Genomic DNA, 57,671 nt, shown 5'->3' on the forward strand with positions numbered 1-57,671 from the left:
CGCTATATGCAAACTATGGTGGAAGTACTGCCTTTGCTTTCAAAAAAAGACACAGGCTTTTTTTTAAAGTACGCTCGCAAATTTATAATACTATCGTTCTTGATAAACTCCAGCAGTTACACCGGAAAAGAAAGAAAACAGCTCTTGAAGCAGGCAAAAAAAATTATACCTATATCCGGAAGGATGCTATTAAAGGTGGCAAGCGTTCTATCTTTTGCTAATCTATATGGGGCCTATAAAAAAATGAAAGAAGGATGAAACAACCTAATAAAGCAAATCTTTTTTTAGTGGGTGCTATGAAAGCAGGGACCACAACGCTTATGGATTTTTTGTCACAACATCCCAAAGTATATGCTAGTCCTATAAAAGAACCACATTATTTTGTTGAGGCCCCTCCTAAGGTCTTGTATGATCCTTCCCGTTTTTTTTCGTTGGAGAAATATTTGGAAAATGAGTTTCCTGCTTCATTGCACATCGCCAATGTAAAAGAACGATCCCAATACGAAATGTTGTTTTCTTTAGCCAGGGAAGAGCGCTACCTTTTGGAAGGAAGCACACAGTATTTGCACGCACCTGGTACCGCTGAAAAGATTCATAGCTATAATCCAGAGGCCACGATTTTGATTATAAGAAGAGATCCCTTAAAAAGAGCTTTTTCACATTATAGTATGCTTACAGGACTAAGTAAAGAGTTACGTACCTTTGAGGAAGTTATGAAAGAGGAAATTCAGCTTTATGAAAATGGCACATTGCCTTGGTACAGCTGTCTTGCCATGAGTTTTTATCAAAAACCCATTGCGATGTACAGGCGCTATTTCGATAAAGTGTTAGTGGTGGATTTTGAGGCATTGGTTCGCAACTCCCCGGAAACGGTAAAGCTTGTGTTCGATTCCCTAGATTTAGAGCATATTGATCTAGAACCGGTAAAAAACCCGAACACAGGTCGAAATATAAAATATAAACGTGTTTTTTATTTCTTAAAAGGAATAGGTGTGAAGGATATTTTTTCCAAGGTTTTTCCAACTAGGTTTAAGCATTGGTTATTTAAGACAATGACTACAAAAAAAGCCAAAGAAATACCTATCTCTAAGCAAACAGAACTAAAGCTAAATAACATATTTAATAAGGAGTCGTAATGCTTTTACTTGATATATGCGTTAATATTATCCTCCTATTGGTTGCTTTTAACCTGAAGTATTTATTTAAAGAATTCTCAGCGAAAGATAGAAAGTATCTGGATTTACTTTTGTTATTTCATATAGCCATTTCAATTTTCTTTCACTTCTATATTGTAAACAGTGGGGGAGACGCAACAAATTATTGGGAGACCCCAAAGGAATGGTCACTTCAGGAAATTTGGGATATAGCGTCCAGGCCTTCGGGTACTGGAATGATGTACTTGATCAATTATATTCCATCCAACACCCTTCAGCTTTCCTTTTTCACGGGGAATATGCTTTATTCTTTTTTTGGGTTTATAGGTTTTGTTTATCTATTCAGGCTTATCAAGCTCTCTTTTGCCAAAACCAATGTGCTTTCAGAAATAAAATTATTTAATGTTCCACTTTTCCCTTGGGTATTCTTTTTGCCAAATTTCCATTTCTGGACTTCAGGTATTGGTAAGGACGCATTGCTTTTTACAACTATAATCCTAGTTTTTTTCTCATTAAAGAACTTTAAAGAACACTTGGTGTTAATGGGCTTGTCTTGTATTGTCATGTTAGCTATTAGACCCCATATGTTTCTTTTTATAGTGGTAGCATTCATGGGCGCTTATATTCTTGAAGGGCATTTAAAGGCCTATCAAAAGGGATTTGTTGCATTGCTACTTGTGGGTGCCCTCATAGTAGTGTTGCCATATGTAATGGAGTTTGTTCAATTAGAGAGTCTAGAGACAGAGGTTATAGAAAATTATACTTCCGATAAGGCCTCGAATCTCAACAGGGATCAAACGGGATCGGGGGTGGATATCTCTGGTTATCCTTTCCCACTAAAATTATTTACTTTTTTATATAGACCTCTGTTTTTCGACATCAATGGCATCTTGGCCATACTTTCATCTTTTGAAAATTTTATTTTAGTACTATTGAGCTTTTCAATTTTCAGAAAAAAACCTATTTCAGCTTTTAAAAAATCACACCGTATAATAAAGGGGGGGATAATATTCTTTCTTTTAGGATCTTCGGCATTCTCTTTAATCCTTGGTAACTTGGGGATTATGCTGAGACAAAAAAATATGCTAATGCCCTGGTTGATACTTTTTGTTATTAGTGTTTATTATCAATTTTTGAACAAACCCCACATCAATGAAAATTCTAATAGTTACTAATAGTCTGGCCACAGGTGGGGCAGAAAAACTTATCCTGGACACTGTGCCAGAATTTGTAAAAAAGGGAGTTGAGGTAACGTTGGTTTTGCTCAATGGCAATTCCACGCCATTTCTAGATGCGTTAAGGAAAAAAAATGTTTGTGAGATCGTTTCATTGTCAAACGGCTCAGTATATAATCCGCTTCTTATTTTCAAGCTGATTCCACACCTCAAAAACCATACGATCGTCCACGTCCATTTATTTCCTTCTCTTTATTGGGTTGCAATTGCGAAACTTTTAAGCAGATCAAAAGCAACCTTATTCTTTACAGAACATAGTACTTCCAATAAGAGAATACGAAACGGTGTGTTCAAGATACTGGAAAGATTTATCTATAATAAATACGATAAAGTTGTGTGTATAACACATAAGGTTCGCACTATATTCATGGAGCATTTAAATTTTCCGAAGGAACAAATGCCCGTCATAAATAACGGAGTACCAATAGATAAGTTTAAAAATGCCAAAAAAATTGAAAGGACAGCTATAGATAAAATGGTTAAGGAAACCGATTATCTTCTGGTACAGGTCTCAGGATTCAGGGAACAAAAAGATCAGCCTACCTTAATTAAGGCGCTTTCAAATTTGCCAGAAGATATCAAGTTAGTGCTGGTTGGTGAAGGCGATTATAGGAGCGGTTGCGAACAGTTAGTCGATAAACTTCAGTTAAACCATAGAGTGTTTTTCCTTGGACTTCGAATGGATGTTGCAGAAATATTAAAAACTTGTGATGTGTGTGTGCTGTCTTCCTATTACGAGGGTCTTTCACTTTCCAGTATTGAAGGGATGGCAAGTGGAAACCCATTTGTTGCGAGCAGGGTGCCTGGGTTAGAAGAGATGGTTGATGGCGCAGGATTGTTATTTGAACAAGGAGATTCTGTAGCATTGGCATCCCATATAGAATTGCTCCGTAACGATAAGGATTTTGCTAAGCAGATTGCTGAAAAATGTGAGCAAAGAGCTAGTAGATACAGCATAGAAATGATGGTAGATAATCACATTAAACTTTACGAACAATATGCCTAAACCAAAACTAGTACGCATTACAACCATACCGCTCTCACTGGAAAAGTTGTTGGAAGGGCAACTGGGCTATATGGCATCACATTTCGATGTAACCGCTGTAAGCGCTGAAGAGCAACGCCTACGAGAATATGCAGAAAAGGAAGGCGTACACTATTTTCACGTGGCACTAACGCGAAAAATAACTCCTTTTAAAGATATACGTGCTGTTTACAAACTGTATAGATTCTTACAAAATGAAAAACCCGATATAGTACATACCCACACTCCAAAAGCAGGAATTGTTGGGATGATGGCCGCATATCTTGCACGAGTACCTAATCGAATTCACGATGTAGCAGGACTACCATTAATGGAGGCAACAGGCTTGAAACGAAACGTGTTGATCCAAGTTGAAAAACTGACCTATTTTTTTGCCACACATGTCCTTCCAAACTCTAAAGGACTTCAGGACTATATCTTACAGCATAGGTTCACCACTAAGAAAAAAATGAACATTCTAGGTGAAGGAAGCAGCAACGGTACAAATACAGATTATTTTAGGGACGAGTGTGTGGAAAAAACTGAAGTTACCAAGACAAAAGAAGCTTGGAAAATACCTAAAGATGATTTTATTTTTGTGTTCATTGGCCGTTTGGTTGGCGACAAAGGAATCAATGAGTTGGTGGTGGCTTTTAAGGCGCTCGCAGAAACAAAATCCAACTGCACACTTCTTTTGGTTGGTCCTGTAGAGGATACCCTGGACCCCTTGGAAAAACATACCCTTGTTGAAATTTCAAAGAATCCAAAAATTGTCACTACAGGGTTTCAACAGGATGTACGTAATTTTCTTGCTCTTAGTGATGCTCTGGTGTTTCCTAGCTATAGAGAGGGGTTTCCTAATGTAGTCATGGAAGCAGGCGCTATGGGATTACCATCAATAGTGACCGATATTAATGGTTGCAACGAGATAATCGAACATGGCAAGAACGGCTATATAGTGCCCAAAAAGAATTCTAGAGCATTAATGGATGCTATGCTTTTCTTTCTCGAAAACCCCGCCGAAGTTGCTAAGATGCAGCAAAACGCCCGTCCTATGATAGTGAACAGGTACAAACGTGAGCATATTTGGCAATTGATTCTTGCAGAATACCAATCAATCTTACAGAATACGTAACTTTGCCACGTGTACAAGAGTTTTTTTAAACCCATTTTAGATGTTGCCGCAGCTGCTGTGGTTTTTGTGTTGCTACTACCACTATTCTTGGTAGTTGCTGCACTATTGACTATTGCGCTCAAGGGAACCCCGTTCTTCACCCAAACAAGACCAGGAAAGGATGAACGGTTGTTTTCTATTATTAAGTTCAGGACCATGAGTAACGAAAAGGACGCACAGGGTAACTTGCTACCGGATGCACAGCGACTTTCAGGGTTTGGGAAATTTGTACGCTCCACTTCGTTGGACGAACTTCCACAGCTATTGAATGTGATAAAAGGGGATATGAGTTTTGTGGGTCCACGGCCCTTGTTGCCCCAATACCTACCGCTGTATTCAGAAGAACAAAAAAAAAGACACTTTGTAAAACCAGGGATTACAGGTTGGGCACAGGTAAATGGGAGGAATGCACTTTCCTGGCAAAAAAAATTTGAATTGGATGTTTATTACGTTGAAAAAATTAGTTTTGCGCTGGATATGAAAATAATTGCTCTCACGGTGCAAAAAGTAGTGAACCGTACTGATATAAACAGTACCAACAGTGTTACGACCGAACCCTTTAGAGGAAACCAACTATGAAAACGATACATATTTTTGGTGGAGGAGGACATAGCTTTGCCCTTGTAGAATTAATAAGGTCTCTGGGGCTATATGAACCAAAAGCAATATTGGATAAAAACCCTTCAAGAAAAAATGTGTTGGGGGTTCCCGTACTTCTTAAAGAAGGTAACTCCCATAGTACTGAACACGCCGCTATCGCCATTGGTAACAATAAAAACCGAAAAAAAGTTGCAAATTCCATAACCGTACCCTGCCCAAACTTCGTACATAAGAGCGCTGTGGTGTATCCATCGGTCCAATTGGGCAAAGGTGTTCAGGTGTTACCCAATGCCGTGGTAGATGCAGACGTACGTTTGGGAGACTTTACCATTGTAAACAATAATGCAAGTGTGTCCCATAATTGTATCATCGGCAATTTTTGCCACATCGCCATTAACACGGCCATTTCTGGAGGATGTACCATTGGCGAAGGTACTTTGGTAGGTGCAGGAAGCGTAATCTTGCCAGAACTGAACGTAGGTAAATGGGCAGTAATTGGTGCCGGATCCGTAGTGACCAAGGATGTTCCAGATTTTGCAACCGTATATGGAAATCCTGCTCAAATTATTAGAAAAGAGACCCTAAATGGACAATAGAATATACCTTTCCTCGCCACACATGGGCGAAACAGAACAAACCTATGTCAGCAAAGCCTTCGAGACCAATTGGATTGCTCCCCTAGGACCCAATGTACAGGAATTTGAAATTGCTATTGAAGACTATTTGGGTAATAAAAAAAACGTGGCGGCCTTGAGTTCTGGTACCGCTGCATTGCATCTGGCACTTATCCTGTTGGGCGTTTCCAGTGGAGATGAGGTATTGTGCCAGAGTATGACCTTTAGCGCATCTGCAAATCCTATTGTGTACCAAGGAGCCACACCGGTTTTCGTGGATAGCGAGCATACAACCTGGAATATGTGCCCAGACCTTTTGGAAGAAGCTATTAGAGATCGTATAAAAAAAGGTAAAAAGCCCAAGGCCATAATAGCAGTGCATCTTTACGGGATGCCTTACCAAGTAGAAAAATTACAAGCTGTAGCCGAAAAACACGGTATACCCATTGTGGAAGACAGCGCCGAAGCTCTGGGTAGCACGTACAAAGGTAAGATGTGCGGGACATTTGGCACCTATGCCATTCTTTCCTTTAACGGCAACAAAATAATAACAACATCGGGAGGTGGTGCTTTGGTAGCTCCCACTTTGGCTTTGAAGCAACGAGCAGTATTTTTGGCCACCCAAGCAAGGGATGAGGCGCCACATTATCAACATTCCAACATTGGCTATAATTATCGCTTGAGCAATATTTGTGCAGGGATAGGAAGAGGGCAAATGGAAGTGTTGCCTGAACGTATTTCCCAAAGAAGGAAAAACAACTCAAGATATGCTGAAATTTTTAGAAATGTAGAAGGTGTTTCAGTTTTCACGGAACCTGATGGGGACTATTTTTCAAACCACTGGTTAAGCTGTATCCAGATTGATAAGAATAAAACAGGTTTTACACCTGAAAAATTACGATTGGCGCTTGAAGCCGAAAATATAGAGTCCAGACCCCTTTGGAAACCTATGCACCTACAACCCGTCTTTAAGGATGCTCCAGCGTACACCAATGGTATTTCCGAAGAAATTTTCAGTAAGGGACTATGTTTGCCTTCAGGTTCAAACTTAACTGCAAAAGATTGGGAAAGGATTAAAATTGTTTTAGGACAGTTCGTTTAGATTATCCCTATATTTGATTAACATTTCTTGCTTTGAAAAGAAGAACTAAAATACTGGAAAGGCTGTACGACGGCGATAACAAGCTTAAGCTGTTGGACCAACGCTATCTACCAAGATGGATCGTGTTTTTAATAGATACTTTTATTGGAGGGCTTTCTTTCTTTTTGGTGTACCTGTTGCTCACCGTGACACCCATAAAATTCTTACCTGTACTGCCTATTTTTATACAGGGGTGTATCATTGTTTCGATTAACATTGTTTTTTTCTTTGTTTTTAAGACCTATTCCGGTATCATCAGGCACGCAACCATAACCGATATCACAAAACTTGTGTTTTCTTCGGTTTTTACTTGTGGTACTTTATTTGTTTTTAATAGTTCGTACGAGTTTTTTGTGGGAGAGCAAATATTTATAAATACCTCATTGGTCTTTTATGCACTACTATCCTTTGCGTTCTTGTTACTGTTCAGGATTACTGTGAAGGAAATCTACCATTTTTTAAGAGACGTGGTATCCAATAAGGCAAAAAAAAATGTGGTAATCATAGGAGTGGACGACACTACTATTTCCTTGGGTGCGGTTATTGCCAAGGAATCTCTTTTTCCTTTTAACCTTAAGGGTTTTGTCTCTAAAAATAAAGATGCAAAAAAGCTAAAGATTTTGGGCAAACCAGTAATTCCCTTTACAAACAGCTATGCTGAAACATTGGCCCCGCTGGAAATAGATGGTGTACTCTTAATTAGTGAATCTTTTCCGAGAAAAGTACGAAACCAGATAGTAGACGACTGTATCTCGCAGGATATAGAGGTTTTTAACGTTCCTAACCTAGAAAAACTGAATACAAAAGAAGATATAAAGGACCAGATAAAACCTATAGAAATTGAAGACCTCCTGGAGCGAGAGGAAATTAGAACGGACGATAATTTGCTGAAAGAGGACCTGTCCAACAAAACAATTCTGGTTACAGGCGGTGCAGGATCCATAGGGAGCGAGATTGTACGGCAAATAGTACAATACAATCCCAAATTGGTAGTGATACTGGATCAAGCAGAGTCTGCTTTGCATGAGCTTGAATTGTCACTGAAGCTCACCAACCCCGATTTCAATTTTATTACGGAACTGGCAGACATAAGTAATATGTACAGGTTGCATTTGATTTTTAATAAATATGATTTCAATATTATTTACCACGCAGCTGCCTACAAACACGTCCCATTAATTGAACGTAACCCACATGAAGCTATCTACGTAAACATTCTGGGCACTGTAAACCTTTGCATACTTGCCATAAAAAAGAGGATCTCCAGATTTGTTATGGTATCTACCGATAAGGCCGTAAACCCAACAAACGTAATGGGGGCAAGCAAACGAGTGGCCGAAATGTATGTGCAATCCCTGCAGGACGAGCAAGAAGTGGAAACTCGCTTTATCACTACCAGATTTGGAAATGTGTTAGGTTCTAGCGGCTCGGTAATCCCACATTTTAAGAAACAAATAGAGAGAGGAGGGCCGGTAACCGTTACACATAAAGATATTATCCGTTATTTCATGACTATTCCAGAGGCTTGCCAACTAGTGCTCCAAGCAGGAACCATGGGTAGTGGAGGCGAAATTTTTGTTTTCGATATGGGAGAACCCGTAAAAATAATGGATCTTGCTGAAAAAATGATCCGCCTATCAGGATACAGGCCTTACGACGATATAGATATTGAAATTACCGGGCTTCGTCCTGGAGAGAAACTGTATGAAGAACTCCTTAACGATGTGGCGCAAACACTTCCTACACACCACCCAAAAATTATGATATCTAAAGTGAAACCTCCTGATTTTACTGAAATCAAGCAAGAGGTCGAGAAATTAATCAGGGTGGCAACTAAAAATGAAGACGATAAAATTGTAGGGCTCCTAAAAAAATTGGTTCCAGAGTTCAAGAGCGAGAATTCCAAGTTCAGGGTACTGGATGTAGAAACTCCAGTAGATAAAGAACTGGAAGATTTCTAGTCCCTACCTTCTTCTGTGCAAACTTAAAAAGTTATATTTGCAAAATTATGAAAAACACCCTATTTGTCCTATTGTTGTCTCTATTCTTGGGTTCCTGCGCCACAAAAAAAGAAATAGTGTATTTTCAAGACGCATCAGAACTTAACAACCAAAAGGACTCCAATTTCTTTGAGCCAATAATTGAAGCAAACGATATCTTGCACATAACGGTTTCTTCACTGGATGGTGAAGTTGTAGCACCTTTTATGAAAAATACCACGAACAGTAATGCTATCAACGGAAGAAACCCCTTGTTGGAAGGATATCTTGTAAACCCAGAGGGATATGTTCAATTCCCTGTTTTGGGCAAAATAAAACTTTCAGGAAAAACACGTGCAGAGGCTATTGGAGACCTCACAAAGCGAATTTCAGAATATGTAAAAGATGCTGTTGTGGACGTTCGTATTATGAACTTTAAAATAACAGTGTTGGGCGCTGTTAACAACCCCAGTGTTTTTACCATTGGCGACGAACGTGTTTCTATTCCGCAGGCTTTGGGACTGGCCGGAGATCTTTCTCAGGATGGGCGGAGGGAAAATATTATGATAATACGACAGGAAGATGGAAAGCAGAAAGTAACAAGAGTGGATTTAACACAGACAGATTTCTTTAAAAGCCCTTATTACTTCTTGAAGCAGAACGACATTATTTATGTGGAACCGTCATTAAAAGGTGTAAAAAAATCTGGTTTCATCCCAGATGTTCCCGCACTGCTCTCACTTGTTACAATTGTGCTCAGTACCGTTATTCTCTTAACCAGATAAGCCATGGAGACAATTAAAGCACCAACAGCACAGCAAGAGACATCCCTAAGCGATATTTTACAACCGTTTTTAAAAAGATGGTATTTTTTTGCACTTGGTTTGGTACTGGCCCTTATCGCGTCATTCTTTTATTTAAGATATTCAACCCCAAGTTATCTTACACGGGCAACGGTAATTATAAAAAACGACCAAGGTTCCAGTCCTGCCGAAGAGCTTTTTGCCGTAAGTGGCTTGGGAGGTTTGCTTACAAAATATCAAGGTAGTAAGATAGAAAATGAAATAGCCATCTTTAAGTCCAAGCGCATCATAAAAAATGCAATTGAAGCACTTGAGTTGAACATCTCCTATCAAAATCTGGGAATTATACGCGATAGCGAAATGTACGATTATAGGCCATTCCAGGTACGTTACCTTGCGTTTAATGATAGCTTGGTTGGGGTTCCCGCTCTCGAATTCAGCATTATAGATTCGTCCCAATACAGCCTACATAACCTAGCGACCGGTACTAAGGAAACCTATACATTTGGTAACCCCGTGAACCTTGATTTTGGCGAAATCACCTTGATCCCAAACCTTGAAGATGAAATTAGATTTAACTCTTTTTCAGGAAAATCCATAAGGGTATTGTACCGCGATCCAGATGTGATGGCAAGGAGCTACCAGGCAAGGCTCAATGTAGTGAACGAAATTTCCAGTAGTAACGTGGTTGTGTTGAGCATGGAGTCTTCAGTTCGTCAAAAGACTGAGGATTTTTTGGACGAGCTCATATTTCAATATAACAAGGACGCTATTAATGACCAAAACCAGATTGCCCAAAAAACATCCGACTTTATCGACAAAAGATTACAGATAATTTCCCGCGAACTGGACTCGGTTGAAACAGGCAAACAACAATTTAAAAGTACTAACCGTCTCACTAATATCGAGGCCCAGGCCCAGATGGCACTAGAGAATGCCAGCGAATTTGAAAAAAGGCAATTTAATGTAAATACCCAATTGGAACTTGCCAATACCATGATAGATTACATGGAAAGTTCTACCGAAAACGATTTGTTGCCCTCTAATCTTGGGATACAGGGAGGCGATATTGGCCAATCTGTAGAAAATTATAACAACCTTATATTGCAACGAAACAGACTGTTAAAGTCCTCTACATCCAAAAATCCAGTAGTGGTAAACCTGAACAACCAAATAAGCAACATAAGACAAAATATACTAAGCAGTTTACAAAATACAACGGAGAGCCTTAAAATATCCTTACGTGATCTTAACTACCAAGAATCTGTTTTAAATTCACGTTTGTCCAAGGTTCCATCACAGGAAAAAGCGTATCGTGGTATAGAGCGACAACAGGGCATTAAAGAACAATTGTACCTATTCTTGTTACAGCAGAGAGAACAGGCTTCCATCTCACTGGCCGTTACTGCTTCCAAGGCTAAGGTGGTAGATAGGGCTGCGAGTAGTTTTGGTCCTGTGCGGCCACAAAAGTCTTTGGTATACGGTGCCGCAGCTTTGGCAGGCTTGTTATTGCCGTTTCTTATAATTTATGGTAGATCCCTGCTATACAATAAAATTGATAGCCGAAAAGATATTGAACGCGCACTCCCTAACGTTAATATTCTGGGAGAAATCCCCAAGCTGCGAAAGGACGAGCCCCAACTTGTGAAAATGAACGACCGTAGTATGCTGGCTGAGTCCTTCAGAATCTTGAGGACAAACCTTCAGTATACATTGCAGAAAAAGGGAATGGAGCAAAACAATAGTATTTTTGTAACCTCTACCATTAAAGGTGAGGGGAAAACATTCGTGGCCTTTAATCTAGCACTCACAGTAGCTCTTACAGGAAAAAAAGTGGTATTGGTAGGTGCGGACATCCGTAACCCCCAATTACATCGCTACCTCACCCCAGAGCACAAACATGATAAAGGGCTGACCGAATTTATAGTAGACCCGTCCCTGACCATAGACGAACTTGCCTCAAAAAGTACCGAAAATGATAACTTGGATATTATCCTTTCAGGAGTAATTCCGCCAAACCCTGCCGAATTGCTTATGGAACCCCGTACCGAGCAATTTTTCGATACCCTTAAGCAAAAGTACGATTACGTTGTAGTAGATACCGCTCCTTCTATGCTTGTTACCGACACTATTCTCATCAACAAATATGCAGATGTGTTACTGTATGTATTCCGAGCTGGATATACGGACAAGCGATTAATGCAGTTTGTGAAGGATAGTATGGCAGAGGATAGACTAAAGCGAATCTATCCCGTCCTCAACAACGTAACTATGGGTAACTTTGGGTACGGTAGTAAATACGGGTATTCCTACACACAAGAAACCAAAAAACGAAAATGGTTCTAAAAATGTCACGTTGTTTTATTTTGTGCTCATGCATTGTTCTGTTCGCACAAATAAGCAAGTCCCAAGAAATAGACTGGAGCGCTAACACATCACTTTTGGGTGGTATAGGAACTAATGATGCCTTGCCCTTCTGGTTTTACAGTACTACTGAAAATAGATGGGGAGCAAGTTCAAATAGTAGCGCCCTTGCTGAAGCTTCAGTAAACTATCCATTGTCAGAAAATGCTTCGATTAGTGCAATGGTCTCGGTCTATTATCGTGACGATGTACTGAATGAACTTCAACGAAAGGAACTGTACGCACGTTTTAGAAATACTTGGCTGGAAGCCTCCATAGGGGCATTCTCTATGGTGAACCCAACTGCACCATTATCTGCCACCAATAAGAATATAATTTTCTCAGGAAATACCCGCCCAATGCTTGGAGTACTCTTACAGGCGCCAACACCTTTGGAAATTGGTAATACCTTTGCACTAGACTGGGGTTTGGGTCATTTTGAACAGAATGATGATAGATTTGTGAGTGACACCAGGATACATTACAAACGTTTGGGGCTTTGGGTTAAATTTAATACCAATAACAAAGTAAAACTTCAAATACAGCATTTTGCACAATGGGGAGGGACTTCGCCCGTTTTTGGAGAACTAAATGACGATTTTGATGCTTTTGTAGATGTATTCACTGCCAGAAGAGCAAACGAGATACAAGTTGAAGGGGAAATACTCAATGCAGTGGGAAACCACTTAGGGAGTTATTTGTTGGATTATTATACTGAAACGAAGTGGGGCGGTTTCAACTTTTACCACGAACACTTGTTTGAAGATGGTTCTGGTTCTGGATTTAAGAATTTTCCTGATGGGGTTTGGGGACTGGCTTTTCAGCCCAACAAATCAAAATGGATCAAGGGTGTAAGCTATGAGTTTATCACCACCAAGGACCAGAGTGGACCAGAACGCCCAGATGGTTACTTTGGCAACAACGTATACCGAAGCGGTTGGAGCTACGAGGGATTGGTGATAGGACTTCCCTTTATTGGCTACGACAGCTCATTGCAAATAAACGAAGTGAACTCACCTATTTTCAATAACAGGGTACAGGTTCACCATCTAGCTGCTTCAGGTAGTGTAAAAAATTTCAGTTGGTTGTTGAAAACTTCCTTTGTTGAAAATTTTGGGACATACAGACAGCCTTTTCAACCTTCAACCAAGGTGCGGTACCATTTTATCAATGTGCGCTATAACTCGGAAGGTTGGGGACAGATCGAAACTTTGTTGGGCTGGGACGCACTGCAAACTGTTGACGACAATTTTGGAATAGGGCTAGGGTATAGCTATCAGTTTTAGTAGCAGACCTCTTTATTACAACTGAAAATTGTTGTTCTAAGCAGTTTTCAGCTTTCAACAGGCTATTCGGTGACACCCTCCAGAAGCTCTGGTGCCAAGGGTTCATCACCTCTGGTATGCAATACCGAGATATCCCCAGTAACCTCAAACACCACGGCACGGACCTCTTTCATCTCAATAACATTGGCTTCTCGCAACTTGCCATATAAGTCGCCAATGCTCACGTTCGCCTTGGACAGGTTTTTGTGTAATATTTCACCATCCTTCATCAACAAATAGGGGGTGTTCGTGGCAACTTTTTTAAAGAGTGAAGATTTTCTAATAAATAGCGAATAGAGGGTTTGCAATAGAATGATGATTCCCAATGCAACTGCTCCCTTCAGTATGGAGTAATCTGTACTTCCAATTACATCAGCAAAGATAGAACCCATAGCTATGGTTGCAGCAAAGTCCACACTGGTCATTTTAGCAAAGGTTCTTAAGCCAAATATCCTGGAATAAATCAAGATTATAAGATATATAGCCACTACCGAAAGAGCTGCTTTATAAATAATTAGTTGATTTGCGTAGAGCCAATTTTCCATAGTTGAACAGTTTTTCTACAAGTTACATACTCATGATCATTAAAAAGCTTCTTTTTAGAAACTTTTAATATCATTTATCGTGTTCAATGCCTTAGATAGCGTTAATTTTGCAACTCATTAATTGAAGCATCTTGATAAAGGAAACGGTTTTAACAATTTTATGGAGTCTGTCACCATTCGGGGAGGCCAAAGTGGGTATCCCATATGGAATTGCCAATGGTCTCAACCCGTTTTTTGTTTTTGTTATTGCATTGGGAGCCAATATTCTGGTGTTTCCAATCATGCTGTTCTTCTTAAATTATATCAATTCTTCATTATTGCGTTGGCGATTCTACAAAAAGGCGGCTATTTGGGTAGCAAGACGTGCTAAAACAGGTTCTGGCGACAAAATAACCAAATACGGATTTTGGGGCTTGATGTTTTTTGTTTCAATCCCTTTACCAGGGACAGGGGTTTATGCAGGTACTATTGCGGCTTATATCTTTAAGGTAGAGCGCAAAAAAGCATTTTGGGCCAATGTGCTGGGTATCACCATCTCTTCAATTATCGTTTGGGTGACTACCTATCTCACGGTGCAGGGCGTAGCTTAAATTTATGTGAAAGTTATTCTCGTTAATCATCTTTTTTGCATATTTGAAAGCATTACCAACCTTATACATTGAAATTCATTATGAAAAAGTTATTTTTTGGATTGCTTGCCTTTGTAGTATTGTGCAGCCACGATATGTTTTTAAAGCTAGACGGCTATTTCCTACAGCCACAGACCCAATCTGAGATTCAACTTTTTAATGGCTCCTTCGAAAAAAGTGAAAATGTAATTGCACGAAACCGAATGCTGGACGCAAGCCTAGTTGGAAACGGTAAAAGAATAGCCATAGACACTACCCAATGGTTTGAAAAAGACAGCATTACCTATTTAGATTTTAAGACAGGTAATGCAGGAACTTGGGTTGCAGGGGTCTCCACAGCACCAAGAAATATTGAGTTGGACGCTACTTCTTTTAATGATTATTTGGAACACGATGGGGTTTTGGACATGCTGGAATGGCGTAAAACAAACAATGCACTTGAAGAGGATGCTGTAGAAAAATATTCTAAGCACGTGAAGACCATTTTCCAAGTAGGGGATACCTTGTCCACTGATTGGAACACAAACTTAGGCTATCCCATCGAGTTCATCCCGCTTGAAAATCCTTATAGCATACACCCGGGACACGATTTAAAAGTACGTTTGCTCTATAAGGGGAAACCATTGGCAGATCAGTTGGTCTATCTAGGCAATGAACTGGAAGACAAAAATGAAACGGCCGAACATACCCACGCCAACGGAAAGACCCATTCCCATACACACGAAGATGAAGATAAAAACGACCACACCCACGCCTCTGTAGAACAATTACGCACCAATGGGGAAGGGGTAGTAACCTTTAACATTACCGCGCAGGGGGTATGGTATCTCCGCACCATCTATATGCAGCACCTTGAGGATGAAACACTAACCCATGAGTCCAACTGGGCCACACTAACATTTGCGGTAGGCGATGGGAATCAGGTCCACTCACACGATGCAGATTCCCACAGTCACGACCACGGGGATGAAACACATGAACACGATCACGAGGATGAAGGCTTTCCTTCCTATATTTTTTGGGTAGGTAGTATTGTAATGGTAGCATTGCTGTTTTTCTTTTTTAGACGAAAAAAGTAAGATGGGAAATAGTATAAAACGACTCAGTTTACTGATACTTTTTTTATTGCCCGCAGTGGTTCTGGCTCACGATGTCACTTCTGCAGATCAAGAAACCCTAAACAATGGTGGGCTATTCTCCTACATTTGGGTAGGAGCTAAGCATATGCTCACTGGTTACGATCATTTGCTGTTTTTGGTCGGTGTTATCTTTTTTCTGAAAGGCTTTAAGGATATTCTCAAGTTCATTACCGTATTTACCATTGGACATAGTATTACCCTAATAGCTGGAACTTTTCTAGAAATTCAGGTAAACGAATATGTTATAGACGCCATTATCGCATTGAGTGTTTTTTACAAAGGGTTTGAGAATTTAGAAGGGTTTCAGAAAGTATTCAAAACAAACTCCCCAAATTTATTGATGATGGTCTTTGTTTTTGGGCTTATCCACGGGCTTGGGCTGTCCACGCGACTTCAGTCTTTCGATATGGGGACAGATCAGCTATTGCTCAAAATAATCAGTTTTAACGTTGGGGTAGAACTAGGACAGATTGCAGCGTTGATTCCTATAGTCTTCTTGATCACAAAATGGCAAAGTAGGCAAAGCTATCCTGCGTTTTACAAGGCTTCTAATGTGTATTTGTTGCTTGCTGGAGTCGGGTTGTTCGTATACCAAATATACCTTTACGTTAATGGTGGCTGAGTAATCAGGTGTTAAAAAACTTAATAGAGTTATAAATTTCCCAAGGCCATAATGCGTTCAAGAAAAATATCTTTCTTTCGGGAAGAGAGATGCACATGGTCGTTGTTGCTCATAATGATATATCCCCCTTCAGATTTGATGTACTTTTTTACCTCCCGTAGATTTATGAGATAGCTATTGTGTACGCGCATAAAACCAAACTCTTCCAGCAGATTTTCAAATTCTTTAAGGTTTTTGCTTACTAGTTGGTTATTCTGCCCTTTAATTGAAAACAGGGTGTAGGAGCCATTGGCTTTACAATATACAATGTCCACCACCTTCACAAACTCAATCCCCTGTAAGGTAGAGAGGCATATTTTCTTGTCGCTGATGTTTTTCTCTTGAAGGTTCATCAACAGGTTCTTTATTTGGGTGATATGGGCCTCATTTCCCTTTCGTTTTTTTACTTTTTCCAAGGCTTCTTGGAGCTCGTCAAGATCTATGGGCTTCAGTAAATAGTCTACCGAGCTAAATTTTATGGCATTAATGGCATATTGCTCGTAGGCCGTGGTGAAAATCACCTCGAACGATACTTCTTGTACCTGTCGCAATACATCAAAACCAGTTCCGGAATGGAGCTCAACATCCAAGAAAACAAGGTCGGGTTGTACTTTTTTTATGAGGGCAACACTTTCTTTTACAGTACCTGCGGTCCCCAGGATATTCACCGCCTCACAATACTCACTGAGCAAATGGGTGAGGGCGTCCAAGCTGTTTTTTTCGTCTTCTACTATTACAATGTTGTGCTCCATTAGTGAAAATACTTATAGATTTTTATGGTTACCGAAGTTCCTAAGGCATTTCCTTCGGCATCTCGCAGGTCTTCTATGTGTACCGTTGCCTTGTCTTCATTTTGATTTTTATTGATCAATTCCAGGCGCTTTCGGGTGAGTGACATCCCTTTCGATTTCTTATAGATCTCTTTTTTCTTTTTTAACTGTTCGGCTGCGGCTCTTCCAATACCGGTATCGGTAATGGTACAAGTAACAAACTCGGTTTCATCCATAAAGGTAAGAGTAATCTTCTTTGTTCCGGATTGTTTGGGAGCCAAGCCGTGGATGATCGAATTTTCTATATAGGGCTGTATAAGCAATATAGGGATTTCTATATTGTGGATATCGAGACCGGGATCTATCTCTATATAATAATCAAAATTTTCATTGAACCGTAAACTCTCCAATTCAAGATAGAGTTTTAAAAGTTGTAGCTCCTGTTTAAGGGTAACGGTGTTGGTCTCTGAGGTATCTAGGATTTTCCTCAGGAGACTTGAGAAACTGGTAAGATATTTAATAGACTCTTTCTTTTTATCCTTCAGTATGAATCCCTGTATCGAGTTTAACGAATTAAAAATAAAATGAGGGTTCATCTGTGCCCGTAAGGAATTGATCTGGTAGGTAACAGCATCGATTTCGGCAGTTATTTTTTCAGTATTCAACTTCTTTATCTTATACCCCAAACCAAATGAAAACACAAAATTTTCCAATCCAACGCCAATGACCATATATATAAAATCATCGCTCAACCAAGTAATAATAGCACCTGATGCAAATAACAGGGAGCCAATTACTATAAAATGAACAAGATTGTTTTTTCCATACCTGAGTAAATAGTAAATATTAAACATAACGAACAACGACATTACCAATCGCTGTACATTCAGTAACTGAATTTGCAAGTCTTTATCTTTTGTGATAATCCAAGACAGCGTGTGAACAATTATAAACCCGAGTAAAAACCAGTTTATCAATCTCAAGAATTTATGAAACCGAGGGTAATCTATCTTGGTATTTAAGAAAGACATTGCAAACAGTAAATAACATAAATTGATGGCTACTTGCGAGCTGTCGTGTAAAATACTGTTCAGCAACGTAATTTTCCCGTACAAGAGCTCATAAAGCAGACCGCTTTTAAAACTGAAGTAAACTACTACAAAGAATAGATACAGACCATACCACAAAAACTCTTTCTTTTTGTTGTAGTAAAAAATACCAAGTGTTAAGATAAAGAACGCAAAGGCCGTACCTATAAAAATATGTACCGGTAGCTGGGACAGCGTCTCGAGAGTTGTCTTTTGTAGCATTGCCATTACTTCTTCAGTATTTAGATAAGAGGTTTATTTAAATTGAACTTTCACAATATTGCTAAAGGCCGAAGAAACACCTGAAGCGTCTATGGTCTTAATTTTATAATCATATCCTCGACCATTCTTAAAAAATTGCGTGTCCGAAAACGCCGTTTTTGATGCGTCAAAAGTAGCGTAGGGTAAAAAACCGTCTCCACTGTTTCTTAAAAGTACTATTTTTTTTAAAGACGTATGTTCAGCAATCTCCCATTGTAGTCGAAACGTTTTATCTTCTTTATAAAATTGTCCCGTCAAAACAGGGGGATTGTACAATTTGGAAGGCACTGTTCTAATCCTCAATATTTGTGAGGGTTCTGAAAGATTTCCATCACCATCTATACCCAAGACTTTATAGGAATAAGAATGGTTTGCTGAAACAGTACCATCACTAAAAGTAGTTTTAGGAGCCACAACGATCCCAATATTTTTCCAATCACTTCCAGCTTGTTTACGCCATACTTGATACTCTAAAATATCCTTACTTACCGAAGACTTCCATATAATATTTACAGAATCGTTTACAAACGTTAACTCCTTAATGTTCGGGGAAACAGGAGCCACAAAATCTGGACGTTTCAGCATTAAAACTTCAGAATATGCTGAAGGATTGTAATTGTTGTCAAATGCGGCCACTTTATAATACACATTTTTCTTCAATGTTTTTAATCGTAGCGTGTCTGCATAAAAGTTCCCAGGTACAGGGCTTTTGGTCAATTGCTGAAATTCCTGGTCTTTTGCATCACTTCTAAAAACGCGATAGCCTCTTAGGTCTTCCTCATTTCCAAAGTCCCAGGCCAAGGAAACAATCCCGAGCGAGTCTATCGCGCCTGTGAGTCCCTTTGGTTGTTGCGGGGGGGTATCATCGGGCAACACCCCCATTACTGGTGCCGTTTCTGAGAAATTTCCGTTCTTATCTTCAGCGATGACTATATAAAAACTAGAGGAACCCGTCTGCGGTTGCTCATCCGTAAAGCTCGTTGTGGTTTTAGGGAGTATTCCTTCTGAAATAAGCTGGTAAGGCCCATCGTTATTATCACTTCGCAGTACTCTAAACCCTTCAACATCTGTTGGCAGATGTTCAGGGAGTTTCCATCGTATTTCAAAACTGGTTTCACTTGTTGCTTCTACCGAAATATCGGTAACGAGCGGTGGAGGGGTCTTATCTTGGGGCGTGGCCGAAACGGTTTCAGAATACAGTCCAGCATCTGCAAAGGCCGTTATGCCCACCACCCGGTACTGGTAGTTGGTTCCAACCTCCACAGCGGTATCGCTAAACAGTTGGGATGGATTGTCGGTGGTCTGTTTTGTTGCTTTAATGATGCTTTTTGAGATACGTTCAAAATTGCGATTGTTTGTAGCCCGTTCCACATAATAGCCTGAAAAATGACTGTTGTTGGGCTGTTTGGGCCAAGAAAGTACCACTTCATTGTTTCCAAGTTTCGCTTGCACGCCCATAACGGGCACTGGTTTCCAAATTTTAGAGGGCCGGGTGTAGGAGGTGTTGGACCGTGCCGACCTAACGGAAATAACATATTTATACGATTTTCCGCTTTCAATATTCCTGTCCACATATCGAAACGCCAATCCATTGGCGGCTTCCGTCGAAAAATCGGCACTAAAGGCAGCAAATGCCAAGGTGTTGTTCTGTTCCTTTGCCGCTAACAACCTATTGCTAAAATGCTGTTGCGCAATGTTGGGCGTCACGCTTTTCTTGCCCAATAAACATTGGGCAGCGGTGGCCACAAAGATATTGGTGGTGTCGGTTTTGGTCTTCCAAGTGGCCAAATCGTAGGGAAGTATGGTGTTGCTCACAATCTTTTCAGTATTGGTGGCCAACTCGGTTCGTGTTACAATGGCGCCATTTTCGTTCAGGTTTTTCCAAGCAGTTACATCTTTTGGTACCCATCGCAAGACAATAGAGTCCTGATAGACCCTGGAACGCAGTACAAAGTCTTCGGTAGTAACTTCTTGGGCCATTGCTCCAATCCCAGTAAATAATAGGGCGCAAACGGTTGTGTGGATATAATTTTTCATCGTTACTTTTTTAGTTGTCAATATTCAGGTCTGGTGGGACATTGTACCCCACTTTTCTTTTTATACCCGATACCCCTGTTTTCTGTAAGGTGAATTCCAGGCTACAGCCGCTTCTTCTAAAGGGCCAATACGGATGTTTGTTTTGAATCCAATTCCGAATGCCATCTTTTACCTTTATAAACGTATCGTAGTCATAATTGGCTGCCACATCGTCTTGATCTATATTTTCATTCGCTTCGTTTATATGTTTCCGTAGGGTGTACCAATCGCGCATCGTGAGCCATTCGGTATAGTCGATCACTCCAAAATAAGCTTCGGTACTTGGCGGATTTGGATTTTGGTATTGATTGTTACCGCCCCACATACCGCCACCACCATTGTTGTTTCCATTGGGCGGATAATTCAATTTTTTAGTGTTGAAACCAATGGGCTTTCCATCGTGGTACAGGCTTCCGTGGATGGCATAATCGTGGGCGTAAAAATGGATGGTGGGTACCTGTGGTGTTCCTTCAATGGCTTCAAAAACATTTGGATAATGCCTGTCGTTAAAGGGCTGAAACCTATTGTTATCCAAATAACGGTTGGATTGCCAAGGGTTGTTGGCTTGCATTTCGGGGAGTATTAGGCTCCAATAATCTGGGGAAGGATAGGTGTAATCCAAGTTTTGATAGGGAACCCCCTCTTTTTCTAATTGTGCCCAATCGTTGCTGTTAGGAACGTGATAGGTGATTTTCAGGTCATTAGGGCTTATGCCCCAAAAATGGGTATTTCCGTAGGTTCCCCATTGGGTTGAAAAAGGTTGATCCTTAAATTCCAGCAAAGGTTTTTTGGAGAAGGTCAATGTTTTTTTTTCACCATTTATATGACCTAAAATGCTTTTTTTCTTCGGAAAGATAACTTGCTCATCAAAGTTTTCTCCGGATTTCAAGATGGCAATGGGGACTTGCGTAGTGATGATTTCGGGCGTGTCGGTACCAATACCAAAATGATCGGTTTGGTAGTTTTTTAGCTGTGTGTCCTCATAGATCAAGGTGTTGAGCTTGGTTTGTAGGGTACCGTATTTACTGGTCTTAAAATAAAATTTAAACCCATCGAACAACGACCATTCAATTACATTTTTAGTTTTTGTAGCCCCAAGGAGTTTACGGTGCTGTCTTTTTATTGAAACGTTTTGATTGCCCGTATTGGCATTTGCCAAAGAACCCTGAAATACCAGATTGGGTTCGGGTGGAGTATTGGCCACTTGGTTACCGATGCCCATTCCGTTTTGGCTTTGAAAATTTAGGTTACCCTGAAGATTTTTGAACCCCTGTCCTGCGTTCATTCCCCCACCGCCATTGTTTCCGCCTTGTCCGGAAGCTCCCAGCAGTACTTCTTGGTAAACAGCTTGGGTGTTGGTAGCCATTGCCACATTGTTAAGGGCAGGTGTAAACTTTACCAACAGTTGCAACTCATAAATTTGTTCTTTATCCAGCCCTTGTGGTATCGGGAACGTGAGTTGCCCACCAAAAACGCCTTGTGCATTGCTGTTATCTACTTGGTAGGCACTTTCAAAGGTTTGCTTGCTTTTTACATCTATAAAACGTGCTATAAAATCAAACGTTCCATCGGCAAGGGCGCCTGCATAGTTATCGTCCAGCTCGAAGGCCTCCACGTACCAATATTGAGGATCGTCCCAATGAGAAAAAGCCAAGGGAAGGGTAATACTCCCCAAAGGTTCGTTGCTGGGGATAAAGTAATTTTCACCAAGAAATGGAGTACTGTTCCATATATGTTTTTCCTTGATTCTTGAAGGTAGTTTGTCTGTAGTAAAGCTACCTATCTTGGTTTCTTTAGTGCGTTCTTCTTTGTTGCCATCTACAATTTCATTGCCAGTAACCCCTATGGAATAGGTAATAAGCGTTTCTTCGGGCAATATGAATTCAAGGTCGGTAAAGGTGGCCGAGTAGCCATCTGGGCGATACACTGGAAAAAAATCTTTGGATCGTGGGTTGTTGGTCTCGGCATCTATCCATTCCAGCGTAAAGTAATCCAGGTCGTACTGAAAGGTGCGCGTCACTTCTTTCCCGTTTTTGTTCATTTCGGTGTACTCAAATGGGCCGTCAGGGAAGTTGAAGGATACTTCCGGTATGGTGAATATCTCTACTTTTTCGGCTTGGTCTTCTGGGATCACTTCGGCTATGATCGGGTATTCGTCAAATGGGCCGCTACTGGGGGCGTTACACTCCTCACCAAGTGCTACATTAAAGTCGATGTTAAAAACCAAGAGACCATCCAATACATCCCCTTCCACCGCTACATTCCCTTTAAGGTACTCTGGATTGGGCAATCCGGCTTCTAATGTTGCCACGGCATCTACCTGCATCAAACTTGCTTCCCCTTTCCATACCCAGAGGTCCAGTTTTACACCAGCATCGCCACTAAAATATCCGTAGGCCTGCCCCTTTGCGTACATCCCGTTCAATCCAAAATTGCCGGCACACAGCCCTGTATCTTCTCTAAGGGCAAAATCGAAGCCAGTTATAAATTTAGATCTAAGGTAGAATATTAAAAAATCCATATCGGCTGCGATGTGCATTCCGCCACCCAATGCCAATCCTGGAGTTTCCCCTTCAGCAGTAAACACACTACTGCGCTCGTCGGGCATTAGGGTAGGACCGTCGTTGTGATTTCTTATATCCAAGGGAAGCTTGGGTACTCCTGGAATATCGTTGCCCATCATAAAGTAGCTGTGTATGCTCGCATCGAGAGGCCCATCACCAGCATCGGTTCCCAATCCTTTAAAATCGCCCAAAGACAATGTGGCCCTTGTAGGATCCTGCCAAGGATAATCTTCATTGGTCCAATAGCCCAATTTGTGGTACCATTTGTTCTTGTCTGCATAGATTGCCAAGGTACCTTCTCCGGTTACGAGGCCATCCAGGATATCTATCGTCAGGGTGGATGTATTGGACACTTTTAGATTTGCGTTGTCCTCTGCATTACCATCGTATTGAAGGGTAAGGTTCACGTCACCTTTAATAAAAGCGTCTGCTCTGTCCGCCTCCATCTCTTGTACCAGATAGCCATTTCCGTCCATCCAGATAGCGCCGTTGAAACTTCCATCCACGCCTATTTCCATCCCAAAACCAAGGTCGGCATTGAACAAGGTTTCGGCAGAATTTATCCCTATGATAATGGATTGTGAAAAACCAGCTGTTTCTTTTTTTGGGATTTTGATATCCTCCTCAAACCGGGTGGTGCCGGGCTGCATATTTTGTGCATCCTCATCGGTCAATTCGTTCTCCAGTTGCAGCTCGTCCAAGGTTTTGGGATTAGCTTCAGGAATTAGATTGGGGGTTTCCATATTTACCCAAAACCCACCACTACCGCCAAAGATGGCAAAGGGAGTAGGGGGAATGGGTATTCCGCTACCATCAATTTTAGCATACGAATCGGTATAGAAATACCTGTAATCTTCTTCTTCGTTTTTTATGGAACCAAATTGCATCAACGCGGCAAACGACATTTCAACAGGATTCAAAACTATATCAAAAGCCCCTTTAAACCCGTTGCCATATACTTCGTCTTTTTGATAGATGAACAAATCGCCATCTATGGTCGCAACCCCTATATCCAACCCATTAATGGAAATGCTGTTAAATTGTGTTCGTTTATAGGTATAGCTGTTGTTTTCCAAGGCACCCCAGATGGTGAAAGCCGTACTGCCGCCAATACTATTACCCTCGCTAAATAAATGCACGAACATATCGATGGTAATCCCTAGCTCGTTGGTATTGGGGTCTTTTTGGAAACTGAGCTCATTGAGCCCAAAACTGAAATCGGCTATGGTAGCCTGCGCCTCGGTGATCCCAAAGGCACCAATGTTAACATCAGGGATATTGTTGGGACCAGGTTCTATGGTAAGATTTTCGAAAGTGACGCTGGGCAAGAAAATGCTGGAGACCATATTGTCACTCTCAGGCCCATTTTCCTGCCAGCCTAGTGATATACTTCCGTGTAATTCTGCTCTTGGCTCCCAGTTGTTATCGTATTTGGTTATGGTCACGGTAGACCCCTCCAAAAGATCGAGAGTGGCAAACCACATGGGGACTTCTAAGTCTTCTTCGGTATTAACATTGAACTCAAAATTAATAGGGTCTTCGGCATTCTCGCCGCTGGTCAAAAGGAGGTCATAACCCAATTCGGTATCGGCAATGGGCAGTTTAAGGCCGCCGTTGATATCCACTCCGTCCAAATTGCTGTTTTCGAGCACTACTGAAAACTGATCTACCGAAATAGGCCAGCCACTAACGTCACCTTCGCTTATATCGATAAGATTGTTGAAGGGGCCTATAGTGCCGGATACGCCGTTTTTATCTACGATAAAGTTTTCGATCTGCTTTTCTATGACTTGATTGTTGATCTGAAAAAATTCAGGAAACCGAACCGAAATATTTTCAATAAAACAACCTTGCCAATTATTGGGTTTATCGGCTTGTGCTGGGGTGGATGCGGTGGAATGATCTAATATAATTGAGGTAGCGTCCATTTTAAAGCCCACCAAACCTGGAATGGTAAAAGGGTGGTTAAAACTCTCTAACTGAAGCGTCCAATCGTTAAAATTTGAGATGTCCGTTTCGTAGGCTGCTTCCAGTTTCCCTTCAATAACGTTTCCTTCGGCATCCAATGGAAGCGCAAGATCCCTATCGAACTGAAGGCTTCCATTTAAATGAATCAATCCAATACCGTTGCAATTATAGTCAACATAGGTGCCCGGTTCAAATACCTGGTCTAGTTGTTCGGTAATAGGGATTGTTACCGTATTTAGGAGATTGAGCTGCCCGTTTTCTCCAAACCCGTTGGGGCGAAAACAGTTGCTACCCGTTAAGATTAAAAATTGGTCTGGTTCATTGGCTTCAAAGAGTTCAAAACCTGCTGCGAGATTGATGTGGGCTTGGGTAGGGGTAAAAATAATCCCCAAAAGCGTAAGTGCATTATTATTAACTTCCCAAGATAACGGCACTCCCACACCGTCGGTCTCATTTTTCAGCAAATGGATTTTTCTTCCTTCGTCCTCAATAAAGTCCTGTACCGAACTAAAAACCCCTTCGGTTATTTGCGGAACATCCACTGGGTTGGTAATAAAGTCTAAGTTGTTGGGCATCCCTCCGTCGAGAGTTGCGGTTGCTTTTCCATCAAACACCTGTTTTTCAGTATTGATTTTAAGATTGCTGAATTCCACCAGAATGGGTATCTCCAAAAAGGCGGTATATACCACACCCGTTCCCGTAAACCCATTCCCAGAAAATTGTGCTTGTACCACTTCCATAGAAAATTTGCCGATGCTCACGGTTTCCCCGGGCGAAATATTAGAAAGAAGCGTCGTATTTTGGGGCACATTCACAGTACATGTTGCAATGCAATCTGGACTGTCGTTTGGGTCCGGATCGCCCTGTTGTCCTTGATTGTTGTCCAGCACTTGGTCTTCATCTATGGGAATGGTTACCGTAGTTACTTGTTCGGTATTTTGCCCGATTGTTATAACATCATTATTGGTGTCCTCAGGCTCGCCATAAATAAATGTGCAGACTTCACTACTGCCCCCGTTTCTAAAATTCAAAGGGCGTGGATTTCCGGGTTTGTTCAGGGCCGTTACCCTAAAGGCATAAGTTCTTCCTTTTTCCAATGGGGGATCTGCCAGCGTATAATTATAAACGTTTACCGGAATTATTTTTTGAAAAAATGGCGGTGTTCCCGAAGAAAGGAACAATTGGTTGGGGTCCATATTGTTGAACACTTCCATAATAACCAACTCGTATTCTATTTGCGACGGATTTGCCCCAGCTGGGATGGACCAAGAAAATAATAGGTTTTGTGGCGCGCCGGTGTTCACTATTTCACCGCACATAGGTTGGAGGATGATGGGTGGTTCTATTGAGTTGATATTAAAAAAACTACAACCAGAAGGTGCGGGTAGGGATAGGGGTTGTCCCGTTGCAAAATCCAGTGCCCTTATGCACAGCTCGTAATTACCTTCGGGCAGGCCATTCCCAATAATAATTTCGCTTGCGGTCACCCCCGACACCTGCCAAGCATTAATGTTCCAATAGTCTTGCAGTTGGATGCCGGTTAACCGTGTCATCCCCAAAGGCGGCACCAAAATAGGGCTGGGCGGCACAAAAGAGGGGGCTAACACCATGGATACACCATTGTCCCCAATAATCGTTGCGGTAAGACGAATTTCCTTTGGGACACTAGTGGTGTTGTTAAACTGAATGACCAACCTGTTTTCATACGAGACATAATCTGAAAAGTAGGGCGAGTAGGGAGGCAGTACTTGTGTAATCACCTGAATGTCGTTTTGTGCATACCCCAGTGTAACAACCCCAAATAAAATAAGGGCTTGTATGTTTTTTTTTACTAATGTTTTTAAGGATTCCATCGCGTAAGGTTTTAAAAGCGGACGCTATAATTTATATATCCGGTAAATTCGTTGAATGGGCCTGTAGTCAATATGGTGTTCAAATAATTGACATTCAGGCTTATTTGCTGGTTTTTAAGCTGATACGTTGTGGTAAACGTGAAACTTTTACTTTCGGTTATATCTTGTTTGGCATAACTGCCCGAGGCCGAAAGGTTCAATTTTCGATCAAAAAATGATTTGTTGGCGCCTACCGAAAAACCATTGCCCGGCAATTTTCCCGTAAATGTTTCAAGTTCGTTATAATTGTAGGAGAGGTATACCCCATATTGATGTCTAAGTTGACTGAAACTATAGGTGGCATTTACCGTATTGCCCACATATTGGGAAAACTGTTGTGTAGTCAGGTTGTCGTCTTTCAGTTCACTTCGGTTCCCGAACAGAGAGATACTATGCGCCCGTATGGTGTCACTTTTTACATAGGTGGCCGTAAGCGAATAGATTGGGTTTTTTTGGTCTTGCTTTAAGGCATTGTCCAACGGTACGGCTCCTTCTTCCATCAAGGTCGTGAGGTTGGTATAACTGCCAATGACATTAATATTTGGCAATGGATTTACTGAAACAGTAAGCTGCGGAATGGTACGCTTGGCCGTAGCTACTTTTTTATTGTTAAGGTTGTCCCGTTGAAAGGTAAGCCCGCCGTTTATCCTTAGTTTTCCTTTCCAAAGTGAAAAAGAAGGTTGAATGGCATACGAGAGCACATCGTTATTGATAAAATAGAGCCCCATAGAACGATAATCTGAATCGATACGTTGAGCGATGGTATTTATTTGGAATTTTTTAGCGCGGAATGAAAGTCCTGTTTTAAAGGCTGTATAGACTTGGGTGGAAGCATTCAAACCAATAAAGCTTGAGGTCCATTCAAGTCCTTGGGGGATTTCGGGATCGCCAAATTCTAATTGTTTATCAAGTGTAAATGTGCTCACTGCACCGTCAAAAAAGAAGCTCAGTTTTTTCTTGAAAAATGTTTTCCGTGTATTCACGCCCACCACTACATTTTCTCCAGGGGTAATGGTCTCGGGTTTTTCTTCGGTGGTGAGGGAGTTCTCATCATCTTCAGCCTTAAAAAATATAACGTCTATAAAATCGGTTGCTGTGCCCACCCCAACTTTTGCACCATATCCCACACGGTCGTAAGAAGGCCGTCGTAATGAAATGAGCGTTGTGTCTTCTGGAACTGCTTTTCTAAGTCTTCCGTACATTATGGATGCCCTAAATTTTCCAGGGTTCACCTCAACACCGGCACCCAACATTTGATGGCCTGCTAACGTAAATTGCGAAAGCTGGATATTTCTATGCCCCAAATGGAGCGTTATCCATTTATAATTTGGGCTGGCCCCAATTTGGTTAAAGGGTTGGCTAAACTGAAACTGCTGATTGGCAAAGGTAAAACTGAAAGGGACATTAAACTCGTAAATAGAGACTGCAGCATTTGCGGAGAGCAGATAGGTGAAAGGTTGTCTTCGGTCCTCTCCTCCCGAAGCATCGTAAAAAATAGCTCGAGCACCAAAAGTACCAGATAATCTTATAGCGGTGGAGTCGCCCATTTGTTCAATGTTTTGGGCTTTTCCAGCAATGGGAAGCATCACTGCAATACTAATTACTACTATGACCACCCTACACTCCATACCTTGAAAGTAAGGAGTTTAGCATTTAATTTTAGAGCCGTTTTATGAAAGTCCCTTTTCAATTGATGGATGTTGTAAAAGACTTTATTCCCAGATGTAGAAATTTGAAAGAATATTTAAAAGACAATAGGTAAGTGTTTGTTTTTCAGTTTAAAAAGCGTTAATGGTGGTTAACAAGTTTACCCTATAACTGATATTGTATTCCAAGACTTCCATAAAAATTAATGGGAGGGGCAGGGTAGAAGTAACGTGGCTCGTTACCTCCAAAAGCAGTAGCATTTATCAGTATAGAGGAGGCATAGGTGATATCTGCCATATTGTTGATACCTGCTGACATTGTAATCTTTAATTTTTCTACTAGAGTTCCTTCATAACCAGCTTTTACATTTGCTATGGTGTAGGAATCACTAAAAATATTATTTGCATCGGTGATGGGTTGGCTACCAACGTGAAGCGTATTGGCTAAAATATATAGACCAATTGGATGCTGAAATCTTATCCCAGCCGCTATTTTCTTGTCTGGCACACCAGTAAGTTCATTACCGGAAAAATCATTTTCACCATCAACAAAATCTATGAATTTATGAAAATTGAAATCTGCATTTACATACGCCTGTAGTGTAATATTTTTTAATACAGTTGAAGTATATTCGGCACCAAATTCAATCCCTCTGTTGTGTGTTTTACCGGCATTTCGGCCCACAAATTGGTCGTTACCCACTCGCTCGGCTACCAAGAGATCATCGATTGACAGCAAGTAAGCAGCAACTTTAAACTGAAGTTTTCGGTTTAATAATTTTGCTTTAGTTCCCAATTCATAATTCCAACCTATTTCTGGTCCAATGTCGGGATTTACAATTCCGTCTGGGGTTAGGGTTTCTTCCACACTGGGATAATTAAATCCACGGCTCACGTTTCCATACAGCGCCCAATCTTGGCTTGGTTGGTATTGTAGGCTGAAATTGGGGGCAACCAGTGTCTCAAAATCACGATTGGCACTTGTGTTGGCATCCCCTGTGTTAAATTTGTCCATTAGTTCATAACGAGTGGAGTTTACGTTCACTCCAATCTCTGTTTTCCATTTTTCTGAAAAAGGAATGGTAGTTGTGGCAAACACATTTAGTTGTTCTCGTATTTCATTATTATTGCCCAGCAAACTCCCCTGAAAGCTGCCATTGCCATTATTTTCTTCGTAAAGATTTTCAAATATTCTTCCGTTGTAATCGTCCCTATACGTTTCGCCTCCAAAACTTAGGGTTGCATTGCGCTTGGCCAGCGTATATTGTTTCACAAATATGGACCGGAGGCCATAACTATGGGTATATTCCTCAAGGATATTAAATGGACGTGGTTCATAATGATCCAGGTACGTATAATAAACACTTGTAGTATTGTTAAATGTCTCAGAGATTTTAGTCTCTAAACTTAAACCAGACAAGGTTTCACGATTATCCTCAAAGCCCATAGCTTGCCCCCAGGTAAAAGCGGCTTGTGTGGGGTTTTCAGTAAAAGCGGTTTCACCCAACGAACTAGCGATCTGGGTAAAATTATTGGTGTGTCTAAGCAACAGTCCTAAGCTGAAGGTTTTGTTCAATTGGTAATTTGAAGTCACCAAATAGTTGTTACGATTGTAGCGATTGTTTTCCCGAAAGCCATCCACTTGTAAATGGTCGTAATTTGCAAAGAGGGTCAACCTGTCTTCTTTCAGCAGTGCGGTGGTGCTATTCTTTAACAGCCCGAAAGATCCCACGGTAAAATTGTTCGTTATTTTTGTAGTGTTTTCAGTAGGTGTGGTGGTAGAGAGAATGAGCGTTCCGCCCAAATTTGTTCCATATTGTGTAGCTTTTGGTCCTTTTACAACTTCTATGCTAGCTAGGGCATTGGTGTTGTAACTGTCAATTTCAGTACTGCCAGAGCCATTGGTTATTGGGATCCCGTTAAAGTAGGCTCGAATTTTATTGGTACCGAACAACGTTCGTGATCCTACCCCACGAATGGTAATCCGGTTGGTATTTATGGCTCCATTTTGTATGTAAATACCCTCGGTTTGGTTAAGGGCGTCTACCACATCAACGGGGTCAAACCTCTCTAGATCTTCACTGGTGATGGTTTCGGTTGGAGCAAGAATTCTACTTTTTTTATTGAAGTCTGAAGCCAAAACTACAGTAGAAAGTTCATTATTTACAGTAATTTTTCTTAATTGAAAAGCAGAATTATTCTTTTCTACCAATTCTTCTGAAAAAAAATAATCCGGATGTGAAAATGAAACCTGTAACGGAAGGGCAAACTTTTCTTTCAGCTGAAATGTACCGGATGCATCCGTTCGGGATATTTCCTCATTATCAAAAATTACCGAAACATCAGCAATTGGATTTCCTTCGGCATCCGTAACATTTCCAACTATTTGGGCATTCCCGTAAAAAAATACGGTCAAGCAAATGACCGTACTCATAATTTTAAGGTTTTTCAAAATCCTATTCTGCATAGCTCACTTTCCAAATTACACCCCCTGTGTCGTCGTTCACCAGGAGTGAACCATCTGTTGCTACGGTAACACCCACTGGACGTCCGTACACTTTTGAGCCATCACCCTTGGCAATAAAACCTGATAAGAAGTCTACTGGTTTTGACATTGGTTCCCCATTTTCAAAAGGGACAAAAACTACTTTATAGCCAGAGAAATTCTTTCGGTTCCAAGAGCCGTGCTGCCCAACAAATGCCCCGTTTTTATAGGTTTCAGGAAATTGTTCAGCATTGTAAAAAGTAAAGCCAAGGGAGGCGGTATGATTGCCTGTTGCCACATCGGGAACAATGGCTTTAGCAACTAAGGAGTCTACATCTTTATCCAGCAATCTTGGGTCGCGAATTTGCCCGTAATAGGAATATGGCCAGCCATAAAAACCATCTTTTTGTACACTGGTAATATAATCTGGGACCAGATTATCCCCTAATTTATCACGTTCGTTTACGGCGGTCCATAATTCGCCATTGGCAGGGTTCCAATCCATTCCAACAGGGTTTCTAAGCCCACTGGCGTAAATAGTTTCGCCAGAACCGTCCAGATTTACTTCTAAGATGTTGGCGCGACGTATTTCTTCTTTCATGCCGTATTCTCCAACATTACTGGCAGACCCCACTGAAATATAGATTTTATCTTTTGCTTTGTTCGTGATGATATTTCGGGTCCAGTGATAGTTATATCCACCTGCCGGGAGTGAAACAATTTTTTCACCCTGTGTATTATTTAAATTGGTTTGCCCTGTTTCATAGGGGTATCGCCATAGACCGTCTGTATTGGCAACATAAAAATAATTACCTACTACCAGCATCCCGAAGGGCTGGTTTAAATTTTCTATAAATGGCTCGCGAATCTCAAACGTACCATCATTATTGGCGTCCCGTAAAATGGTAATACGGTTGGCACTGTTTCTGGTATTACTCTCTACTACAAAAATATCGTTATTGGGGGCAATATAGGTCCAACGCGGATTATCAAAACCGTCAGCGAATTTAGTTACGGTAAACCCTTGTGGTGCTTTGGGCAATTGCCCCTCGGGCCAATCGGTTATATTCGAAATCTTTGCGGTAGACTCAGTTGCATAAGGTGCGGCCAGCTGTAAGGGTCCCACTGCAGTTTGAACTGTAGAGGATTTGTACTCTTTATCTGGGGCTTCAAGGTCTGGATTTGCTTTAATGTCGCCAGCTATTTGTTTGCAGGAAATAATAGCGGTAACACTTAAACACAAAAGTGTAATTTTTTTTAACATGGCTTTTCTGGTTTTCAATAAAATTACGGACCAGACTAAAGATAACCAATGGCATTTGGCAGTTTACAATAACTTTAACTATGTTATTAGGGGAATTGTGAAAATTTCAAGAATTGAAAAATGGTTGAAGAGTTAGGAAAAGCCTACACTATAAAACCGCTAAGACTTTTAAATCCTAGCGGTTTGATTGGTCAATAAGATTTATTATTTAATTACCATTTGTTTAGTGGTATATCCTGTTTCGGTTTCAATTCTAATAAGGTATACTCCGGTTCTTAGACTTGCAACCGATATTGTTGCTTCATTTGTAGAAAATAGTTTTTGCCCCTGTAGGTCGTAGATAGTTGCGCTTACAATTTCGGTTGAAATCTTAACTACATCACTCGCTGGGTTGGGGTAAAGATGAATATTTGCTTTTGTCTCATCATTAACTCCTAATACATCTGTAACGGTAAGCGTAAAGTCGCAATCATCAGTAGTGCCTCCAGCGGAAACCTCAACCGTAATTAATGTTTGTCCAAGGGTTACAATGGTTCCTGGAGGAGGTGTTTGGGTAATAGTGGCAGCAAAACAATCTCCTGAGATAGTTACGATACCTTCTCCAAAAAAGCTGGGTAATGAGTATTCGCCATTTGCATCTGCTTGGACTGTCAACTCTGTTGGGCAGTTTATCATACAGTCACCACCACCACTTACTACAGTAATATCAAAATCACAATCTTCCTCATCTCCATTTATAGTTGCTGTTACTTCAATTTCAATTTCACCCAATCCCACTACCGTTCCTGGAGCAGGCGTCTGGCTAATTACTGCATTAGCGCAATCACCAGTGAGTGTTACAATACCTTCAGCGACATAATCGGGTATGGTGTATTGGTCGTTCATGTCTGCTTGGACAGTAAAATCGTCTGGACATTCTGGTTCGCAATCATCACCCTCTGCTACTTTATTAAGAGCGGGTGTTCGGTTTATGTGGTCTTCCATAGTTGCTTGTACCGTAACATTGTCTGTACTTTCTGAATCACAGTCTGTATAAATTGTTGTGGTGTTGCCTGCAAAGCCTATACTGCACAATAGCAATAAAAAAAGGGTATGTAATTTTGTTTTCATGGCGAGGTTATTTTAAAGTTAATAGTTTAAAGTTAGCACATTACGAATTTGTATAAAGCTCAAAAAGGTGAATTCTTTAATGCAATTGCTACAATTTTTTATCCATTTAATGAAAAATACAATTCTTAAGAAGGGGGGTAGCTATACATAACCCTATTTTCCAGCTTTATAAATTGTTGAAAGTCCCTTGTTTACTATACGATAATGGGCTTTCTATATATGAAACAACTAAGAGGAGAAAAATCCTTGTTTTTTCTTGATTTATTTTGAATAGAGTCTTGAAAAACAGTGTGTTCAAGTTGCTTACTTCCCCGAGGGTCATGCTAATTTTTATATTATCCATGTTATTGGAAATATGGTTTAAAAGAAAAGAGGAGAGGATATTGGAAATTAAATTGATTTTAACCTTGGGACTTCTTTATCTCTTCTGAGCTACTGTGTTACAAATAGGTGATTATCAAGGAGATTAATGAGGCAACCTGTCCTTAATCAAACCATATAAAAAAGTTCCTAGGACTGCACCAAGGAGTACTATTAAGATAGAAATATACCCTGCTCCTGCGAGAACGTATATAGGACCCGGACAAACACCAGCAAGTGCCCAACCCAATCCAAAGATGGTACCACCTATTAGGTACCGAGCGACACTTTTATTCTTGGGCTGCAAACTCATTTCGCCTCCATCCAAAGGCTTTATGTTCTTGCGTTTTATCAATTGCACACCAGTAACGCCAAGAACTAAGGCAGAACCTATAATTCCGTACATATGAAAGCTACCAAAATTGAACATCTCATAAATGCGAAACCACGATGCAGCTTCAGATTTAAACATTATTATTCCGAAGAAAATACCAATGACTAAGTAAGTGATATAACGCATAATTTAGAAAATAATAGGGTATAGTAAATGAATCATAACAAGCCCACCAATAAAGAAACCTATCACAGCAATAAGGGATGGTAATTGTAAGTTGCTCAATCCAGAAATGGCATGACCAGATGTGCAGCCACCTGCATATCTTGCACCAAACCCTACAAGTAGTCCGCCAATTAGCAATATGACAATGTTTAAAGGATCTGCAAGGTTTTCGGCAGCAAAGATCTCTGTTGGAAGGTATGCCTTGCCAGCACTCTTGATGTTGTAATCATCTGATAGTTGTTGAGCGGTTCTGGGGTTTATCTTTACAGTACCATTACTCAAATAGGTGGATGCAATAAAACCGCCAATAGCTGCACCAAGAACAACCATCAAGTTCCATCGTTCGGCCTTCCAATTAAATTTAAAAAAGTCGGACGCTTTTCCTGCACCAACTGCTGCGCAGGCGGTACGTAGGTTTGATGACATCCCAAGCTGTTTTCCTATAAGTAATAAAATAAACATCACTAAAGCAATAAGTGGACCCGCAACATACCACGGCCACGGCTCATATATATACTCCATACTATTTAATCTTGAAATTGTTTTACATCATCACTCAAATCATGCACCGTTACACCAGTTAATTTTTTCTGGAGAATACTACTTCCAGCAGCACTGCGATACCCACCTGCGCAATGCACTACAATAGGCTTATTTGTAGGTATGTTTTCAGCAGTATCTCGAAGTTCATTTAGAGGATGTGCTATGGCATTTTCAAAATATTTTCCTTCTTCAATTTCGCTTTTATTACGAATGTCTACAATAGTGTATTTATCAGGATTGTTTTTAAAGTCTTTCAGGTCTAAAATTTCAGTATTGACCAAATTTTTATCTGAAAGCGTGATAACTTGTTTCAATTGTTTTTCATAGCCAATTTTAGCAACACGGTGCAATAGTTTTTCTTGGTTTTCTTTGCTATCTATAACTAGAGTAAATTCTTCATTAGGTTCTACAATGGCACCTAACCAAGTTTCAAATTTTGCATTATCTGAAACTGCCTGGATGTTAAAACTGCCTTCAAGATGTCCTTTTTTAAAGATTTCTTCATCACGTACATCAACTATTAAACCTTGGGCTGTAGTATTTTCCTCAAACGGAACCTCATTAATAGCTTGTTGCACATTCTCTGCTCCATCTTTATTTTTATCTACATTGTACCCGAAATATGAGGGTATGAATGGTTGACTATCCAAAAGCTTGTCTATAAATTCTTCTTTAGATTGTTTTTGGAAAGCCCAATTACCCGTTCGTTCGTTACCTAAGGTACTGCTGTTGTCATCACTCATACTTTTTCCACAAAGGGAACCTGCACCGTGAGCGGGATAAACAATAGCATCATCTGGTAGATCATTGAACTTATTTTGTATGGTATCGTACATCATTTCAGCCAGCTCTTCTCGTTTGGCCTGCTTATTTCCTGCTTTCTCCCGTAAGTCTGGACGACCTACGTCTCCAATAAATAGCGTATCGCCAGTAAAAAGAGCTGTTTTATCATTTTGTGTCGCAATAACTGTAATACTATCCGGTGAATGACCCGGGGTATTGATTGCCCTTAAGGCTACACTACCAATTGTAATGGTGTCGTCTTCATCAAAAGAGGTGTGAGGGTAATCTGCACCGGTTTTTTCACTATTGTAAATGGTCGCACCGGTTTCCTTATGAATCTGTAAATGGGAACTTACAAAATCTGCGTGGGGATGTGTTTCAATAACTGCAACGATTTTGGCATTGTTTGCTTTTGCAAAATCATAGTATTGCATCGGGTCACGCTCTGGATCAATAACGGCCATTTTTCCTTCGCTTACAATGGCATAGGAGTAATGTGCCAATGGTTTGTATTCAAATTGTTTTATATTCATAGCTTCATTGTTTTATTTTAAAAGTAATAATTAACAGAACAGGTTTCAGTAACCCAAGTTACATAGCAAGTTCTTTATAAATAATGTAGACTCCCATAACGAGTACAAACCACCCGAAGGCTTTCTTAAGTTTTTTTCCGTCAATAAAATTATTGAGCCAAATTCCTATAAATATACCCACAACCGAAATGGCTGTAAAAATCAACAGGAATGGCCAATCAATATCTAAATTCTGAACATCGCCCAAAAAGCCAATCAGGGATTTAATCGCGATTATAAAAAGTGATGTGGCAACCGCTTTCTTCATTGGCAATTTTGCTAAGAGAACCAACGCTGGGATAATCAAGAAGCCACCGCCTGCACCAACAATACCAGTAATAGTTCCTACAACCAAACCTTCTATAATTATTAAAGGGTAATTGTATGAGGTTTGAGCTTCTTGGTCAGTTTCTTTTCGCTTGTTGCGAATCATCGAAACAGAGGCGAGCAACATAATGATGGCAAAAAACAGCATTATGGCCAGATTCTTAGTTACCATATAATCACCTATTTCAAAAAGCTCATCTGGAATCGCTGGAATTAAAAATGCTCGTGTAAGGTATACCGCTATAAAAGCTGGAATAGCAAAAATGATGGCTGTTCTATAGTCCACCATCCCCTTCACCATATTTTTAATTGCACCAACCAAGGAAGTTGTTCCCACCACAAATAATGAATATGCTGTTGCAGTTACTGGGTTAAGCGCAAGTGCATATACTAAAATAGGAACGGTAAGAATTGAGCCGCCACCGCCAATCAATCCCAAAACAAGCCCAATGAAAAGTGCACCTATGTACCCTAAAATTTCTATGATTTCCATTAGTACAAAATATTATGATACAAATGTACTTGTAGACATGTTCAATGTCTGTAACTGATGTTACAGGACTTCAATAAAACTGCGATGCAGTTTTAACTTATGGCTATTTTCCATTTTTTTTAGCAATCGGGAAATTACAACACGACTGGTATGGAGGTCTTGTGCAATCTCTTTGTGGGTTGTATAGAGGTGCTTGCTGTTTGTTAAACTGACTTTGTTTTCAAGATAGTGCTCCAGGCGTTCCTCTAAATTATGGAATGCTATCGTATCTATACTGTCCAACATTTCCATCATTCGCTTGTGATAGCTTTCAAAAACAAAGTTGCGCCAGGTTTTATATTTGCTTGACCATTCTTCCATATTATCTATAGGAATCATTAAGATTTTAACAGGTGTTTCGGCTACAGCATGAATCTCACTTTTAATATCGCCCATACAGCAAGTCATCATCATAGCACAGGTATCGCCTTTTTCAAGATGATACAACAATAATTCTTCGCCATCATCATCTGGTCGCATTATCTTGATACTCCCAGATAACAATAGTGGAATCGATTTTATATATTGTCCAGGTCTTATTAAATCTTGACCTTCAGAAACATCCATCACAGTACCTACACGATTAATGTCTGCTATTAATTCTTTTTCGAAATGGGAGCCATAGGCCTGATTAAATAAGGGTTTCATTAAGAGTATACTTTTTGAGCAATTAATTAAGTTCTTCAATAACACTTCCACAGGTCAACATGGCATCGCCATAGTATGGATTTCTTATTTCTTCTTCGGTACTCAACCAAACTGCACCTTTGTTATTGTTTGCCATTGGGCATTTTTGGACGTAATAACTGGTTGAGTTATTAATACTCATTGTAATAGGTACGAAATTCTCGTTTAGAATGACGAAGTGAGCGCGCTGGTTTTCCAGATTATCATTGTTTGCAACGGCATCGAGCATTTCGATACTTTTGGTTAGGTGTTGTTTTTCCATCGTACCTAAATCATCAGCCGATATTGCTTTTAATTTTTCTGATGTCGCTTTCGCGAAAGCGGAAACTTGACTTGCATCGCTTGCTACAAGGGCATCTTTCATTTTGAGATATGATGATAATGCTTTGTCGAAATCAGAACTGAACGCATTGCTGAAACTCATTTCCATATCGCCCATCATTGCTGATTCGTCCTGCATCATTTGCTGATTCATCATTGATTTTTTACCCTGTAATTGTGCTGCTGCATCTACCGTGAACGTTCCATTGGTAACAATTTCATCGCCATTGTTTAGTCCAGCCGAGACTTGGTAATTGTCGCCAGAGCGATTGCCCAAGGTCACTTCGCGCATTTCAAACACAGGCTCGTTAGGATTGGTTTTTACATATACCAAAGAGCGCTCGCCTGTCCATAGTACAGCACTTGCAGGTACGGCAAGTGTATTTTCCATAGTTTGCGTTGCGCCTTTAACCTTACCTGTAACAAACATTCCTGGTTTAAATAGGTCGCCTCTATTTTGCAGGGTTGCACGTACCGTTACCGTTCGTGTCGCATTATTTAAAATTGGGTCAATAAATGAAATTGTTCCCTCAAATTCTTTATTTGGATAGGCATTGGTCGTGATGTTGATTTTTTGCCCAACGCTGAATTGTGCTATTTGATTTTCATAAGCATCAAATTCTGCCCAAACCGAATTGAGGTTACTCAATTTCACAATAGGCTGTCCTTGGTTTACATAATCGCCCTGTGCTGCCATTACTTCTGATACTGTTCCTGAAACGGTTGCATAAATTGGGAAGTTCTCTCGCACCGTGCCATTTTCTTCTATGGTATTTATTTGTGTTTCTGAAAGTTTCCAGTTTTTAAGTTTGTTGCGCACAGCTTTGTACAAAGCTGGTTGTGATTCTTTGAGTGTAGCAGCCGTAATCAATTCTTGCTGTGCCGCTACAAGTTCTGGTGCATAAATAGTTGCCAACAACTGACCACGGTTCACTTGCTGACCTTCGTAATTAACATTGAGTCGCTCTATTCTCCCTTTAAAGTAACTGGCTTGTACTGCATCGTTTTCTTCGTTTGTCGCTATTTTTCCTGACAGGGATATCATCCCATCGGCATCGCTGGCTTGTGTATTGCCCACAATAGTGGTCTGGATATTTGCCAACGCCATTGCGTTTTCGGTCATTTTTATCTCGTTTACAGCGAGACCATCAGCACCAGCTTCCGCAGCTATCAAGTCCATTCCACATATAGGGCAATCGCCTGCTTCGGGTTGCATAATTTGTGGGTGCATGGAGCACGTCCACATTTTGTCTCCGCTTTCACCAGAGTGATCGTGGTCGGACATATCAGACGTATCCTTATTTGCAGCATCGCCTGTAATATCTCCAAATAGGAGCCAGCCAGCACCCAGACCTACTATAAGTGCTATTGCTAAATATAAATTGTTCTTTTTCATAATAACTATTGTTTAATGTGTGGCACAATGTGCGCTAGGGATTGCAGCGACATCCCCCGATACGTATCGGGGATATAGCGGAAAGCCCGCTCGAGCGCCCTAATCCTGATTTTCCAAACGTTCGATCATTTGTTTCATTTCTGCGATTTCCTTACGTTGTGCCTTTATGATTTCTTCAGCCAACTTCTTAACTTCTGGGTCTTGAATATCAGCTCGCTCGCTGGTAAGGATTGCGATTGAATGGTGTGGTATCATTGCTTTCATCCAAAGTATGTCACCTACGGTTGATTTCTGGTCGCGTACCAGTCCCAATGCACCTACAAAGAGAACGATACTTCCCAAGACAATGGCTATATTCTTCTTCTTATTTTGGTACATTCCACGCATTGCCACAAACATAATGATGGCCATAGCTGCGATACCTAAACAGACCATATAAAATCTAGTAAGACTAAACCATACGTGGTCCCATTCATACGTATTTAAATACATTGTGATGTACATGGCTACAAAAGAGCAAGCTAACATTGCCACAAAACGTGTGTAGTGATTTTTTGATTTTTCTGAATTTGTGTGTTCGTTTGCGTTCATAATTTTTGGTTTTTAGGTTAATAATTTTTTATTTATTCGTTTTATATTTTTTGAATGTAAATGGGTATTCTGTATTAATCGATTTAGTTATTTTCCTATTTACTTGACTTTAAAAGGGAATTCAATCGTGACTTTTTCCCAACTCATTGAGATTGTTCCAGAATTCTCTGTTGTTTTTTTTAATTTATACTCTAAATGTTCCTTGATGTCTTCTGAAATTTTAGGTGTCACTTTAAACCGTAATACATCATCATTTTCAGCATAATTGTCCTTACCGTGTTGCTTCCAATTCCTGTTGAAAATGACAGTCCATTCTTCTTTATTCGGAATTACAAAAAATCCATATTTCCCGGCTTTCAATACTTTACCGTCAATTTCTAAATCCTTATTTGTTTCCAACCAAGTAGCCATATGGGCACCAGCCTGCCAGACTTGGTCGTAAGCCAACAGTCCACCGAAAATAATTCTATTCCTTACGCCTGGCGACGAATAATCTATATGAATATGTGCATCGCCTATCATCGCCATTTCTGATGTATGTGGGCTAAGGGATTTTTTGTTCTCAGATTTAGGTTCACTTTGGGTATGATTGTGTTCTGTCCCTATTTCGGAATTGTTCTTTCCTTCGTTTTTACATCCGCTGATAGCAACTACCAATAGGATTATCAAAATTTTATATTTCATAAGTATTCAATTAGTTAGATTATATGTTTTTACTTTTTAGACGTAATGAGTTGGCAATTACCGAAACCGAACTAAAGCTCATTGCCAAGGCCGCAATCATTGGCGATAAGAGTATTCCGAAAAACGGATACAATAGTCCTGCTGCAATAGGGATACCCAGCGTGTTATAAATCATTGCAAAAAAGAGGTTTTGTTTGATATTGCGCATTACTGCATCACTTAGGTTTCTTGCCTTTACGATACCGTGTAAATCGCCTTTCACCAAGGTAATGGCTGCACTTTCAATGGCAACATCTGTTCCTGTTCCCATTGCGATGCCTACATCACTTTTAGCGAGTGCAGGTGCATCGTTGATGCCGTCGCCTGCCATTGCAACCACCTTGCCTTGCTCTTGTAATTTCTTGACTTCTTGTAATTTGTTCTCTGGCAACATACTTGCTTGAAAATCCGCAAGGTTAAGTTCATCCGCGACAGCTTGGGCTGTATCGTGATTATCGCCAGTAAGCATAATGACTGCAATTCCCTTATCCTGCAAATCCTTGATAGCTTTTGCGCTCGTTTCCTTTATTTTATCACCTATGACCACGTAGCCTGTAACCTTACCATTTACTGCGAGATAGGAAACCGTTTTCCCTTGTTTTTGATAGGATTGTGCCTCATTTTCCATAGCTTCGGTAAGCGTGGCATTTGCCTGTTCCATCATTTTGGCTTTACCTAAAGCCACCTCATTACCGTTCACTTTACCTTCAACCCCTTTTCCGGTAACTGCATTGAATCCATCTGCTTTTAAAAACTCTGCGTTTTGTTCTTTACCATATTTTACGGTGGCTTCTGCCAGCGGATGTTCACTTTGGCTGTTAAGGGAAACAATGAATTGTAGTACTTCGCTTTCCGTAAAGCCATTGTCGAAAGATCCCACTTTCTCAACTGTAGGTTTTCCTTCAGTTATCGTTCCGGTCTTATCGACAATTAGGGTATCTACCTTATCCATTTTTTCAAGAGCTTCGGCATTTTTGATAAGTACCCCATTTTGTGCACCTTTACCGACACCCACCATTACGGACATTGGTGTCGCAAGCCCCAAAGCACAGGGACAAGCGATAATTAATACGGCAATGGCATTGACCAAGGCATATACATAGGCCGGTTCCGGACCCCAAATTGCCCAAATGCCGAAGGTCAAAGCAGCGATTATAACAACGATTGGTACGAAATATCCCGAAACGGTATCGGCCAATTTCTGGATGGGTGCACGGCTACGACTGGCATCGTTGACCATCTGTATAATCTGTGATAACAAGGTATCGGAACCTACCTTTTCAGCTTTCATCAAAAAGGACTGATTGCCATTGATAGTTCCGCTACTTACTTTATCATCGGTAGATTTGTTTACTGGAATAGGTTCGCCTGTAATCATCGATTCATCGATGGAAGTTTCGCCTTCGGTAATCACCCCATCCACGGGAATCTTATCGCCCGGCTTCACACGCAGAATGTCACCCAATTCAATTTCATCGATGGCTACTTCCTGTTCTTCGCCATCAACCAACTTAACTGCCTTATTCGGTGCTAATTTTAAAAGTTCCTTGACTGCTGAATTGGTCTTGCTATGCGCACGAGCTTCGAGGACTTGACCAAGTAGCACCAAAGTTAGAATCACCGTAGCCGCCTCAAAATAGACGTGAACCGTACCCGCTTCGGTCTTGAATTGGTCAGGGAAAAAATCGGGCACGAGCATTCCGAACACACTAAAGAGCCAAGCAACGCCTGCACCGATTCCGATAAGCGTAAACATATTGAGGTTCCACGTTTTGATACTACGGTAGGCACGCTCAAAAAACATCCAAGTGGCGTAGAATACCACAGGAATGGAAAGTGCAAATTGAATCCAATTCCAATATTTTAATTCTAAAACTTCATATAAAGGATTATTGGGCAGCATTTCGGACATTGCAATGATAAAAATGGGTAATGTGAAAGCGACCGCTATCCAGAACTTTTTAAGCAGTTTTTTATAGGTCTTTTCCTCTGCGGATAAATCGGGTTCCATAGGAACTAAATCCATCCCACAGATTGGACAGCTTCCCGGTTCGTCTTTTACGATTTCGGGGTGCATCGGGCAGGTATATTGCGTGTCGGAAGTAGCCGTTAGGTTAACTTCTTCAACTAAATCCATTCCGCAAACAGGACAGTCGCCTGGTTGGTCATAGGTTTTATCGCCCTCGCAATGCATCGGACAGTAAAACGTTCCCGTTCCTTTGCCTTTGGGTTTCTCAACGTTCTTCTTATCGTGGGTATGATGATGTTCGCCATTCTGATGGATGCTGTATTGCCCACCATCAGCTTTCAGCGCCTCTTGAAATTTTTCGATGGGAATATGTGATTCCATTTCTATGGTCGCTTCGGCTTTTTCTAAATTGACAGTTGCATTGGTAACACCTTCAACTTTAGAGAGCGTTTCTTCTACGTGCGTTCTACAACCATTACAGGTCATTCCGTGTATGTGATAGGTGTGTGTCATTTTATGATTGGCTAAAAATTATTTAACATTTCTGGATGATGAATGTGTTTTAACTATCTGCCATTTATCATCTATCTTCTTAAGGATAGAAGTCGCCACCCCTTTTTTCTTTATAGTTCGGGTATTGCCATTATCATCGGGATTGAGAACTATGGTATAGACGTAAGTTTCGGTAGTAAATGCATAGGGCAAATCTACTTCTGCATCAATTTCATAATCTGAAAATTCAAACTTCTTGAAGTGTCCTAATTCTGGTCCCAAATGGTGTTCTATATAGTGCGCATAGGAACCCTCAACACCACCAGATTCAAAAACCTCAGAATCTTCTGTAAATAAGTCAAAGGTACCTTCAGTTGTCAAGTTTTGTAACGCATCTTTGTAGGTTTTCATTACTTTAAGCACGGCTTGCTTTTCTGTGTTTACATCTTGTCCGAACACTTGGCTTGTTGCTATTATAATTAATGCGAATATTGTAGTTTTTCTAAGTGCATTCATCCTGTTTGTTTTTAAGGGTTTTTATTCAAATTCATTTATATCATTATTCATTTTTCTAATATTTTTTATTGTGCCTGACAAGGGAAGGGCTACTAACTAACCAACCATCAACTTGCCCTTCCCATACCAGGACTTTATTCCAAACTGTCTTTTAACGCTGTCATATAATCTATTATCATCCTCTTATCTTCATCTGAAAGAATTGCATCCCTGTGAATGAGTGTATAAGAATCCAAAGGCATTTTATCTTCTTCAATTTGGCTTATGATAGACCGAAGTTTACTGTTCTTTCGCCGGTCTGAATATTCTGCCCATTCATTAAAATTAAGTTCGTCCTTACCTTCTTGTATGTGATCTTCCAGATACCAAGCCGCAGGCTGTATCTTACTATACCACGGATAATCTGTATTATTACTGTGGCAATCGTAGCAAGAAACCTGCAACCGATTTTTTATCGTTGCAGGCACTTGATTTACTACCATAAAATCACTTTGTGGTACAGTATCGCTCTCGTTCAGGGTTATTGGAAAGAACTGAATCACTATCAATCCCACAAGGGAAAGCCACGCTATGATTTTTAAAAACTTCAATTAGTTGATTTCTCGCTGTACTTTACCGCATTTCAACATTTTGTCACCGAAATAGGGGTTTCTAATTTCTTCGTTCATACTAAGCCAAGCACCGCCTTTATTGTTATCATACATTGGGCAGAATTGCTCGTATATCTTCATCTCTGTTCCAGTAATGGCCACCATATCAGTCACGTCCTTGCTCAATATTTTGAAATGCTCACGTTGGTGTGCCATATCACTTTCTGAAATGTGTTCTGCGTGTTCAATTGCGTCTTCCAAAATATCCTTGAGTTCTTTTTGCTCACTATCTGAATAGCTGGATGCATCAAAACTGCCTAAAGTGCTTGCCAGCGTGGCGCCCAGTTGTTTTGCTTTGTCATTATTCGTCTCGACAAGTGCATCTTTTAGTTTAAAATAGTCTTGTAAGACTGCTTTTGCATCTTGGTTTTCATTCATTGCCATATCGTCTTTGTCATCCTTAGACTCTTGGTGCATCTCGTTGCTCATAGGTGCAGCAGGTTCATTTTTGTTTCCCTCCTTGCAGGAAACCGTTAACACCATTATAGCAGCAAGTGCCATTGTACCTATTGTTCTTTTTACTGTTTTCATTTTTGTTATTTATTTAAGTTAATAATTGTTCTAAAATCTTAATGAGAGTCCACCACCAGCGCCAAAACGGTTATCATAGCTTCCCATTAATGAGAAGTCACGGCTCAATACGTATTCAAGTCCAACTTGCCAAGTGGTTTCTTCATCAAAATCCTGACCTTCGGGTAACTTGCCGTCCCAACCAAAGTCCATCTGGTATTCATACTCGCCATAAATTCCGAGACGTGGAAAAATCATAAAGCCCGTACTAAAACTTATCTGCGGTCGCAGTTTGCTGTCAATCCTGAAATCTGAATTAATGAGCAATGGCATTAACCATCTTACACCGGCAATGGCAGTCGTGTTTATCTCTTCAAGGCTGTCCTCACCTTCGTTCTCAACATTTACACCACCAAAAACTCGGAAGTAATCATTGAGATAGCGTTCGTATGTGAATTCGGCTTCCAAATTCTTGCTCCATCCATATTCGCCCCTTAGAGCAAATTGATTTCTAATGTTTGTTGCGGTAGCGTATAGCTCTGTCATATGACTTGCGGCCGTGATTTCGCCCCAAGTGAATATATGGTCTGCTTCGTTGGTAAGGTTAGTAAGTGGGTAGCCTTCTAATCGTTCATCCCGAGGTGTGTCATAACTAAAAATTCTTGCCATTCCAGAATTCATATGATATAAAATATGACAATGAAAAAACCAGTCACCATATTCATTGGCATCGAATTCCATAACTACTTTTTGCATAGGGGCAACATTTACAGTATGCTTTAATGGGGAGTATTCACCGTGCTCATTCAGCACTCTAAAAAAGTGGCCGTGCAGGTGCATTGGGTGGTGCATCATTGTAAGGTTGTTGAGCGTGATGCGTACCACTTCGCCTTGCTCGATTTTTATCTTATCTGTTTCTGAAAGTGGAACACCGTTGATAGACCAGACGTAGCGGTTCATATTACCGGTAAGGTTGAAAAGCATTTCTTTTACGGGCTTATCGTTTTCAAATTCGGTAGGTTCTTTAGCCCTTAAGTAGTTGTAATTGAATTCTGGATTGCCACCTGTTTTCATATTATCACCTACGACTTTATCCTTTGGAATCATATAGCCCATCTTCATCCCGTCCATTTTCATATCGCCATTCATTTCCATATTGGCCTTGCCTTTGTTCATCTTCATTTCTGACTTGGACATTTTCATTTTATCGTCTTTCATATCCATATCATCGTGAGCCATTTGGGTTGAATCTTTTTTCATACCCATTTTGTGGTCGCCCATATTCATACCGCCCATATCCATTTTATAATTTTCCATTACTTGAATGGAATCGTTTTTTGAAGGATTAAATTTTGAGGCAGGGGCACCCATCTTCATTCCCATTGACATCATTTGTTTCATATTCTTAATAAGATTAGGTTCTGGAACTACAGGTGCTTCCAATACATTTCCAGTTCCAATAAAAGCTGATGCTTCGCCAGAACCATCCTGTGCCGTCGCTCTTACTTGAAGCTTACCATCTTGTGGAATTGTTATGATGTAATCGTAGGTTTCGGCAACGCCAATCAAAGTTTTGTTATGTTCCACTGGAACCACATCCAAACCATCTGCTGATACTAACATTGGATCTTCCCCACCAAAAGTCAACCAAAAGAAGGTTGCTGCGGAAGCATTCACAAACCGCAATCGCACTTTTTCCCCTGGCTTAAAGTCTGGATAGTTTTGTTCAGAACCACCATTGATAAAAAACTTGTCGTAATAGTTATCTGAAATGGCTATGTCTGGCATTCGTTGCCACGCCATCTTTAATTTGGCACCTACTGCACCTTGAGCAATTAGTTTGTCAAGACTTTGAACCTGACCTTTTTTTATCAAATACCACTCATTGCCGCGCTTCAAATTTTTTAGTTGAGATTGTGGGTTTTCATCAACCCAATCCGAAAGCACTAAGACTAAATCTTTATCATATTTTAAATCAGTTTCCTTTGGATTTATCTGTAATGAACCATAAACACCTCTTTGTTCTTGAAGACCTGTATGTGAGTGATACCAATAAGTTCCAGATTGTTTTAGAGCAAATTTGTACTGTAAAGTTTCACCAGGACGAATAGGTGGTGTGGTTAAATACGGGACACCATCGTGGTAATTAGGTAATATCATTCCGTGCCAATGCACCGATGTTTCCACATCCATATTATTTGTCACATTTATAATGGCAAATTCGCCTTCATTAAATTCGAGATTGGGACCAGGAATACCACCGTTTATGGTCATAGCCTTAACATCTTTACCCGTAAAGTTTACAGTTTTATATTCTATGGTCAAGTCATAAACGCGCTCTGGCCAATTGTCAATATTTTCTTCGCTTCGGTTTGATGTTAATTGAGCATAGGTTGCCATCGACATCAAAAACAATAGTAACGTTATGATTTTTAGTTTCATAAATTTTAATTTTCTATAAAATTAACTCTGTTTTTCAACGAGTTGTGTCATAATTATGGTTGTTATCTATATAATTTGGTCTAAAGAATTTCTAATTTTTTTTTGTTGTTTTTTAAAGGTCGTTAGGCTCATTCCCGTTTCAGTCTTAAACTGTCTGCTTAAATGATTTAGATGGCTGTAATCCAATAATTGACTTATCTCGGTAAAATTCTTTTCTTGCGTCTGTATAAGTTCCTTAACTTTTTCAATCTTCAGTTTTATAAAATACTTTTCAATGGTAATTCCTTGTGTAAATGAGAACACCTTACTAATTTTAGAATAGTCTTGGTTCAATTTTTTTCCAAGATGTACAGAAAGTTTATCGTCTAAACAAATAGGTAAATTATCCATCATCTTGATGAGAACAATCTTTACCTGCTCGGTTAATCTATCTTCAGTAGAATCAATGAGTTCAAAGCCATTATTATCCAAGATTTCCAATAATGCATATCTCTCATCGTTATTTTTGATATTCAACTTTACGCGTCCCAGCTCTATTTCTTTTAAATCAATGCCCTGAGCTTCTATTTCAGATTTGAGCACCTTTATGCATCTATCGCATACCATATTTTTTATGTAAAAATCCTTGACCATAATTAGTTGATTAGATAATTAATAATGGCCGATTGCACATAGTACCGTTGTACCGATTCAATTTGATTTATTTGAAATTTTAATTGCAATTCCTGAATGTCCAGCACATCATTAAAATCGATAGTGCCTGTTTCATAATTTTTTACCAGAATTTCTTCGGCATCTTGGGCTTGTTTTAGGTTACGAAGTTGTGTGTTGTAAGCGATGCGTGCTTGGTTGCGTTGTGATTTTGCTTTCGCGAAAGCAGATTCCAGCACATTTAATCGCTGTTCCCGTTGGGTCTCAATTTCTTGCTGGCGCAGTTTATTTTGTTTTGAAATGGATTTGTAGCGGTTGTTGAAAATGGGAATGGACACCGAAACCATAGGCATCAAAACATCTTTCCCATTATCGCTGAAGTTGACATCGCTGCGTTCCGTTACGGGCAGGTAGTCTACACCAAAACCAATCATAGGCAAACTCTCGCGCTGGTTGAGCAGTTCAGATTGCGCTACCGATTCATAGAGCTTGTCATATTTGAGCAGTTCGGGATTGAGTGATAGTGCATCATTAGTATAAAACGGGTCTTCCCGTGGAATTTCCATTTCCGGAACAACGTCAACCGTCATCATTGCATCACGGTTGAGCAAATTGTTGAAAGCCGTTTGTTCTGCTCTAAATTCTTCTTCCAGCACTTTCTTTTGTTGTTGTAATTCATTTTGTCTAATCTGAAGTCGCAACACATCTACGGCACTCGCTTTGCCCACTTCTACAGATGTGAGTGCAAGTTGCTCGTAGGTTTCCAGAAGCTGTATATTTTCATCCAGTACAGCTTGCTTGGCACGTATGGCATACAAGCGGTAATAGGATTGTGCGACCGAAAGTGCGAGCTTGCGCTTTGCAATCGTAATATCCACATATTCGGCATCTGCCATTGCGGTGGCAAAATTTTCACGAGCTGTAATAGTACCGAACCACGGCAACATCTGTTTTACGCCTATTCGTGCACGTTGTGCGCCCACTCTTGTTTCAGGTTCACTAACAAAGTAGCCGGCACTTACTTCGGTATTGGGAATCCAGTTGGCTTCGTTTACCTTTTCTTCGGCGATGCTGTATCGCAATTCAAAGGCTTGGATTTCTGGATTGTTGGCTTCGGCAATGTTGATATATTCTCTTAAAGATTGACTGTGTCCGAAAACACATATATTTAAAAAAAGTATAGTTATAATAATTTGGAAACTAGATGCTGGATGTTGGAAGCTTAAAACTGGATGCCTGAAAATAGCTGTCGGCAAATGGAAAGAAGAAGCTAGTAGATGGCCGTTAGACGTTAGATTTCGGAAACAGATCAACTTCCCTTTTAAAAAATGTTTTCCTGTTTTCATAAAAGTAGTTTTTTGCGACTTAGCAGGTTGTTTAATATTACTCATAGCTTTTCCAATTTTGGTAAAGTTTAGTCAGCATTCGACCTACTTTGTTATTTCGCTTCAAAAGCTCAGAATATTCTTTTTCTTCGATGTATTTACAGGCATAAGAATAGTCTAACCAGTCTTGAGTTTCAGAATTTGAACCAAGAGCATTCACTAATTGCTGCTTAAAAACTGCTTCGTACATACGTTTACCCCAGCCTTCACTAATGTTTGCGGTTACCGACCTTGACGATCGTACAATTTGGGATGTAAGTGAATAGATTTCTTCCTGTGGAAACTTTCTCGTTCTCCAATAAATGTCCATTGCCAGAGAAAAAGCCTCTTTATGTACCGTTAAATCTTTATACGACTTTATCATAATTCTAAAACATTACATTTCAATTTTACTTCTTATATAATCCATTTTCCATCCTCCATCTTCCATCTTCCAATTTCCAATTTCCATCTTCCAACCTCTACCCTCGAACCTCTAATTTCCACCCTTACGCGAAAGTGCATATTCCTTCTTCCAGCTGTATAGGACTGGTAGTAGGAAATAGGACGTAACATCGATTATCATTCCGCCAAAAATGGGTATCGCCATCGGTATCATTATATCGCTTCCCTTGCCTGTGGATGTGAGTACGGGAAGTAAGGCAAGCACAGTAGTTACGGTTGTCATCAAACACGGGCGGATACGTTTACCTGCGGCTTCCAAAGTGGCAAGCCTTATACTTTTTTTATTATCTGGTTCGTTGCTTTTGAAAGATTGGTCTAAATAAGTGGCCATTACCACACCATCATCCGTTGCAATACCAAATAGGGCAATAAAACCTACCCAAACGGCGACACTTAAATTGATGGTTTTCATATTGAACAAGTCCCGCAGATTTTCGCCAAAAAAGCCGAAGTTGAAAAACCAATCCTGCCCGTATAGCCATATCATAATAAAGCCACCTGCAAAGGCTACGGCGATTGCGGTAAACACCATAAGTGATGTAGAAACCGACCTGAATTGGAAATACAGAATCAAGAAAATGACCAGTAAACAAAGTGGTACCACGACCGATAAGGTTTTTTCTGCTCGCAACTGGTTTTCATACGTTCCCGTAAAGCGATAGCTCACGCCTTGCGGTACGACCAGCGAACCGTTATCAATATTTTCTTGAATCAGCGCTTGGGCATTTTCTACCACATCCACTTCGGCAAAGCCGTCGAGTTTGTCAAATAGCACGTAGCCAATTAGAAAGGTGTCTTCACTTTTAATGACCTGGGGTCCTTGCTCGTAGCGGATATCTACTAATTCTCCCAATGGTACAGGGCTACCTTTCTCAACGGGAACATAGATATTACGTAAGTCCTCTGGATTTGCACGTAATTCTCTTGGATAGCGCACACGTACAGCGTAGCGTTCACGTCCTTCCACGGTTTGCGTGAGTGGCATACCGCCTACGGCCACTTGAAGGATTTCCTGCACGTCCATAATGGATATACCATATCGAGCCAATTGGTCTCGCTCAATATCTATGAGCAAGTAGGGTTTGCCCACGATTCGGTCTGCAAAAACAGCTTGTTCCTTAACGCCTTCAGCTTGTTTCAAAATATCTTCCAGTTGCAGTCCGAAGTTTTCTATAGTTCTTAGATCAGGACCTTTTACCTTGATACCCATAGGTGCTCGCATTCCTGTTTGTAGCATTACCAGTCGAGTTTCGATGGGTTGCAACTTGGGTGCAGATGTCACGCCTGGTAGTTTGGTCACACGTACAATCTCGTTCCAAATATCATCTGGACTTTCAATGTCCGGTCGCCAGTTTCGATAGTACTCGCCATCGTCATCTTCAATCAAATCTTCGCGTGTGGCGGTAGTCTTGAGCGATGTTTCGGCATAGTTTGCATCTTCATCTATCTCATTATTTGGGTTGATGGTGAATTTGTTGTTCTTCAATACAAACAACCCATCGTCATTGACCTTATAGCGTTGTCGCTCGCCAGAACCATTCCGCATATATTCAGATTTATACTGAATGACATTCTCATACATCGAGAGCGGTGCCGGGTCGAGTGCGCTTTCTGTTCTTCCGGCTTTACCCACTACGGTTTCGATTTCAGGGATGCTCGCCACAGCCATATCCAGCTGTTGCAGTACGCGTTTGTTTTCTTCAGCGCCTGCGTGCGGTAGGGATGTAGGCATCAAAAGAAATGAACCTTCATTGAGCGCTGGCATAAACTCTTTGCCCGTATTGCGCATAATGATGATACCCAACGTGAGTACCGTAGCCGGAATGATTAAAAACAGATATCGGTTCTGAAGTGCCCATTTCAAAATACGTTCATAGTAAATCCTGAAAATCGAGAATACACCGAGCAATCCAAAACAGATTATGGAAACAAATATTAGGTTTATCACGATGCTTCGGTCAAAGCCCAATGGTCGCCAGTAGGTAGCGAGCAGGAATACGATGGCAACAGATGAGATGATGATATCCAGTAGGTTTTTCCGCTTTAGCGAAAGCGTACCACGCATCTTTAAAAGTGATGTGATGGCAAAGGCGATAAGAATCAGCCCTAACCAAAATCCATAAACAATGGCGAGAATACCCAATAAAACAAGTGCGCCGTTGATGGCGTACTGTGTGCGTTCCCGCAAGCTCGTCTTGCGGAAAAGAAATGCCGCAATGGGTGGAATGATAAACAGCGCAATGATGAGCGATGCCGTGAGCGCCATTGTTTTAGTAAAGGCGAGCGGACGGAACAGTTTTCCTTCGGCACCTATCATTGTAAATACGGGTAGGAAACTGATAATGGTCGTCAAGACAGCTGTTAGGATAGCGCCTGAGACTTCGGCAGTGGCGTTGTAGATGATTTTATTGATGCTGGAGACTGGAGGCTCGAGGCTAGAAGATTGTGACTGACTATTGAGTATTGAATCCTTTTCATTATTAATTTCAGTTTTATCTCTCTGTCCGTCTGAACTTTTCCAACTTCCATCTTCCAACCTCACATTTCCAACTTCCAACTTCTGAGCTTTAGCTTCTTCCAAGTGCCGTATCATATTTTCGGCGAGTATCACGCCCACGTCCACCATCGTTCCTATGGCAATGGCGATACCAGAAAGTGCGACGATGTTTGCATCTACATTAAAGAGCTTCATCGTGATAAAAACCATCAGAACGGCTACGGGTAACAATCCTGAAATAAGGATGGATGCACGCAGATTGAAAACCATTATAATAATGACCAAAATGGTAATCAGGATTTCCAAAGTCAGGGCTTCATTGAGCGTGCCCAGCGTTTCTTGTATAAGTTCTGTCCGGTCGTAAAATGGCACGATGGTTACTTGCGAAGTGCGCCCATCTTTCAAAGTTTTTGTGGGAAGACCAGCGCTTATTTCGGCAATTTGAGCTTTGACATTATTGATAACTTCCAGCGGATTTGCACCATAGCGCGCGACTACCACACCACCTACAACTTCGGCACCTTCCTTGTCCAGGATTCCACGTCTTGCAGCAGGACCCAAATGTACGTTTGCCACGTCTTTGATACGGATGGACGTGAAATTTTCTGAATCTACTACCGCATTTTTGATATCTGAAATGGACTTTACGTAGCCCAATCCGCGAACGAGATATTCGGCTTGATTGATTTCGAGGGTTTGTGCGCCTATATCTTGATTGCTCTGCTTTACGGCTTTTACCACATCGCCCATACTTACATTGTACTGGCGCATTTTTTCCGGGTCTATATCCACTTGATATTCCTGAACATACCCACCTATGGAAGCCACTTCAGAAACACCGCTTGCAGAGGATAGTCCGTACTTTACATAGTAATCCTGAATGCTACGTAATTCCTGCAAATCCCAACCACCAGTAACGTTTCCGTCTTTATCACGACCTTCCAACGTGTACCAAAATATCTGTCCGAGACCTGTTGCATCCGGCCCGAGTGATGGATTGACACCATCAGGCAAAAGGTTTGCAGGAAGTGAGTTCAGTTTTTCAAGAATGCGACTGCGCGACCAATAGAACTCGATGTCTTCTTCAAAAATGATATAGATGCTGGAAAACCCAAACATAGAAGAACTACGAATAGTTTTTACGCCTGGAATACCGAGAAGGGAAGTGGTAAGCGGATATGTGATTTGGTCTTCAATATCCTGTGGCGAGCGACCTTGCCACTTGGTAAAAACAATTTGTTGGTTCTCACCAATATCTGGAATGGCATCAACGGCAACTGGGTCTGTAGGCAAAAAGCCCGTTTCCCAATTAAAAGGTGCATTGACCACGCCCCAACCCACAAATAGGGCGAGTAGTAGAACGGCAACAAGTTTGTTTTCTATGAGAAATTTAATGCTCTTATTCAGCATAACATTTGATTATTAGAGTTTTGGAATTACGTGTTGCGGAAAATGGCAAACACGCACTTTAGCCCGTAACAGCATAGCTGTTGGGCTTTATTCAAAAAATCTATTACATCAAATTAAGAAAGTCTGGTGCAGCACTTGCACATCCCGTATGACAAAGGGTGGGGGGTAAGCTACAAAAGGAACTTCGTCAAGTTCGGTTCCCTCAAATAGGTTTATATAAGAGTACGTAAAAGCAGCGATAAACGTTTGCTGCTCAAAAGAAAGCGTGTCAAAAGATATTTTAAGATCGTCTTTACCTTCCTTCACGAGCAGTTGGTCAGTACAACACGATGTTGAAGTCATTTCAGGATTTTCACAACGTTTAATAGGTTGTGCTTTTTCCATTCCGCAACTTTTCGCTTCTGAAATTAAACTGAAATCTACCAATGTATCTCCACAAAAGTGCATGTCTACGGTAAATGACATGGTAGAGAACAACACTACAAAAGCCATTGTTAAAGACAATATTTTATGGAAAAACTGCTTCATTTATTACAAAGCTACAAAATTTTAACAGGGTTCGTTGAGATTAACAGAACTTTAATTGATCATTGCAACAAAAAGATTTGGCATCAATACTATTGGCAACGTAGTTCCTAGATACCATTATTAATTACTTTCCGATACAAAAAGTAAAAACTCTTTGTTTATAGTATTTACAAAAGATTGGGCAACAAATAGGCAACATTTCAGTATAAATAAGGGTATTTACAGAACAAATATCAACAATCGGATGATCTATTTGTATAATGCTAAAATAACTATTTTAAACAAAAAAACCGCTTCCAAAGGAAACGGTTTTAAATATCTATTCAGAAGCGTTTAAGCTGCCGTACCAGAGCCTAAATAGATACTGTTTGATACTTGGCTACCATCTGCTGAAACAAATGCCATAAAAAGCTCTACTGTGTCTCCTGCATAAGTTGATGGAATAGTAATTGTTTGAGAACCTGCTGTTCTATCTGCACCATCAAGAATATACATTGACTCTTTTTTACCAGGATTATAAACCAACACCATAGCTTTATCAGTAACATTTGCATTACCTTCTGCCGAGTTATCATCCCAAGTAAATGTTACTTGTCCCGCTGTGGTTAAATCTGTTGCAGGGTTTAATGCACTCGATAAGTTTCCTCTACTTAAAAGAGCTAAAGAATAGTCAATAGTAAAGTTTGGTGCAGTACCACCTACTGCATTGTTTAGCACATAAGACATCGCAGCATTAAACTCTGTTTTTTGTACTGCATAGCCTTTGTAACCCGCTTTAATAAAGCCTAAATTAGGCTGTAAATAACTTAACGTAAGCGCAAATTTTGTTCTTTGACTTACTTGTCCTTCCGTACGTGGATTAGCCACGTTAGAAGGCTTAATTCTTAAATAGTCAATACCTTTCCAAGAAGCACCAACTACGTTTCCTACTTTCCCTGATACACCGCCAAGGATTCCTTGTGAAATAACACCCATAACATTTATAAATTTAAATTAACGTTCATTCGGACTTGGTACGGACTTGATTCGAGTAAAATACCCTTCAATCAAGTATACGCAAAATTGATGCCTTATAGAACTTTTCAGCATCGTTTAGCCGCTATTGTCGCAAAATGAAACGAACCCCAAACCTTTATAATTTTTAAAAAAGAAAACGAAAAAAAGAAAACAAATAACTTGCAGGCGATGGCTATGACGACAAGGTTTTTAGTGAAAAATATTGCTGCAAAAAAAGGTTTTTGAAAAATGCACCGAGATAGGTGCAATATTTTTTTCAAAACCCGAAGGGCTTGACCTTTTCGGCATAAAGCGTTGGCTTATGAAAGCCTGCTAAATTTGTGGTCTTTTTTTTATTTTTACCAATCGGAAAACTCTGAGCGTTCTTGAATATTTTCTTCGATTTTTTCGTAACCTATAAGCTTATAATCATATAGAGTACCTAAACTGAAGTTTATTATTTCTTCTTCATCTATTTCAAACTCAAACTCGGCAGGAAGCAATAAATCTAATCTATAAATACTATTTTCAGAAACGTGGGTTACGTTCCAATATCTATCGTCTTCACTATCATAATGAGCCATTGATAAATCATTATAAGTTAATGGTAATTGTAAATCTACTTTAGCTCTAATATCCATTTGAACCAAGTTTTCCTCTAAAGATGTTATAATTAATGAAGAAACCTCAAAATTTAAAATTTCACCCAAGTCATATTCCAATTCTACATAGTATGGGTCAGATAACAATCTTTCATAAATTAGTATCGAAAAATTATCTGTGTAATCATCAATAGATTCTTTTAATTCATCTATAGCTAGGTTTAAATTTGAAGATAAAATACCATAAACGGCTTTATAGTAATTGCTTGCGTTAACAAATACATTTAACATCTGTCCAATCCCATTGATGACCTCAAAACTCTTGGAAACATAACTCAACATATCATTATCCGAAGAAATCACAAATGCACCAGACATATTTATATCGCACCAATGTTCTATAGTATTTAAAATAAAAGCATCTGGAAATTCATCCTTTTTTTGACCTGTACCAAAAGGGGATTTTTTATCAAAATACAGTTTAAAGACTTCATTATGATTTGCTATTTCAGATGATATAATTTCTATATTTTTTTCTTTTAAAAAAGAATCAAAATGGTTCTTCAATTCAGTGAAATCTGATTCAATTTCAACTTTAGGAATAGAATAAAATTGTTTATATTTTTCAGTTTGCCTTAATAAATTACCTTCTTTGTTTAATAATGCAGAAGCTTTTTTAAAAGCTGTTTTAGCTTTAGTTAAATTTTCCTGAATACGTTTCAAACATTCTTGATATGTAATATCAACTATTTTAACTTGTATTCCTTCTTCAATTGACTGATCCAATAATTGATTAAGTTTTTTACCCTCAGTAAAATTCTCACTTTGAAAAACATTTGTGTCTAAAAAAATAATATTGTATTCTAAAATCATATATGTATATAAAGTCTACAATTTATGAAATTTTCTTCAGCAGGTAAACAAGCGCAGCTATAGTACAGCAAGGAATGAAGCGCAGCGAGAATGGATTGCTGTAACTATAAAGCGAGCCGCCAGCGAGTTGAGCAAGGGTGTTATGGTGGATAGCTTGAAGCTTTAGCGTAAAGCTGCCATAACTACGTGGTACACGCAGGGTTGGCGGTGTTTTTGATACGGATGTTGTTTTTTAACTTGACTTATTATTTCAATTGTTAATTGAATTATGAAATGTGCTACTCAAAAACAGTGACAACCCGATTAGCCCGAAGCGAACAGCAGGCGAGCCAAATTATTAAGTAGCGGTTGCACCCCAAATTATATTTTGTGAGCTACAAGCGAACACCTTATTGGGGTTTGGGGTGCAAGAGTAGCTACGGGTGAGGAAGTTGTGTAGTGTGTGAAATAAAGCAAATATATAGTGCTAACGAGGATGTGTCACCGCAGTAGTGCTATATATGTTAAGCACCAATACGACCAACGAGAGTATTTGTGATTATGCTTTATGGAACAAAATGGAACAACTGACGAACACCGCTTTACCTGCTTTTACGGAATTGAGCGCAAAGGCAAAAGTACAGGTTGGAATTTTGTAGCGTCTTGCGATAGCAAGGTGCGGAAAATATTGCAACTTGTACTGTGGGGAACGGAAGCTCTTGTGATTACGTGCGTGAAGAGTAACGTAACAAACGGAAGCGGAAGTGCTTAAAGTGGGGACTT

The 57,671-nt window shown here is 40.2% G+C and carries 44 protein-coding genes (1 of these 44 running past the window's edge); 15 read left to right on the plus strand and 29 right to left on the minus strand.

Annotated elements, in window-relative coordinates:
- The 12 genes in view from C8D94_RS08615 to C8D94_RS08670 are tightly spaced (at most 47 nt apart) and all read left to right on the plus strand, a layout consistent with a single transcriptional unit that may run on beyond the window.
- A protein-coding gene (locus C8D94_RS08615) for a glycosyltransferase family 2 protein (protein WP_115123513.1) crosses the window boundary here: on the plus strand, positions 1 to 258 show its 3' end. The gene continues 666 nt to the left of window position 1, outside the view; the window shows 258 of its 924 coding nt (coding positions 667-924); its start codon lies beyond the left edge, outside the window; the stop codon is at positions 256 to 258.
- The gene (locus C8D94_RS08620) at positions 255 to 1,136 is read left to right on the plus strand and encodes a sulfotransferase family protein (RefSeq protein ID WP_115123514.1); all 882 of its coding nucleotides are present in this window, start codon (positions 255 to 257) and stop codon (positions 1,134 to 1,136) included. Before C8D94_RS08615 ends, C8D94_RS08620 begins: the two co-directional genes overlap by 4 nt.
- On the plus strand, positions 1,136 to 2,329 hold the full coding sequence (locus tag C8D94_RS08625; protein ID WP_115123515.1) for a hypothetical protein: 1,194 nt from the start codon (positions 1,136 to 1,138) through the stop codon (positions 2,327 to 2,329). Before C8D94_RS08620 ends, C8D94_RS08625 begins: the two co-directional genes overlap by 1 nt.
- Positions 2,307 to 3,395, plus strand: a complete 1,089-nt coding sequence (locus C8D94_RS08630) for a glycosyltransferase (protein WP_115123516.1) — start codon at positions 2,307 to 2,309, stop codon at positions 3,393 to 3,395. The genes C8D94_RS08625 and C8D94_RS08630 overlap by 23 nt, the downstream gene beginning before the upstream one ends.
- Entirely contained in the window at positions 3,388 to 4,548 is a 1,161-nt protein-coding gene (locus C8D94_RS08635) for a glycosyltransferase family 4 protein (RefSeq protein WP_115123517.1), read from the plus strand. Before C8D94_RS08630 ends, C8D94_RS08635 begins: the two co-directional genes overlap by 8 nt.
- A 9-nt stretch (positions 4,549 to 4,557) precedes the next feature.
- The gene (locus tag C8D94_RS08640; protein ID WP_115123518.1) at positions 4,558 to 5,166 is read left to right on the plus strand and encodes a sugar transferase; all 609 of its coding nucleotides are present in this window, start codon (positions 4,558 to 4,560) and stop codon (positions 5,164 to 5,166) included.
- Positions 5,163 to 5,783: an acetyltransferase gene (locus C8D94_RS08645; protein WP_115123519.1), complete on the plus strand. Its 621-nt coding sequence runs from the start codon at positions 5,163 to 5,165 to the stop codon at positions 5,781 to 5,783. Before C8D94_RS08640 ends, C8D94_RS08645 begins: the two co-directional genes overlap by 4 nt.
- The gene (locus C8D94_RS08650) at positions 5,773 to 6,903 is read left to right on the plus strand and encodes a DegT/DnrJ/EryC1/StrS family aminotransferase (RefSeq protein WP_115123520.1); all 1,131 of its coding nucleotides are present in this window, start codon (positions 5,773 to 5,775) and stop codon (positions 6,901 to 6,903) included. The genes C8D94_RS08645 and C8D94_RS08650 overlap by 11 nt, the downstream gene beginning before the upstream one ends.
- 32 nt (positions 6,904 to 6,935) lie before the next feature.
- The gene (locus C8D94_RS08655) at positions 6,936 to 8,903 is read left to right on the plus strand and encodes a polysaccharide biosynthesis protein (protein ID WP_245946241.1); all 1,968 of its coding nucleotides are present in this window, start codon (positions 6,936 to 6,938) and stop codon (positions 8,901 to 8,903) included.
- A gap of 47 nt (positions 8,904 to 8,950) precedes the next feature.
- Complete coding sequence (locus tag C8D94_RS08660) at positions 8,951 to 9,706, plus strand: polysaccharide biosynthesis/export family protein (RefSeq protein ID WP_115123521.1); 756 nt, start codon at positions 8,951 to 8,953, stop codon at positions 9,704 to 9,706.
- A gap of 3 nt (positions 9,707 to 9,709) precedes the next feature.
- Positions 9,710 to 12,070: a GumC family protein gene (locus C8D94_RS08665; protein ID WP_115123522.1), complete on the plus strand. Its 2,361-nt coding sequence runs from the start codon at positions 9,710 to 9,712 to the stop codon at positions 12,068 to 12,070.
- 2 nt (positions 12,071 to 12,072) lie between these two features.
- A complete protein-coding gene (locus C8D94_RS08670) occupies positions 12,073 to 13,413 on the plus strand; it encodes a capsule assembly Wzi family protein (RefSeq protein ID WP_170134745.1) in 1,341 nt (446 codons plus the stop codon).
- A 62-nt stretch (positions 13,414 to 13,475) separates the two neighbouring features.
- On the opposite strand, the gene C8D94_RS08675 is transcribed toward C8D94_RS08670, so the two are convergent.
- On the minus strand, positions 13,476 to 13,997 hold the full coding sequence (locus C8D94_RS08675; protein ID WP_115123524.1) for a DUF421 domain-containing protein: 522 nt from the start codon (positions 13,995 to 13,997) through the stop codon (positions 13,476 to 13,478).
- Between the two features lie 131 nt (positions 13,998 to 14,128).
- Here C8D94_RS08675 and C8D94_RS08680 point away from each other — a divergent pair, with 131 nt between their 5' ends.
- The 3 genes from C8D94_RS08680 (at position 14,129) to C8D94_RS08690 (ending at position 16,387) form a co-directional block, all read left to right on the plus strand.
- Positions 14,129 to 14,587, plus strand: a complete 459-nt coding sequence (locus C8D94_RS08680) for a COG2426 family protein (RefSeq protein WP_115123525.1) — start codon at positions 14,129 to 14,131, stop codon at positions 14,585 to 14,587.
- An 80-nt stretch (positions 14,588 to 14,667) separates the two neighbouring features.
- The gene (locus C8D94_RS08685; RefSeq protein WP_115123619.1) at positions 14,668 to 15,705 is read left to right on the plus strand and encodes a DUF4198 domain-containing protein; all 1,038 of its coding nucleotides are present in this window, start codon (positions 14,668 to 14,670) and stop codon (positions 15,703 to 15,705) included.
- A 1-nt stretch (position 15,706) separates the two neighbouring features.
- Positions 15,707 to 16,387 (plus strand): HupE/UreJ family protein, encoded by a 681-nt coding sequence (locus C8D94_RS08690; protein WP_115123526.1) that lies wholly within the window; start codon positions 15,707 to 15,709, stop codon positions 16,385 to 16,387.
- Between the two features lie 29 nt (positions 16,388 to 16,416).
- On the opposite strand, the gene C8D94_RS08695 is transcribed toward C8D94_RS08690, so the two are convergent.
- The 28 genes from C8D94_RS08695 to C8D94_RS08830 all read right to left on the minus strand — a co-directional run bounded on the left by C8D94_RS08695 (position 16,417) and on the right by C8D94_RS08830 (position 56,909).
- Positions 16,417 to 17,178 (minus strand): LytR/AlgR family response regulator transcription factor, encoded by a 762-nt coding sequence (locus C8D94_RS08695; RefSeq protein WP_115123527.1) that lies wholly within the window; start codon positions 17,176 to 17,178, stop codon positions 16,417 to 16,419.
- Complete coding sequence (locus C8D94_RS08700) at positions 17,178 to 18,512, minus strand: sensor histidine kinase (RefSeq protein ID WP_115123528.1); 1,335 nt, start codon at positions 18,510 to 18,512, stop codon at positions 17,178 to 17,180. The genes C8D94_RS08695 and C8D94_RS08700 overlap by 1 nt, the downstream gene beginning before the upstream one ends.
- Positions 18,513 to 18,539: 27 nt before the next feature.
- The gene (locus C8D94_RS08705) at positions 18,540 to 20,582 is read right to left on the minus strand and encodes a hypothetical protein (protein WP_147278525.1); all 2,043 of its coding nucleotides are present in this window, start codon (positions 20,580 to 20,582) and stop codon (positions 18,540 to 18,542) included.
- A 10-nt stretch (positions 20,583 to 20,592) separates the two neighbouring features.
- Positions 20,593 to 27,006, minus strand: coding sequence for a hypothetical protein (locus tag C8D94_RS08710; RefSeq protein WP_115123530.1), 6,414 nt, complete (start codon positions 27,004 to 27,006; stop codon positions 20,593 to 20,595).
- Positions 27,007 to 27,017: 11 nt separating this feature from the next.
- A complete protein-coding gene (locus C8D94_RS08715; protein ID WP_115123531.1) occupies positions 27,018 to 28,673 on the minus strand; it encodes a porin family protein in 1,656 nt (551 codons plus the stop codon).
- 184 nt (positions 28,674 to 28,857) lie between these two features.
- On the minus strand, positions 28,858 to 31,125 hold the full coding sequence (locus C8D94_RS08720; protein WP_170134746.1) for a TonB-dependent receptor: 2,268 nt from the start codon (positions 31,123 to 31,125) through the stop codon (positions 28,858 to 28,860).
- Between the two features lie 22 nt (positions 31,126 to 31,147).
- Positions 31,148 to 32,440 (minus strand): PQQ-dependent sugar dehydrogenase, encoded by a 1,293-nt coding sequence (locus tag C8D94_RS08725; protein WP_115123533.1) that lies wholly within the window; start codon positions 32,438 to 32,440, stop codon positions 31,148 to 31,150.
- A gap of 204 nt (positions 32,441 to 32,644) precedes the next feature.
- Entirely contained in the window at positions 32,645 to 33,550 is a 906-nt protein-coding gene (locus C8D94_RS08730; protein WP_115123534.1) for a T9SS type A sorting domain-containing protein, read from the minus strand.
- A gap of 466 nt (positions 33,551 to 34,016) precedes the next feature.
- Positions 34,017 to 34,430 (minus strand): DUF6691 family protein, encoded by a 414-nt coding sequence (locus C8D94_RS08735; protein ID WP_115123535.1) that lies wholly within the window; start codon positions 34,428 to 34,430, stop codon positions 34,017 to 34,019.
- A gap of 3 nt (positions 34,431 to 34,433) precedes the next feature.
- Complete coding sequence (locus C8D94_RS08740) at positions 34,434 to 34,991, minus strand: YeeE/YedE family protein (protein WP_115123536.1); 558 nt, start codon at positions 34,989 to 34,991, stop codon at positions 34,434 to 34,436.
- Between the two features lie 5 nt (positions 34,992 to 34,996).
- Positions 34,997 to 36,328 carry an MBL fold metallo-hydrolase gene (locus tag C8D94_RS08745; protein WP_115123537.1) on the minus strand — a complete coding sequence of 444 codons (1,332 nt, stop codon included), beginning with the start codon at positions 36,326 to 36,328 and terminating at the stop codon, positions 34,997 to 34,999.
- 58 nt (positions 36,329 to 36,386) lie between these two features.
- Positions 36,387 to 37,187, minus strand: coding sequence for a sulfite exporter TauE/SafE family protein (locus C8D94_RS08750; RefSeq protein ID WP_115123538.1), 801 nt, complete (start codon positions 37,185 to 37,187; stop codon positions 36,387 to 36,389).
- Positions 37,188 to 37,247: 60 nt separating this feature from the next.
- Entirely contained in the window at positions 37,248 to 37,874 is a 627-nt protein-coding gene (locus tag C8D94_RS08755) for a Crp/Fnr family transcriptional regulator (protein WP_115123620.1), read from the minus strand.
- A 22-nt stretch (positions 37,875 to 37,896) separates the two neighbouring features.
- Positions 37,897 to 39,630 (minus strand): efflux RND transporter periplasmic adaptor subunit, encoded by a 1,734-nt coding sequence (locus C8D94_RS08760; RefSeq protein ID WP_115123539.1) that lies wholly within the window; start codon positions 39,628 to 39,630, stop codon positions 37,897 to 37,899.
- 99 nt (positions 39,631 to 39,729) lie between these two features.
- Entirely contained in the window at positions 39,730 to 40,221 is a 492-nt protein-coding gene (locus tag C8D94_RS08765; protein WP_115123540.1) for a DUF305 domain-containing protein, read from the minus strand.
- A 99-nt stretch (positions 40,222 to 40,320) separates the two neighbouring features.
- Positions 40,321 to 40,905 (minus strand): DUF2911 domain-containing protein, encoded by a 585-nt coding sequence (locus C8D94_RS08770; protein WP_115123541.1) that lies wholly within the window; start codon positions 40,903 to 40,905, stop codon positions 40,321 to 40,323.
- A gap of 19 nt (positions 40,906 to 40,924) precedes the next feature.
- Positions 40,925 to 43,426, minus strand: a complete 2,502-nt coding sequence (locus C8D94_RS08775; RefSeq protein WP_115123542.1) for a heavy metal translocating P-type ATPase — start codon at positions 43,424 to 43,426, stop codon at positions 40,925 to 40,927.
- Positions 43,427 to 43,444: 18 nt separating this feature from the next.
- Positions 43,445 to 43,921, minus strand: a complete 477-nt coding sequence (locus C8D94_RS08780) for a YybH family protein (protein ID WP_115123543.1) — start codon at positions 43,919 to 43,921, stop codon at positions 43,445 to 43,447.
- A gap of 134 nt (positions 43,922 to 44,055) precedes the next feature.
- A complete protein-coding gene (locus C8D94_RS08785) occupies positions 44,056 to 44,511 on the minus strand; it encodes a heme-binding domain-containing protein (protein WP_115123544.1) in 456 nt (151 codons plus the stop codon).
- Positions 44,512 to 45,102: a DUF3347 domain-containing protein gene (locus C8D94_RS08790; protein ID WP_115123545.1), complete on the minus strand. Its 591-nt coding sequence runs from the start codon at positions 45,100 to 45,102 to the stop codon at positions 44,512 to 44,514.
- A gap of 30 nt (positions 45,103 to 45,132) precedes the next feature.
- Entirely contained in the window at positions 45,133 to 47,523 is a 2,391-nt protein-coding gene (locus tag C8D94_RS08795; RefSeq protein ID WP_115123546.1) for a multicopper oxidase domain-containing protein, read from the minus strand.
- Positions 47,524 to 47,589: 66 nt separating this feature from the next.
- Positions 47,590 to 48,156 (minus strand): helix-turn-helix domain-containing protein, encoded by a 567-nt coding sequence (locus C8D94_RS08800; protein ID WP_115123547.1) that lies wholly within the window; start codon positions 48,154 to 48,156, stop codon positions 47,590 to 47,592.
- A gap of 2 nt (positions 48,157 to 48,158) precedes the next feature.
- The gene (locus C8D94_RS08805; protein ID WP_245946242.1) at positions 48,159 to 49,520 is read right to left on the minus strand and encodes a TolC family protein; all 1,362 of its coding nucleotides are present in this window, start codon (positions 49,518 to 49,520) and stop codon (positions 48,159 to 48,161) included.
- A 37-nt stretch (positions 49,521 to 49,557) separates the two neighbouring features.
- Positions 49,558 to 49,923: a four helix bundle protein gene (locus C8D94_RS08810; protein ID WP_245946243.1), complete on the minus strand. Its 366-nt coding sequence runs from the start codon at positions 49,921 to 49,923 to the stop codon at positions 49,558 to 49,560.
- Between the two features lie 111 nt (positions 49,924 to 50,034).
- The gene (locus tag C8D94_RS08815) at positions 50,035 to 53,910 is read right to left on the minus strand and encodes an efflux RND transporter permease subunit (protein ID WP_115123548.1); all 3,876 of its coding nucleotides are present in this window, start codon (positions 53,908 to 53,910) and stop codon (positions 50,035 to 50,037) included.
- A 108-nt stretch (positions 53,911 to 54,018) separates the two neighbouring features.
- Positions 54,019 to 54,438 (minus strand): HYC_CC_PP family protein, encoded by a 420-nt coding sequence (locus C8D94_RS08820; protein WP_115123549.1) that lies wholly within the window; start codon positions 54,436 to 54,438, stop codon positions 54,019 to 54,021.
- A 333-nt stretch (positions 54,439 to 54,771) separates the two neighbouring features.
- Complete coding sequence (locus C8D94_RS08825; RefSeq protein ID WP_115123550.1) at positions 54,772 to 55,413, minus strand: DUF6266 family protein; 642 nt, start codon at positions 55,411 to 55,413, stop codon at positions 54,772 to 54,774.
- A gap of 380 nt (positions 55,414 to 55,793) precedes the next feature.
- Positions 55,794 to 56,909, minus strand: coding sequence for a PIN domain-containing protein (locus C8D94_RS08830; RefSeq protein WP_115123551.1), 1,116 nt, complete (start codon positions 56,907 to 56,909; stop codon positions 55,794 to 55,796).
- Positions 56,910 to 57,671: the final 762 nt, after the last annotated feature.

Origin of the sequence: Marinirhabdus gelatinilytica, from assembly GCF_003353425.1 — a bacterium.
GTDB classification, from domain to species: domain Bacteria; phylum Bacteroidota; class Bacteroidia; order Flavobacteriales; family Flavobacteriaceae; genus Marinirhabdus; species Marinirhabdus gelatinilytica.

Excerpts from the sequence above, each read along its gene's own strand:
- C8D94_RS08620 (WP_115123514.1), top strand. The coding sequence starts at position 255 with ATGAAACAACCTAATAAAGCAAATCTTTTTTTAGTGGGTGCTATGAAA.
- C8D94_RS08625 (WP_115123515.1), top strand. The coding sequence starts at position 1,136 with ATGCTTTTACTTGATATATGCGTTAATATTATCCTCCTATTGGTTGCT.
- C8D94_RS08630 (WP_115123516.1), top strand. The coding sequence starts at position 2,307 with ATGAAAATTCTAATAGTTACTAATAGTCTGGCCACAGGTGGGGCAGAA.
- C8D94_RS08635 (WP_115123517.1), top strand. The coding sequence starts at position 3,388 with ATGCCTAAACCAAAACTAGTACGCATTACAACCATACCGCTCTCACTG.
- C8D94_RS08645 (WP_115123519.1), top strand. The coding sequence starts at position 5,163 with ATGAAAACGATACATATTTTTGGTGGAGGAGGACATAGCTTTGCCCTT.
- C8D94_RS08650 (WP_115123520.1), top strand. The coding sequence starts at position 5,773 with ATGGACAATAGAATATACCTTTCCTCGCCACACATGGGCGAAACAGAA.
- C8D94_RS08660 (WP_115123521.1), top strand. The coding sequence starts at position 8,951 with ATGAAAAACACCCTATTTGTCCTATTGTTGTCTCTATTCTTGGGTTCC.
- C8D94_RS08665 (WP_115123522.1), top strand. The coding sequence starts at position 9,710 with ATGGAGACAATTAAAGCACCAACAGCACAGCAAGAGACATCCCTAAGC.
- C8D94_RS08670 (WP_170134745.1), top strand. The coding sequence starts at position 12,073 with ATGTCACGTTGTTTTATTTTGTGCTCATGCATTGTTCTGTTCGCACAA.
- C8D94_RS08675 (WP_115123524.1), bottom strand. The coding sequence starts at position 13,997 with ATGGAAAATTGGCTCTACGCAAATCAACTAATTATTTATAAAGCAGCT.
- C8D94_RS08685 (WP_115123619.1), top strand. The coding sequence starts at position 14,668 with ATGAAAAAGTTATTTTTTGGATTGCTTGCCTTTGTAGTATTGTGCAGC.
- C8D94_RS08690 (WP_115123526.1), top strand. The coding sequence starts at position 15,707 with ATGGGAAATAGTATAAAACGACTCAGTTTACTGATACTTTTTTTATTG.
- C8D94_RS08695 (WP_115123527.1), bottom strand. The coding sequence starts at position 17,178 with ATGGAGCACAACATTGTAATAGTAGAAGACGAAAAAAACAGCTTGGAC.
- C8D94_RS08700 (WP_115123528.1), bottom strand. The coding sequence starts at position 18,512 with ATGGCAATGCTACAAAAGACAACTCTCGAGACGCTGTCCCAGCTACCG.
- C8D94_RS08705 (WP_147278525.1), bottom strand. The coding sequence starts at position 20,582 with ATGAAAAATTATATCCACACAACCGTTTGCGCCCTATTATTTACTGGG.
- C8D94_RS08710 (WP_115123530.1), bottom strand. The coding sequence starts at position 27,006 with ATGGAATCCTTAAAAACATTAGTAAAAAAAAACATACAAGCCCTTATT.
- C8D94_RS08715 (WP_115123531.1), bottom strand. The coding sequence starts at position 28,673 with ATGGAGTGTAGGGTGGTCATAGTAGTAATTAGTATTGCAGTGATGCTT.
- C8D94_RS08720 (WP_170134746.1), bottom strand. The coding sequence starts at position 31,125 with ATGAGTACGGTCATTTGCTTGACCGTATTTTTTTACGGGAATGCCCAA.
- C8D94_RS08725 (WP_115123533.1), bottom strand. The coding sequence starts at position 32,440 with ATGTTAAAAAAAATTACACTTTTGTGTTTAAGTGTTACCGCTATTATT.
- C8D94_RS08730 (WP_115123534.1), bottom strand. The coding sequence starts at position 33,550 with ATGAAAACAAAATTACATACCCTTTTTTTATTGCTATTGTGCAGTATA.
- C8D94_RS08735 (WP_115123535.1), bottom strand. The coding sequence starts at position 34,430 with ATGCGTTATATCACTTACTTAGTCATTGGTATTTTCTTCGGAATAATA.
- C8D94_RS08740 (WP_115123536.1), bottom strand. The coding sequence starts at position 34,991 with ATGGAGTATATATATGAGCCGTGGCCGTGGTATGTTGCGGGTCCACTT.
- C8D94_RS08745 (WP_115123537.1), bottom strand. The coding sequence starts at position 36,328 with ATGAATATAAAACAATTTGAATACAAACCATTGGCACATTACTCCTAT.
- C8D94_RS08750 (WP_115123538.1), bottom strand. The coding sequence starts at position 37,187 with ATGGAAATCATAGAAATTTTAGGGTACATAGGTGCACTTTTCATTGGG.
- C8D94_RS08755 (WP_115123620.1), bottom strand. The coding sequence starts at position 37,874 with ATGAAACCCTTATTTAATCAGGCCTATGGCTCCCATTTCGAAAAAGAA.
- C8D94_RS08760 (WP_115123539.1), bottom strand. The coding sequence starts at position 39,630 with ATGAAAAAGAACAATTTATATTTAGCAATAGCACTTATAGTAGGTCTG.
- C8D94_RS08765 (WP_115123540.1), bottom strand. The coding sequence starts at position 40,221 with ATGAACGCAAACGAACACACAAATTCAGAAAAATCAAAAAATCACTAC.
- C8D94_RS08770 (WP_115123541.1), bottom strand. The coding sequence starts at position 40,905 with ATGAAATATAAAATTTTGATAATCCTATTGGTAGTTGCTATCAGCGGA.
- C8D94_RS08775 (WP_115123542.1), bottom strand. The coding sequence starts at position 43,426 with ATGACACACACCTATCACATACACGGAATGACCTGTAATGGTTGTAGA.
- C8D94_RS08780 (WP_115123543.1), bottom strand. The coding sequence starts at position 43,921 with ATGAATGCACTTAGAAAAACTACAATATTCGCATTAATTATAATAGCA.
- C8D94_RS08790 (WP_115123545.1), bottom strand. The coding sequence starts at position 45,102 with ATGAAAACAGTAAAAAGAACAATAGGTACAATGGCACTTGCTGCTATA.
- C8D94_RS08795 (WP_115123546.1), bottom strand. The coding sequence starts at position 47,523 with ATGAAACTAAAAATCATAACGTTACTATTGTTTTTGATGTCGATGGCA.
- C8D94_RS08800 (WP_115123547.1), bottom strand. The coding sequence starts at position 48,156 with ATGGTCAAGGATTTTTACATAAAAAATATGGTATGCGATAGATGCATA.
- C8D94_RS08805 (WP_245946242.1), bottom strand. The coding sequence starts at position 49,520 with ATGAAAACAGGAAAACATTTTTTAAAAGGGAAGTTGATCTGTTTCCGA.
- C8D94_RS08810 (WP_245946243.1), bottom strand. The coding sequence starts at position 49,923 with ATGATAAAGTCGTATAAAGATTTAACGGTACATAAAGAGGCTTTTTCT.
- C8D94_RS08815 (WP_115123548.1), bottom strand. The coding sequence starts at position 53,910 with ATGCTGAATAAGAGCATTAAATTTCTCATAGAAAACAAACTTGTTGCC.
- C8D94_RS08820 (WP_115123549.1), bottom strand. The coding sequence starts at position 54,438 with ATGAAGCAGTTTTTCCATAAAATATTGTCTTTAACAATGGCTTTTGTA.
- C8D94_RS08825 (WP_115123550.1), bottom strand. The coding sequence starts at position 55,413 with ATGGGTGTTATTTCACAAGGAATCCTTGGCGGTGTATCAGGGAAAGTA.
- C8D94_RS08830 (WP_115123551.1), bottom strand. The coding sequence starts at position 56,909 with ATGATTTTAGAATACAATATTATTTTTTTAGACACAAATGTTTTTCAA.